57 protein-coding genes and 1 pseudogene (1 of these 58 only partly in view) are annotated in these 56,623 nt (G+C 60.5%); 44 read left to right on the top strand and 14 right to left on the bottom strand.

The annotated features are described in order from the left end of the window. From C816_RS04880 to pgsA, 17 genes are all read left to right on the top strand, one after another. Positions 1–439 carry the end of an alginate O-acetyltransferase AlgX-related protein gene (locus C816_RS04880; RefSeq protein ID WP_016321309.1) on the top strand. It extends 941 nt beyond the left edge of the window, so 439 of the gene's 1,380 nt are visible here — the last part of the coding sequence; the start codon falls outside the window, past its left edge; the stop codon is at positions 437–439. A gap of 22 nt (positions 440–461) precedes the next feature. Then, a complete protein-coding gene (locus C816_RS04885; RefSeq protein WP_016321310.1) occupies positions 462–1,865 on the top strand; it encodes an S-layer homology domain-containing protein in 1,404 nt (467 codons plus the stop codon). Between the two features lie 16 nt (positions 1,866–1,881). Continuing rightward, positions 1,882–2,472, top strand: a complete 591-nt coding sequence (locus C816_RS21580) for a hypothetical protein (RefSeq protein ID WP_016321311.1) — start codon at positions 1,882–1,884, stop codon at positions 2,470–2,472. Positions 2,473–2,523: 51 nt separating this feature from the next. Further along, the gene (locus C816_RS04895) at positions 2,524–4,725 is read left to right on the top strand and encodes a M15 family metallopeptidase (RefSeq protein ID WP_016321312.1); all 2,202 of its coding nucleotides are present in this window, start codon (positions 2,524–2,526) and stop codon (positions 4,723–4,725) included. Positions 4,726–5,033: 308 nt separating this feature from the next. Beyond that, positions 5,034–6,392 (top strand): FG-GAP repeat domain-containing protein, encoded by a 1,359-nt coding sequence (locus tag C816_RS04900; protein WP_016321313.1) that lies wholly within the window; start codon positions 5,034–5,036, stop codon positions 6,390–6,392. A gap of 21 nt (positions 6,393–6,413) precedes the next feature. Beyond that, a complete protein-coding gene (locus C816_RS04905; RefSeq protein ID WP_016321314.1) occupies positions 6,414–7,100 on the top strand; it encodes a response regulator transcription factor in 687 nt (228 codons plus the stop codon). A 169-nt stretch (positions 7,101–7,269) separates the two neighbouring features. Further along, a complete protein-coding gene (locus tag C816_RS04910; RefSeq protein WP_016321316.1) occupies positions 7,270–7,803 on the top strand; it encodes an Imm19 family immunity protein in 534 nt (177 codons plus the stop codon). Between the two features lie 59 nt (positions 7,804–7,862). Beyond that, positions 7,863–9,350, top strand: a complete 1,488-nt coding sequence (locus tag C816_RS04915) for a sensor histidine kinase (protein ID WP_155978888.1) — start codon at positions 7,863–7,865, stop codon at positions 9,348–9,350. Positions 9,351–9,422: 72 nt separating this feature from the next. Beyond that, positions 9,423–10,391: a DUF1385 domain-containing protein gene (locus C816_RS04920; RefSeq protein ID WP_016321318.1), complete on the top strand. Its 969-nt coding sequence runs from the start codon at positions 9,423–9,425 to the stop codon at positions 10,389–10,391. A 12-nt stretch (positions 10,392–10,403) separates the two neighbouring features. Next, positions 10,404–10,835, top strand: a complete 432-nt coding sequence (locus tag C816_RS04925; protein ID WP_016321319.1) for a hypothetical protein — start codon at positions 10,404–10,406, stop codon at positions 10,833–10,835. Positions 10,836–10,853: 18 nt separating this feature from the next. Continuing rightward, complete coding sequence (gene prmC / locus C816_RS04930; RefSeq protein ID WP_016321320.1) at positions 10,854–11,720, top strand: peptide chain release factor N(5)-glutamine methyltransferase; 867 nt, start codon at positions 10,854–10,856, stop codon at positions 11,718–11,720. Between the two features lie 14 nt (positions 11,721–11,734). Beyond that, positions 11,735–11,914, top strand: a complete 180-nt coding sequence (locus C816_RS04935) for a PspC domain-containing protein (RefSeq protein ID WP_016321321.1) — start codon at positions 11,735–11,737, stop codon at positions 11,912–11,914. A 35-nt stretch (positions 11,915–11,949) separates the two neighbouring features. Further along, entirely contained in the window at positions 11,950–13,056 is a 1,107-nt protein-coding gene (gene recA, locus C816_RS04940) for a recombinase RecA (protein WP_016321322.1), read from the top strand. Then, complete coding sequence (locus tag C816_RS04945) at positions 13,046–13,666, top strand: regulatory protein RecX (RefSeq protein ID WP_040654632.1); 621 nt, start codon at positions 13,046–13,048, stop codon at positions 13,664–13,666. Before recA ends, C816_RS04945 begins: the two co-directional genes overlap by 11 nt. Positions 13,667–13,694: 28 nt before the next feature. Continuing rightward, entirely contained in the window at positions 13,695–15,014 is a 1,320-nt protein-coding gene (gene rimO, locus C816_RS04950; RefSeq protein WP_016321324.1) for a 30S ribosomal protein S12 methylthiotransferase RimO, read from the top strand. After that, positions 15,011–15,304, top strand: a complete 294-nt coding sequence (locus C816_RS04955) for a helix-hairpin-helix domain-containing protein (protein ID WP_016321325.1) — start codon at positions 15,011–15,013, stop codon at positions 15,302–15,304. The genes rimO and C816_RS04955 overlap by 4 nt, the downstream gene beginning before the upstream one ends. Further along, a complete protein-coding gene (pgsA, locus tag C816_RS04960) occupies positions 15,288–15,869 on the top strand; it encodes a CDP-diacylglycerol--glycerol-3-phosphate 3-phosphatidyltransferase (protein WP_016321326.1) in 582 nt (193 codons plus the stop codon). Before C816_RS04955 ends, pgsA begins: the two co-directional genes overlap by 17 nt. Before the next feature lie 50 nt (positions 15,870–15,919). Here pgsA and C816_RS04965 read toward each other — a convergent pair whose 3' ends face one another. After that, a complete protein-coding gene (locus C816_RS04965; RefSeq protein WP_016321327.1) occupies positions 15,920–16,486 on the bottom strand; it encodes an epoxyqueuosine reductase QueH in 567 nt (188 codons plus the stop codon). A 229-nt stretch (positions 16,487–16,715) separates the two neighbouring features. Between C816_RS04965 and C816_RS04970 the strand changes: the two genes are divergently transcribed. After that, positions 16,716–19,631, top strand: coding sequence for an acyl-CoA dehydratase activase (locus C816_RS04970; protein WP_016321328.1), 2,916 nt, complete (start codon positions 16,716–16,718; stop codon positions 19,629–19,631). A gap of 160 nt (positions 19,632–19,791) precedes the next feature. Further along, positions 19,792–21,138: a 2-hydroxyacyl-CoA dehydratase gene (locus C816_RS04975; protein ID WP_016321329.1), complete on the top strand. Its 1,347-nt coding sequence runs from the start codon at positions 19,792–19,794 to the stop codon at positions 21,136–21,138. Positions 21,139–21,209: 71 nt separating this feature from the next. On the opposite strand, the gene C816_RS04980 is transcribed toward C816_RS04975, so the two are convergent. Continuing rightward, positions 21,210–21,455, bottom strand: coding sequence for a helix-turn-helix transcriptional regulator (locus C816_RS04980; protein ID WP_016321330.1), 246 nt, complete (start codon positions 21,453–21,455; stop codon positions 21,210–21,212). A 441-nt stretch (positions 21,456–21,896) separates the two neighbouring features. On the opposite strand from C816_RS04980, the gene C816_RS04985 reads away from it, so the two are divergent. Continuing rightward, a complete protein-coding gene (locus C816_RS04985; RefSeq protein ID WP_207636886.1) occupies positions 21,897–22,295 on the top strand; it encodes a hypothetical protein in 399 nt (132 codons plus the stop codon). Here C816_RS04985 and C816_RS04990 read toward each other — a convergent pair. The 6 genes from C816_RS04990 to C816_RS05005 all read right to left on the bottom strand — a co-directional run bounded on the left by C816_RS04990 (position 22,290) and on the right by C816_RS05005 (position 27,044). Then, the gene (locus C816_RS04990) at positions 22,290–23,042 is read right to left on the bottom strand and encodes a copper homeostasis protein CutC (protein WP_016321332.1); all 753 of its coding nucleotides are present in this window, start codon (positions 23,040–23,042) and stop codon (positions 22,290–22,292) included. The two genes, C816_RS04985 and C816_RS04990, sit on opposite strands and share 6 nt — an antisense overlap. A gap of 35 nt (positions 23,043–23,077) precedes the next feature. Next, on the bottom strand, positions 23,078–24,652 hold the full coding sequence (locus C816_RS04995) for an N-acyl-D-amino-acid deacylase family protein (protein WP_016321333.1): 1,575 nt from the start codon (positions 24,650–24,652) through the stop codon (positions 23,078–23,080). A gap of 114 nt (positions 24,653–24,766) precedes the next feature. Continuing rightward, complete coding sequence (locus C816_RS05000) at positions 24,767–26,221, bottom strand: sodium:solute symporter family protein (protein WP_016321334.1); 1,455 nt, start codon at positions 26,219–26,221, stop codon at positions 24,767–24,769. A gap of 27 nt (positions 26,222–26,248) precedes the next feature. Continuing rightward, complete coding sequence (locus C816_RS24730) at positions 26,249–26,506, bottom strand: hypothetical protein (protein WP_242832111.1); 258 nt, start codon at positions 26,504–26,506, stop codon at positions 26,249–26,251. A 44-nt stretch (positions 26,507–26,550) separates the two neighbouring features. Beyond that, complete coding sequence (locus tag C816_RS23450; RefSeq protein ID WP_155978889.1) at positions 26,551–26,910, bottom strand: hypothetical protein; 360 nt, start codon at positions 26,908–26,910, stop codon at positions 26,551–26,553. Further along, positions 26,907–27,044 (bottom strand): hypothetical protein, encoded by a 138-nt coding sequence (locus tag C816_RS05005; RefSeq protein ID WP_155978890.1) that lies wholly within the window; start codon positions 27,042–27,044, stop codon positions 26,907–26,909. Before C816_RS05005 ends, C816_RS23450 begins: the two co-directional genes overlap by 4 nt. 201 nt (positions 27,045–27,245) lie before the next feature. Here C816_RS05005 and C816_RS05010 point away from each other — a divergent pair, with 201 nt between their 5' ends. The 5 genes from C816_RS05010 to C816_RS24735 all read left to right on the top strand — a co-directional run bounded on the left by C816_RS05010 (position 27,246) and on the right by C816_RS24735 (position 31,164). Further along, positions 27,246–27,965 carry a LytR/AlgR family response regulator transcription factor gene (locus C816_RS05010; protein ID WP_016321336.1) on the top strand — a complete coding sequence of 240 codons (720 nt, stop codon included), beginning with the start codon at positions 27,246–27,248 and terminating at the stop codon, positions 27,963–27,965. Beyond that, entirely contained in the window at positions 27,962–29,341 is a 1,380-nt protein-coding gene (locus C816_RS05015; protein WP_016321337.1) for a sensor histidine kinase, read from the top strand. Before C816_RS05010 ends, C816_RS05015 begins: the two co-directional genes overlap by 4 nt. After that, a complete protein-coding gene (locus C816_RS05020; protein WP_016321338.1) occupies positions 29,338–29,808 on the top strand; it encodes a hypothetical protein in 471 nt (156 codons plus the stop codon). The genes C816_RS05015 and C816_RS05020 overlap by 4 nt, the downstream gene beginning before the upstream one ends. Positions 29,809–29,999: 191 nt before the next feature. Beyond that, on the top strand, positions 30,000–30,812 hold the full coding sequence (locus tag C816_RS05025; protein WP_242832112.1) for a hypothetical protein: 813 nt from the start codon (positions 30,000–30,002) through the stop codon (positions 30,810–30,812). Then, positions 30,799–31,164, top strand: a complete 366-nt coding sequence (locus tag C816_RS24735; protein ID WP_040654636.1) for a hypothetical protein — start codon at positions 30,799–30,801, stop codon at positions 31,162–31,164. Before C816_RS05025 ends, C816_RS24735 begins: the two co-directional genes overlap by 14 nt. A 569-nt stretch (positions 31,165–31,733) precedes the next feature. Here the strand turns inward: C816_RS24735 and C816_RS05035 are convergent. Next, on the bottom strand, positions 31,734–32,147 hold the full coding sequence (locus C816_RS05035) for a PaaI family thioesterase (RefSeq protein WP_016321341.1): 414 nt from the start codon (positions 32,145–32,147) through the stop codon (positions 31,734–31,736). Between the two features lie 329 nt (positions 32,148–32,476). On the opposite strand from C816_RS05035, the gene C816_RS05040 reads away from it, so the two are divergent. Continuing rightward, positions 32,477–33,037 carry an RNA polymerase sigma factor gene (locus C816_RS05040; protein ID WP_016321342.1) on the top strand — a complete coding sequence of 187 codons (561 nt, stop codon included), beginning with the start codon at positions 32,477–32,479 and terminating at the stop codon, positions 33,035–33,037. Further along, positions 33,034–34,080, top strand: coding sequence for a hypothetical protein (locus C816_RS05045; protein ID WP_016321343.1), 1,047 nt, complete (start codon positions 33,034–33,036; stop codon positions 34,078–34,080). Before C816_RS05040 ends, C816_RS05045 begins: the two co-directional genes overlap by 4 nt. 52 nt (positions 34,081–34,132) lie before the next feature. On the opposite strand, the gene C816_RS05050 is transcribed toward C816_RS05045, so the two are convergent. Together C816_RS05050 and C816_RS05055 are read right to left on the bottom strand one after the other, a co-directional pair. Continuing rightward, on the bottom strand, positions 34,133–35,230 hold the full coding sequence (locus C816_RS05050; protein ID WP_016321344.1) for a hypothetical protein: 1,098 nt from the start codon (positions 35,228–35,230) through the stop codon (positions 34,133–34,135). Beyond that, positions 35,227–35,691 (bottom strand): RNA polymerase sigma factor, encoded by a 465-nt coding sequence (locus C816_RS05055; protein WP_016321345.1) that lies wholly within the window; start codon positions 35,689–35,691, stop codon positions 35,227–35,229. Before C816_RS05055 ends, C816_RS05050 begins: the two co-directional genes overlap by 4 nt. Before the next feature lie 180 nt (positions 35,692–35,871). Between C816_RS05055 and C816_RS05060 the strand changes: the two genes are divergently transcribed. The 7 genes from C816_RS05060 (at position 35,872) to C816_RS21585 (ending at position 44,277) form a co-directional block, all read left to right on the top strand. After that, positions 35,872–37,278 carry an MATE family efflux transporter gene (locus C816_RS05060; RefSeq protein ID WP_155978892.1) on the top strand — a complete coding sequence of 469 codons (1,407 nt, stop codon included), beginning with the start codon at positions 35,872–35,874 and terminating at the stop codon, positions 37,276–37,278. A 369-nt stretch (positions 37,279–37,647) separates the two neighbouring features. Then, a complete protein-coding gene (locus C816_RS05065; RefSeq protein ID WP_016321347.1) occupies positions 37,648–38,907 on the top strand; it encodes an AfsR/SARP family transcriptional regulator in 1,260 nt (419 codons plus the stop codon). Between the two features lie 227 nt (positions 38,908–39,134). Then, complete coding sequence (locus C816_RS05070; protein WP_016321348.1) at positions 39,135–39,548, top strand: hypothetical protein; 414 nt, start codon at positions 39,135–39,137, stop codon at positions 39,546–39,548. Between the two features lie 31 nt (positions 39,549–39,579). After that, on the top strand, positions 39,580–40,953 hold the full coding sequence (locus C816_RS05075; protein WP_016321349.1) for a hypothetical protein: 1,374 nt from the start codon (positions 39,580–39,582) through the stop codon (positions 40,951–40,953). A 15-nt stretch (positions 40,954–40,968) separates the two neighbouring features. After that, the gene (locus C816_RS05080) at positions 40,969–41,661 is read left to right on the top strand and encodes a peptidoglycan recognition protein family protein (protein WP_016321350.1); all 693 of its coding nucleotides are present in this window, start codon (positions 40,969–40,971) and stop codon (positions 41,659–41,661) included. Positions 41,662–41,788: 127 nt separating this feature from the next. Continuing rightward, entirely contained in the window at positions 41,789–43,429 is a 1,641-nt protein-coding gene (locus C816_RS05085; RefSeq protein WP_016321351.1) for a hypothetical protein, read from the top strand. Positions 43,430–43,488: 59 nt separating this feature from the next. Further along, complete coding sequence (locus C816_RS21585; RefSeq protein ID WP_016321352.1) at positions 43,489–44,277, top strand: class B sortase; 789 nt, start codon at positions 43,489–43,491, stop codon at positions 44,275–44,277. Between the two features lie 53 nt (positions 44,278–44,330). On the opposite strand, the gene C816_RS05095 is transcribed toward C816_RS21585, so the two are convergent. From C816_RS05095 to C816_RS05105, 3 genes are all read right to left on the bottom strand, one after another. Beyond that, the gene (locus tag C816_RS05095; protein ID WP_016321353.1) at positions 44,331–45,407 is read right to left on the bottom strand and encodes a glycosyltransferase family 2 protein; all 1,077 of its coding nucleotides are present in this window, start codon (positions 45,405–45,407) and stop codon (positions 44,331–44,333) included. Positions 45,408–45,479: 72 nt separating this feature from the next. Further along, the gene (locus tag C816_RS25425; RefSeq protein WP_016321354.1) at positions 45,480–46,595 is read right to left on the bottom strand and encodes a collagen-like protein; all 1,116 of its coding nucleotides are present in this window, start codon (positions 46,593–46,595) and stop codon (positions 45,480–45,482) included. A gap of 13 nt (positions 46,596–46,608) precedes the next feature. Continuing rightward, entirely contained in the window at positions 46,609–47,211 is a 603-nt protein-coding gene (locus C816_RS05105; protein WP_016321355.1) for a BclA C-terminal domain-containing protein, read from the bottom strand. 180 nt (positions 47,212–47,391) lie between these two features. Between C816_RS05105 and C816_RS05110 the strand changes: the two genes are divergently transcribed. The 10 genes and pseudogenes from C816_RS05110 (at position 47,392) to C816_RS05155 (ending at position 56,602) form a co-directional block, all read left to right on the top strand. Further along, entirely contained in the window at positions 47,392–48,378 is a 987-nt protein-coding gene (locus C816_RS05110) for a DUF6017 domain-containing protein (protein WP_016321356.1), read from the top strand. A 17-nt stretch (positions 48,379–48,395) separates the two neighbouring features. Beyond that, entirely contained in the window at positions 48,396–48,608 is a 213-nt protein-coding gene (locus tag C816_RS05115; protein WP_016321357.1) for a DUF5348 domain-containing protein, read from the top strand. Between the two features lie 75 nt (positions 48,609–48,683). Next, positions 48,684–49,166 (top strand): PcfB family protein, encoded by a 483-nt coding sequence (locus C816_RS05120; RefSeq protein ID WP_016321358.1) that lies wholly within the window; start codon positions 48,684–48,686, stop codon positions 49,164–49,166. Positions 49,167–49,177: 11 nt separating this feature from the next. Continuing rightward, positions 49,178–50,956, top strand: coding sequence for a VirD4-like conjugal transfer protein, CD1115 family (locus tag C816_RS05125; protein ID WP_242832138.1), 1,779 nt, complete (start codon positions 49,178–49,180; stop codon positions 50,954–50,956). A 47-nt stretch (positions 50,957–51,003) separates the two neighbouring features. Then, a pseudogene (locus C816_RS22425) lies at positions 51,004–51,153 on the top strand (Maff2 family mobile element protein); the annotation flags it as partial. Between the two features lie 161 nt (positions 51,154–51,314). After that, complete coding sequence (locus C816_RS05135) at positions 51,315–51,527, top strand: helix-turn-helix domain-containing protein (protein ID WP_016317107.1); 213 nt, start codon at positions 51,315–51,317, stop codon at positions 51,525–51,527. A 63-nt stretch (positions 51,528–51,590) separates the two neighbouring features. Further along, the gene (locus tag C816_RS05140; protein WP_016321361.1) at positions 51,591–52,286 is read left to right on the top strand and encodes a response regulator transcription factor; all 696 of its coding nucleotides are present in this window, start codon (positions 51,591–51,593) and stop codon (positions 52,284–52,286) included. 5 nt (positions 52,287–52,291) lie between these two features. Further along, positions 52,292–53,380, top strand: a complete 1,089-nt coding sequence (locus C816_RS05145; RefSeq protein ID WP_040654937.1) for a sensor histidine kinase — start codon at positions 52,292–52,294, stop codon at positions 53,378–53,380. A 58-nt stretch (positions 53,381–53,438) separates the two neighbouring features. After that, complete coding sequence (locus C816_RS05150) at positions 53,439–54,113, top strand: ABC transporter ATP-binding protein (protein ID WP_016321363.1); 675 nt, start codon at positions 53,439–53,441, stop codon at positions 54,111–54,113. Continuing rightward, positions 54,110–56,602 (top strand): ABC transporter permease, encoded by a 2,493-nt coding sequence (locus C816_RS05155; RefSeq protein WP_016321364.1) that lies wholly within the window; start codon positions 54,110–54,112, stop codon positions 56,600–56,602. The genes C816_RS05150 and C816_RS05155 overlap by 4 nt, the downstream gene beginning before the upstream one ends. Positions 56,603–56,623 lie beyond the last annotated feature (21 nt).

Raw genomic sequence — 56,623 nt, forward strand, 5'->3', positions numbered from 1 at the left:
CCGGGCCATGCCCTACCGGCTGGACCTGGCGGCCCAGCAGGAGGCGGACTTCGTGGCGGCGGAGCTGGTGGAGCGGAATCTGCGGTATCTCATTCAGAATGTCCCCGTGATGCCCGCCCCCCGGCGGCGGGCCGTGGAGAGCGCCCGGGGAGAGGGCTTCATCTCCTTGGCCCGGGAGGCGCCGGAGGCGGGGTGCGTGCTGTCCTCCGGGACGCTGCCCGCGGCTCCGGACGGCGGTTCTTCGGTGCTGGTGAACACGGCGGACGGCGGCTGCTATGAGGCCTTTTTGCTGGAGGACGGCGGGTTCGGGCTGTACCTCCCGGAGGACGCGGAGCCGGAGAGCGCGGTGTTTTATGCCGGCGGCAGGGCTGTCCGGCTGCCGCTGGTCTGGCAGAGCGCATTTTGTCTGACGGTAAACCCGTCTCCCGCGGGGAGATGAAAATAGAGAGGAAGAGATTGCAATGAAAAAAAGAGGAATCCTGATCGCGCTGGCGGCGCTGCTGGTCTGCGGCGGCGTGCTGGCCCATGCCGTGTGGCAGGGCGGCGGACAGAGGGTGGAGGATGCCGCCGTCCCCCTGGCCGCCGCGCTTTTGCCAGAGGCGGATGCGGCGGAGATGGAGCCGGAGGCCGCCGCGCCTCCGGCGGGCGTGACGCTGGTGACGGACAGCCATATCCCCTTCGCCTTCGGCGACGGGGCGGAGCTGCCGGCCTTCAAGCCCTGGCGGGAGATCACCCGGGCCCAGGCGGCTCAGATGCTTCTGCGGCTGCTGCCGGAGGGGATGCCGTCGGACGCCGTTTACGCGGACGTGCCGGCGGACGCCTGGTACGCCCGGGCCGCCGGCACCATGGGCTCCCTGGGGGTCATGCGCCCCGGCGAGGCGGAATTTCTGCCGGAGGAGCTGGTGACCCGGGGGGAGTTTGTGCGGTGCGTGGCCAGCTTCTTCCCCCTGCGCCGGGACGCGGAGCTCTTCACAGATGTTCCGGCGGACTCCCCGGACGCACCCTATATCCGCTCCGCCCGGGCGGCGGGCTGGGCCCGGGGCAAGGAGGACGGCACCTTCCGCCCGGAGGAGAACGTCACCCGGGCGGAGGCGGCGGTGCTCTTGAACCGGGCCCTGGGCCGTGAGGCGGACCGGGACTACATTGACGCCGTCCGCCCGGCCTTTTACGTGGACGTGTCCCCCAGCCACTGGTTCTACTACGATGTGATGGAGGCCTCCGTGGCCCATGAGCACGGGGATGATCCGGAGCGCTGGACCACCCACACGCCCCGGGAGAGCGTCCCCGCCGACGGCTTCCACCTGGCGGACGGCTGGCTCTACTGCTACGACAGCCAGCGCGGAGACATCCTGCGGGATGAGAGCCGGGGGAATTTCTCCTTTGACGCCGCCGGGCACTTCACCTCCGGCAGCGCCGAGCTGGACGGTAAGCTCCGCGCCATTGTGCTGGCAGAGACCAACGGCTCCATGACCCGGGAGGAGATGCTCCGGGCTCTGTATCTCTACACCCGGGACTCCTTCACCTACCTGCGCCGCCCCGCCTATGCCTTCGGCGCCACGGACTTCATGCAGGAGGACGCCCTGCGCATCCTCAACACCGGCTACGGCAACTGCTACTGCTACGCCTCCCTCCTCTGGTACCTCACCCGCTGGATCGGCTATGACTCCGTGATCTACAGCGGCACCGTGGGCTCCAACCGGGCTCCCCACTCCTGGGTGGAGATCGCCTTTGATGGGAGGTACTACATCTTCGACTCGGAGCTGGAGATGGCCTACCGCAGAAAAAAACGTTTTGACATCGACCTTTATAAGTTTTATGATTATAACGACAGCTGGCAGTACCGGCGTCCGGCGCCGGCCGTCTGACAAAGGAGAGAGAACTATGAAAAAGATTTTATTGCTTACGCTTGCCTTTGCGCTGCTGTGCGCCCTGTGCGCCTGCGGCGGTCAGACTCAGGCGGCGCCGGAGGCCCCCTTGGAGAATCAGGCGGCGGAGCCCTCTGTCCCTGCCGCCCCCGCCCCGCAGCCGGAGCCCCAGGCGCCGGAGGAGAATGAAAAGGACCCCGTGTCCGCGCCGGAGACGGAGGATGCGGCGGAGCCCGATGCCCAGGCGGAAGAGCCGGCTTCTCCGCCGGCGGAGCCCGCTCCGGAGCCTAAGTCCGGCGCAGCCGCCGTCACGGCTGACCTGCCCGCGGACAAACCGGCCCCTCCCGCCGAGGAGCCCGCCGACCCGGCGGAGCCGGAAAAGCCGGCGGAGGCGCCCGCCAAGCCCGCCGGGGACCCCAAGACCATCGCCCAGGGACTGGTGGGCCGCCCGGTCAGCGAGCTGTACGCCGCCATCGGCAAGCCCCTGTCCTCGGACTACGCCCCCAGCTGCCTGATCGACGGCGACGACGGCGAGCTGACCTACGACGGTTTTGTGGTCTACACGGAGCGGGGAGCGGATTACGAGACGGTGTACGCCGTCATGTGACAAGAGACCGCCAAACCGGCATCTCCATCAATTTTTCGGGAGGGATCTCCTATGAAGCACACGCGCTGGCTGATCGCGCTTCTCATGGCCGCCCTTGCGGCGGCGGGCGTCCTGGCTGCGGCCTATTTCATCACCCCCGGTGTGAGGCGCCCCTCTCTGGCGGAGGGGGACATCCTGGTCTGCATGGAGGCGGACGGGTCCCTGGCCATCGCCTGGCCGGACGCCGGGGCGGGCAGCGTCTATCTGGTGGAGCTCCACGCCGAGGGGCAGAATCTGCGGCAGCACACGGAGAAGCCCTCGCTGGCGGTCACCGGTGTGTCCGCCCCCTTTCAGGTGCGGGTGCAGGCGGCGGCCTTTGGGAAAAACCTGTTGGGCATGGACCGGGAGCTGACCAGTCTGACCAGCCTGAAAGCGGAGGTGGCCTCCGCTGTCCTGGAGACTCCGGTCCTCACCGCAGAGCCGGAGGAGGGGGCCGTGACCTTCTCCTGGGAGGGCGGAAAGAGTCCGGTGTACGCGGTCTGCGCGCTGAGAGACGGCGTGTACCTGCCGGTGGCCTCCTCCAGCGGAACGGGGACCCATCTGCGGTTTGACGGAAAAGAGGGGCCGGCCATGCCCGAGCACGGCCAGCCGCTGGAGCTGACGCTGCGGGCAGGGGTTCCGGGGGCGGGGTACGTCCTGTACGGCCCGCCCTCCGCGCCCGTCACTGTGGAGCGGGGAGAGCTGCTGGGGGACGAGCTCTCCCTGTCCGTCCAGGAGGCGGAGCCCCGGGTGTACGACCTGGAGTGGACCGAGGCCCGGGGCGTTGCGTACGAGCTGCGGGAGTGGCGGGACGGCGCCTGGGTGACGCTGGAGCAGCCAGAGCCGGCGGAGAGCTTCCGCTGCGACCTGGGCCGCCTGGCCTCCGGGTCCTATCACCGCTATCAGGTGCTGACCCGTGACCGGGCCGGCGAGCGTCAAGTGGAGGAGGAGGTCTCCTTTTACGCCTCCGTCTCCCCGCTGTACTGCACCGTCTGGCCCATCATCGACCTGGATTTCTGCGAGAGCGCCGAGGAGAGCCAGTCTCTGGGCCGCATCCCTGCGGGAACGACCCTGTGCGTGCTGGAGGAGGACGGACAGTGGTTCCGGGTGCGGTACAAGGACCGCTATGTCTATGTGGACAGCCGCTACTGCATGGTCAATCTCTCCGAGTACACCGGCGACTACTGCGCCTATGACATCACCAACAGCTACGAGTCCCTCTTCAAGGTCCACAACAGCCCCATGGCAACCATCACCGCCCAGGTGATCCCGGGGTTTGAGCATATGCTGACGGAGGAGGAGGGCTTCCTGGTGCCCTATCTCTACCCTTGCGCCCAGAAGCTGCTCACCGCCGCCCAAGCCGCCCTGGAGGACGGCTACCGGCTGAAAATCTACGAGGCATTCCGGCCCAACGAGGCCACCCGCTACCTCTACGACACCGCAGCTGCGAAGCTCACCGACCCGGCCCTGGTGCTGGATGAGGAGGAGAACGCGGTGGACCCCGTCACCGGCTGGCGGGTGGACCTGGCCAGCGGCTTTTTGGTCGACCCGGAGACGGAGGAGTTGATCGACCCGGCGTCGCTGCTGCAGCCGGAGGAAGAGCCGCCGGAGGCCGGAACGGAGGGGGAGCCCCCGGAGGACGAGAGCGGTCTCCAGGAGGAGGGCGAGGACACGCCGGCGGAGGCCGGGGAGCCCCCTGAGACTCCGGAGACCGGGGAGCTCCCGGCGGAGGCCGGGGAGGAGCCGGAGGAGATCCCGGACTATCCCACCTACGGCGCCATCATGACGGACAACGGCCGCTTCCGCCTGGGCAGCTTCCTGGCGGCGGTGACCTCCGCCCACAACCGGGGTATTGCCCTGGACCTGACGCTGGAGACGGCGGATTTTCAGGCGGAGCTGGAGATGCAGAGCGCCATCCACGACCTGAGCTGGTATTCTGCCGTCTACCTGAACAACGACAACGCCGAGCTGCTGGCGGAGTATATGACCGGCGCCGGCATGGCGGGCCTGAGTTCCGAGTGGTGGCACTTCCAGGACAACGAGACCCGGGAGGCCATTGGCCTGACCAGCTACCTCTATAAGGGCGTGGACGCCGGTGGCTGGACGAGGGACGACCGGGGCTGGCGCTACCGGGACCCTGACGGCAGGTATTACCGAAATACCACCGTTACGGTGGACGGGAAGAGATATACGCTGGACCGGGACGGCTATACCAGCCAGGCCCCGGCGGAATAATCCGGATCAAAAGGGGACCGGCGGGGCACAGGCCCTGCCGGTCCTTTTGCGGGGACTGGGCCTTGCTTCAGAAGCTGTACCAATAGACGGCGGCGTTAAAAATTCCTGAAATCTATAGAGTGACCCAGTGATTTTTCCCCTTGCCCAGGGTGAACCTCTCCCGCCGTCAGGCGCTTTGTCATGGATTATACAAGGCCCGGGTTTCAAAAATAGCGGAAAAAATCAGGGGAGGGGCTATCCAAAGCCCTGGGAATGTGGTATTATATATCAATTAAAGTATACCTGCTTGAGCGAAGGGAGACGGGATTGTGAGCCGCTGGATACGGACGATTTTGACGATGTGGACGCTGGCGCTGCTGCTGGCCTGCGCCTCCGGCTGCGGCGCGGGGTTTACCCTCAACTCCCAGGACCTGTACAGCCTGCCCAAGCTGCCGGCCAAGTACACGGAGCTCAACAACCGCCTCAACGCCATTCTGGGCGGCGGCGCGGAGTATGCCGCCCCCGTCTCCGGCGCCAACCTCCAGCCGGTGCAGCTGGCAGATTTGGACGGGGACGGCCGGGAGGAGGCCGTGGCCTTTTTTCGAAACGCCGGGGACGAGAAGCCCCTGAAAATCTACATCTTCAATGCCCAGGAGGACACCTATGACCTCTCCGCCGTCATCGAGGGCAGCGGCACCGCCATTTACAGCGTGGCGTACAGCGACCTGGACGGGGACGGCCGTACGGAGCTGGCGGTGGGCTGGCGGGTCAACGCGGACCTGCTGGCGCTGACCGTCTACGCCCTGCGTACGGAGGGGCCGGAGGAGCTGGTGCGCACCGACTACGTGCGCTATGCCATTGTGGACATGGACCGCAACGACCTCCAGGAGCTGGTGGTGCTCCGGGCCAACCAGGAGGGCGAGGCCATCGCCGACTACTACGGCTGGCAGGACGGGGGCCTTGCGGTGAAGTCCTCCGCCCGGATCTCCATCACCATGGCGGAGCTGAGCCAGCAGGGCCGGGTCAGCCCCGGCACCCTGGGGGACGGCCTGCCGGCCCTGTTTGTCACCGGCGTGACGGAGGTGCCCCGGGCCATCACCGACATTCTGACGCTGCGCAACGGGGAGCTGGCCAATGTGGCGGTGTCGGACACCACCGGCGTCTCGGCGGAGATCGCCCCCTTCTGCTCCCTCTATCCTGCGGACATCAACGGCGACGGTGTGACGGAGGTGCCCCGGCCGGAGCCCCTGCCCAACTGGTACGAGGGGGACCAGCCATACCAGCGCATTGACTGGCGCAGCTACGACAGCCAGGGCGAGGTGACGCTGGTCCAGAGCACCTACCACAGCATGGAGGACGGGTGGTACCTGCGGCTGCAGGAGGAGTGGCGGGATCAGATCCTGGTGAGCCGAAGCCTCTCCCAGGACGAGGTGTCGGTGACCTTCTTCATTGCCGGGGGGCGGGGCCAGCCGCCGGAGCCCTTTCTGCGGATCACTGCCATTACCGGCGCCAACCAGGAGAGCCGGGCGGTGCGGGGAGGCCGCTTCAACCTCAGCCGCCGGCAGGAGACCTTTTACGCCGCAGAGCTGCTGGAGGCCAACGCCGCCTGGGCCTACGGCGTGACGGAGGATGAGGTCCGGGAGGCATTCAGCCTCATCGCGGCGGAGTGGTCCGTGGGCGAGAATTGACAACGATGGGAGAAGTGACCTATGAGAAAAGTGCTGGTTTTGGAGGACGAGTCCAGCATCCGCAGCTTTATTGTCATCAATCTGCGCCGGGCGGGCTATGACGTCATCGAGGCCGAGACCGGCGAGGAGGCCCTGGAGCAGCTGCGGGAGCATCCGGATACCACCGTGGCCCTGCTGGACATCATGCTGCCGGGAATCGACGGCTTTGAGGTCTGCCGCCGCATCCGGGCCACCAATACCCGGATCGGCATCATCATGCTCACCGCCCGCTCCCAGGAGATGGACAAGGTGACAGGCCTGATGACCGGCGCGGACGACTATGTGACCAAGCCCTTCTCCCCGGCGGAGCTCACCGCCCGGGTGGACGCCCTGTTCCGCCGGGCCGGCGGGGAGGAGCCGGTGCTGACCGGGGAGATCCGCCAGCCGCCCTTCCTGCTGAACACCCAGAACCGGACGCTGGAGAAGAACGGCCAGCGGGTGAAGCTGACGCAGGTGGAGTACTCCATCATGAAGGTGTTCATGGAGCACCCCGGCAAGGCCCTGGCCCGGGAGGAGATTCTGGACAAGGTCTGGGGCCGGGACTACTTCGGTGAGCTGAAAATTGTGGATGTGAACATCCGCCGCCTGCGGCTGAAAATCGAGGACAATGTGCAGAACCCCACGTATATTACAACGGTTTGGGGGTTCGGCTATAAGTGGGGGCTGTAGCAGGGCATTGCGAAGGATTTGGGAAAGGAGGCTCTCCAAATGGAAGAAAAACTCCCTTTTCGGAATTGTGTACCCATGAAAAACGGGCTTATAAATATACATTGCAAGCAGCAGATGCATATTTTATAATCGAATATATAAATTGAAATTGTGCTGGAGGTACAATAAAGTGATTTCATTACATGAGATAGATTTTTCTAATCGGAATTTTTGGGTAGGTTTCATTGCGACTTCTTTTCCGACTGCTTTGGAGGAGGAAACAGATATGTCATTGACCGAACTTATGATAGAGAACGGAATGTGCGATACGAGTTGGTGGGACAATTTCACAAAATATTATGACGGAGTTTTAGAGGAATCAGACGGTTATGTTGATGAACCGGAAACAATTATTTGCGAATTCGTTCCAACTCAAATCTTAAAAATAGAATTTCACCCGGGGGATACAGTATATTATATCAATGATAAACAAATTGCCTGTACAGGAGGGCATTACAATATTCAAGTGATTCCATTCAAAGAGTTATTGAACTCTATAAAAGACAGACAAATATTTCTTTTATTATTGCCTTTAGCGGTTATCGACAGTCCGGATAAAGACGAAGCAACACAAATCATATCAAATGTTTTGCAGGGAATCTTTGATAAACGCTTATGCGGTCAATATGCAAATTGTATTGTAAATGGCTTAATGTCAGAATGACAGCTTTCAGTTTCAAGAAATGTCAGGTGAGTGCAAATTCAGTAATCATATCTAAGAATATGCATTTTATTTCAAATTTTAAGCAGTGGGAACACTTTTCCGAAAAGGGAGAAGAAAAACTGCAAAAGGGAAAGAGCCTCCGGGTGCGGGGCCTGCGGCAGCGGTGGCTGCTGAATACCGTGATGCCGGTGCTTCTCCTGCTGCTGCTGACGGTGGTGCTGTTCTCCGTGGGTGTGTCCAGCTACTACTATATGAGTATGCGGGACGGCCTGGAGAAGCAGGCCCAGGCCCTGTCCGGCGCCTTTGAGGAGTATTTCATGGACGGGGGCTACACCAGCTATATCAAAAAGGCCCAGCAGTCCACGGACACCTTTGAGGACAAGGAGCGCATTGAGCTCCAGTTCATCAGCACCAGCGGCCGCATCCAGGCCTCCTCCACGGGGCTGACGGCGGGCACCTTCCCCGGGACGGAGGACATCACCCGGGCCATCACCCAGAACCGGATGGACTATTTCCAGGGCCGCGACCCGGAGACCGGGGAGAATATTCTGGCGGTGTCCCATCCCCTGACCTTCAACGGCCAGGTGAAGGCAGTGGTGCGGCTGGTCACCTCGCTGCGGCTGGTGAACCGGCAGGTGATGCTGGCGGTGCTGTTCATCTGCCTGGTGGCGGCGCTGTGCATGGCTCTGGTGTTTATCTCCAATCTCCTCTTCATCAACAATGTGGTGGAGCCGGTGGCGGTGGTGTCCGAGGCCACCAAGCGGATTTCCGCCGGGGGCTACGGCGTCCAGGTGGAGAACAAGTACGACGACGAGCTGGGGGAGCTGGTGGAGAATATCAACAATATGTCGCTGAAAATCGGTCAGAATGAGAAGATGAAGAGCGAGTTCATCTCCTCTGTTTCCCATGAGCTGCGCACTCCCCTCACCGCCATCAACGGCTGGGGAGAGACGCTTCTGGAGGACCTCACCGGCGACCCGGAGCAGCTGCGTCGGGGCATCCGCATCATCCTCAACGAGTCCAGGCGCCTTTCCACCATGGTGGAGGAGCTGCTGGACTTCTCCCGGATGGAGGACGGCCGTTTTACCCTGCGAGTGGAGCAGGTGGACCTCCAGGCGGAGCTGGAGGACGCCATTTTTACCTACCAGGAGCTGTTCCGGCAGGAGGGTATCGAGCTGGTCTACGACATGGGGGAGGGGGACCTGCCCCTGATCTCCGGCGATCCGGAGCGGCTAAAGCAGGTGTTCTGCAACGTGCTGGACAACGCCGCCAAGCACGGCGGCGCTGGAAAACGGATCACCGCCTCCGTCGCCCAAGAGGGGGAGTCGCAGGTGGTGCGTATCCGGGATTTCGGCCCCGGCATCCCGGAGGCGGAGCTGCCCTTTGTGAAGCAGAAATTCTACAAGGGCACCTCCAAGGCCCGGGGCAGCGGCATCGGTCTTGCGGTGTGCGATGAGATCGTGGGTCTCCACGGCGGCACCTTCACCATCGGCAACGCCGCCGGCGGCGGAGCGGTGGTTACCATCTGCCTGCCCGGACCGGAATAGGGAAGAAAATAGAACAAATGTTTGACTTTTGAGAAAAACCCTGATATGATGGGAACACAGAAAGGATATTTGATGGCAGAAGAGAGGAAATCCTGCGCCTTCCGCACCAGCATCGGCGGGCAGGCGCTGATCGAGGGCATTTTGATGCGGGGGCCGGAAAAGCAGGCCATCGTGGTGCGGGACCAGGAGGGGAACCTGGTGGAGAAGGTGGAGGAGCTGCGGCTCATCAAGGACCGCTATCCCATCCTGGGCGTTCCCCTGATCCGGGGTACGGTGAACTTTCTGGACTCCATGGTCAAGGGCGTCAAGGCCCTGATGTACTCCGCCGACTTCTACCCCGAGGAGGAGGCGGCCCAGCCCTCCAAATTCGACCTGTGGCTGGAAAAGCACCTCTCCAGCAAAAAGCTGGAGAGCGTCATCGTCACGCTGGCGGTGGTGATGGGCGTGGGACTTAGCGTGTTCCTCTTCATGGTGCTGCCCACCTTCCTCACCGGCGGTATCCTCCACTTTTTTCCCGGCTTTCCCATGTGGGGCCGGAACGTGGTAGAGGGACTTTTGAAGATCGTGATTTTCCTGCTGTACCTCATTGTCTGCTCCCGGCAGAAGGACATCTACCGGGTGTTCCAGTACCACGGCGCGGAGCACAAGACCATCTTCTGCTACGAGGCGGGCCTGCCCCTGACGGTGGAGAATGTCCGCATCCAGCCCCGGCATCACCCCCGGTGCGGCACCAGCTTCCTCTTCGTGGTGATCTTTGTCTCCATTCTCTTTTCCAGCGTGGTATTCGGCATCTGGCCCATCACCAGCGTCTGGCTGCGGACATTGGCCCATCTGCTGCTGCTGCCCCTGGTGGTGGGGGTGACCTACGAGTTCAACCGCTGGGTGGGACGGCACGACAACCCCGTCACCCGGGTGCTCACCGCCCCGGGCATGTGGCTCCAGAACTTTACCACCAATGAGCCGGACGACAGCATGATCGAGTGCGCCATCCGGTCTCTGGAGCTGGTTCTGCCAGACGAGCAGGGCAAAGACAAGTGGTAAGGAGGAAGAGCCATGGGATTGTTGGATCGGCTGCGGAGGGAAGAGCGCCCCACACTGCTGGGGGACATCTCCAAGGCGGAGGCATGGCTGGTGCAGAATATGAACGCCGCGGGATACCCGCTGGACGGTACGATTGAGAGTTTCCGGGAGCTGGACCGCTTCTTTGACGAGCAGAGCCGCCCCGGCGGCCTGCTGGCGGACGGAAAGCCGGGCAGCAAGCTCTTTGCCGTGGGCAGCTACATGGGACAGGTGTTTGTCCGCCGTTTGGGCGGCGTCTGGGAGACCGATGACAGCGATCCGGCGGGAGAGGTCAATATCGCCGTGCGGCTGCCGGACGGCTCTCTGGTCTGGCCCGTCCAGCGGGCTATGAAGCGCCTGCGGAACGGTGCGGAGGACGGCCTGTATGTCTATGGCCGCTTTGCGAAGGAGCGGTCCGCCCAATAAGTTATAACGAGGTGGAATATGGCCGTCACATATAACAATTTGTATTTGGATATTCGCCAGCAGCTGCGGTGCTTCGGTGTAGAGGCTGCCACGCTGGAGGCCCGGGAGCTGGTGTGCTTCGGCACCAACAAGAGCCGGGAGGAGCTCCAGCGGGACGGGGGGCTGTACGCCTCTCCGGAGCTGGAACGGCAGGTGCGCTCGCTGGTGGACCGGCGGCTGGCCGGGGAGCCGGTGGCGTATCTCATTGGCGAGTGGGAGTTCTACGGCCTGCCCCTGGATATCTCCCGGGACGTGCTGATCCCCCGCCCGGACACGGAGGTGCTGGCGGAGGAGGCCATTCGGTACTGCAAGACCCTGGGGGAGTGCCGGGTGCTGGACCTGTGCGCCGGCAGCGGCTGCGTGGGCCTGGCGGTGGGAGCTCAGGTCCCCCAGGCCAAGGTGGTGTTGGGGGAGATCTCCGACGCCGCGCTGAAAATCTGCCGCCAGAACATCCGGCGGAACGGCCTCTCCGGCCGGGTAGTACCCCTGCGGATGGACGCATTGGACAAGCCGGACAAGACCCTGGGAGAGTTCCAGTGCATCGTCAGCAACCCGCCCTACATCCCCCGGGGAGACATCGACGGGCTGGACGGGTCCGTGAGGGACTACGAGCCCCGGCTGGCTCTGGACGGCGGCGAGGACGGTCTGGACTTCTACCGCGCCGTCGCGGAGAAGTGGCGGGACTGCCTGATTACCGGCGGGCGGCTGTACTTCGAGGTGGGCATCGGCCAGGCCGACCAGGTGCTGCGGATCATGCGCTCCCAGGGCTTTGGCGACATCCAGATCGTCAAGGACACCCATGAGATCCCCCGGGTGGTGTTCGGCACCCTCTGCGGGGAGATTTGAGAGGAGAAGGCCGATTGTACAAGGCCCGCCAGGGCAGGACGCTGGAGGGCGTCTGCGCCGGCATTGCCGATTGCTTTGCTCTGGATCCCAGTCTGGTGCGGCTGGCCTGGGTGGCCTTTACCGCCATGGGCGGCAGCAGCATCGTCGCCTACATCATTTGCGCCATCGTGATCCCGGAGGAGCCGGAGAGATAACAGAAAAGAATTTTACATACACGGAGGAGATACCTATGGCAAAGGAAAAAGCGCCCCTGCCTACCGCGGCCCCGGCCAACGACCGGAAGAAGGCCATCGACACGGCCATGGCTCAGATCGAGAAAATGTACGGCAAGGGCTCCATCATGCGCTTTGGCGACAAGGCGGAGATGAACGTGGACTTTATTCCCACCGGCTCCCTGGCCCTGGACGTGGCCCTGGGCATCGGGGGTCTCCCCAAGGGGCGGATTATCGAGATCTACGGGCCGGAGTCCTCCGGCAAGACCACCCTGGCCCTTCACGTGGTGGCGGAAGCCCAGAAGCGGGGCGGAGAGGCCGCCTTCGTGGACGCGGAGCATGCCCTGGACCCCACCTATGCCCGGGCGCTGGGTGTAAAGGTGGAGGACTTGCTGATCTCTCAGCCGGACACCGGCGAGCAGGCCCTGGAGATCACCGAGGCGCTGGTGCGCTCCGGCGCCATTGACGTCATCGTGGTGGACAGCGTGGCCGCCCTGGTGCCCCGTGCGGAGATCGAGGGCGAGATGGGCGACAGCTACGTGGGCCTCCAGGCCCGGCTCATGAGCCAGGCCCTGCGGAAGCTCACCGGCGCCATCGGCAAGACCAACACCATCGTCATCTTCATCAACCAGCTTCGCGAGAAGGTGGGCGTTATGTACGGCAACCCGGAGGTCACCACCGGCGGCCGGGCCCTGAAATTCTACTCCTCCGTCCGCATCGACGTGCGCCGCATCGAGACGCTGAAAAACGGCTCCGAGATGATCGGCAACCGCACCCGGGCCAAGGTGGTGAAAAACAAGATGGCCCCCCCCTTCCGGGAGGCGGAATTCGACATCATGTACGGCGAGGGCATCGCCCACGCCGGCGAGCTGGTAGATTTGGGCGTGAAGCTGGATCTGGTGCAGAAGGCGGGCTCCTGGTTCTCTATGGGGGAGACCCGCATTGGCCAGGGCCGGGAGGCCGCCAAGACCTACCTCCACGACAATCCGGACATTGCCGAGCAGCTGGAGGCGGACATTCGGAAGAACTTCGACAAGCTGCTGAGCAATCAGGCCCGGGCTGCCGCCAAGGCCGCCGGACGGGCGGTGGACGTCAGCGCCGACGACTTTGACGATGCGGATTGAGCGGATCGAGGCGTCCAGACACAGGCGGGGTCGGGTGTTGGTGTTTTTAGAGGACGGCGCCTGCCTGAAAATCACGGAGCAGGAGCTTCTTGACTTTGGCCTCCGGACCGGGGATATGCTGGACGGCGGCACGCTGGAGCGATTGAAATCGGCCGCCGGAATTTCCAACGTGAAGGTCACGGCGGCGGATCTGGTGGGCAAGCGGGCCATGAGCCGCCATGAGCTGGAGAAAAAGCTGACTGAAAAGGGCGCCAGTCAAGCGGAGGCCCGCTATGCCGCGGAGTGGCTGGAGGCCATCGGTGCAATTGACGACAGGGATTACGCCGCCCTGCTGGTGCGGCACTGCGGACAGATGGGCTGGGGCCCTGCTCGCGCCCGGGAGAAGCTGCGGGAAAAGGGCGTTCCCCGGGAGCTGTGGGACGAGGCTCTGGAGGAGCTGCCGGAGGCGGCGGGGGAGATCGACGTCTTTCTCGCCGGAAAGCTCCGGGGCCGGACGCCGGACCAGCGGGAGAAAAAACGCCTCACCGACGCCCTTCTCCGCCGGGGCTTCGCCTGGGGAGACGTGAAGGCCGCCTGGCACCGCCAGGGGCAGGAGCTGTCGGAGGCGTGAGGCGCCCGCGAGATATGGAGGGATTACATTGGGTTATCAAATCGCGTTCATCTCCTTGGGCTGTGCCAAGAACCAGGTGAACTGTGAGCAGATGATGGCCGCTGCTGCTGCGGCGGGGCACGCTGTCCAGGCATCCCCGGAGGGGGCTGACGTGGCGGTGGTGAACACCTGCGGCTTTTTGGCCTCCGCCTGTGAGGAGGCTATCGAGACCATCCTGGAGATGGCGGAGCTGAAACGCGCCGGCCAGGTGGGGAGAATTCTGGTCACCGGCTGCATGGCCCAGCGGTACAAGGAGGATGTGCTGAATGAGCTTCCGGAGGTGGACGGCGTCCTGGGCACCGGCAGCTACGGCGACATCGCCCGGGCCATTGAGGAGGTTATGGACCAGGGTCTCCGGCCCTGCCACATGGGGAATATTCACACTGCCAGGCAGGGCGGCCCCCGCATCCTCTCCACGCCCCCCTGGTACGCCTACCTGCGCATTGCCGAGGGGTGTGACAACCACTGCGCCTACTGCGTCATTCCCTCCCTGCGGGGGAGATACCGCAGCCGTCCTATGGCGGAGCTGCTGGAGGAGGCGGAGGAGCTCAGCTCCGCCGGAGTGCGGGAGCTGCTGGTCATCGCCCAGGACATCACCCGGTACGGCACGGACCTGGACGAGGGGCGCCGTCTGGCGGATCTTTTGAGAGAGCTGTGCCGTCTGGACTTTCATTGGATTCGCCTCCATTACCTGTACCCAGATGAGATTACTGATGAATTGATTGATATAATAGCAAAAGAGAGCAAAATAATACCCTATTTGGACATTCCAATCCAGCATTGCAATGACGGCGTGCTGGCGGCTATGAACCGCCGGGACACCAAGGCGGAGCTGAGGGCTCTGTTTGAAAGGCTCCGGGCACACATCCCCGGGCTGGTGCTGCGCACCAGTATCATCACCGGACTTCCCGGCGAGGGCGAGGCGGAATTTGAGGAGCTGTGCGCCTTTTTGCGGGAGGTGCGGATCGAACGGGCAGGGGTGTTCCCCTTCTCTCCGGAGGAGGGCACCCGGGCGGCTCAGATGGACCACGTGGACACGGAGGAAGCGCGGCGAAGGGCGGAGCTGGCAGTGGATGTTCAGTCCAATATAATGGACGAATACAACGAATCGGTGCTGGGAGAGACCCGGGAGGTTCTGTGCGAGGGCTTTGACGGCCAGACGTTTTATGGCCGCAGCTATGCCGAGTCGCCGGAGATCGACGGCCGCATCTACTTTGACGCGGACCGGGAGGTAGCTCCGGGCCAGTTTGTCACCGTCCGCCTCACCGGTACCATGGACGGCGAGCTCACCGGGGAGCTGGCGGAATGAGGAGTCCCCTGGAGGAGATCCCTGGCGTGGGGAAAAGGATTGCCGCTGTCATGGAGGCGCTGGGTATTCGTCAGATATCCGACCTGCGGGGCCGGGACCCGGAGGAGCTGTACCTCCAGGAGTGCCTGATGAAGGGATACCGCGAGGACCGCTGCGCCTTGTATGTCTGGCGGGCGGCGGTGTACTACGCCGAGAATGAGAAACGGGACCCGAAGATGCTGAAATGGTGGTATTGGAAGGACAGACCATACCGGGCGAAAGGAGCGGAAAAACATGAATTTGCCGAATAAATTGACTCTTATGCGCATTATATTGACGCCCGTCTTTATGGCGGTGCTGTATTGGGGCTTCCCCGGGGCGGACTATGCGGCCCTGGCGATTTTCATCATCGCCAGTCTCACGGACCTGCTGGACGGGAAGATCGCCCGGAAGTACAACCTGGTCACGGACTTTGGCAAGTTCGCCGACCCCCTGGCGGACAAGATCCTGGTAACCGCCGCCATGCTGTGGTTTGTGGAGGTGGGCCGGATGCCCGCCTGGGCGCTGCTGGTGGTGCTGCTGCGGGAGTTCGCTGTCAGCGGTCTTCGGATGATTGCCAGCGACAAGGGGCGGGTCATCGCCGCCGGGTGGTCCGGGAAGGTGAAGACTGCCGCCACCATGGTGTGCGTGGTGGTGATGCTGCTGCTGGGACCGGCCCTGGCCGCTTACCGGTCCGGAGCCTATCTGACCGCCGTGCCCTGGGACCGGTACATCTCGCGGGCCGACACGGTCTGCGTGTGGGTCATTGTGCTGACCACTCTCTACTCCGGCGTGGAGTACTTTGTGAAGAACAAAGATGTCATCGCCTCGGCGTGACGGGACAGGAAAAACCCGGCTGTGAGTTTCTTCACAGCCGGGTTTTTCCGTCATTGTTCCGCAAACTTCTCCCGGTCGCGCCGGATCTGCTTTTCATAGCGGTCCTCCTCCGAGAAGACACAGCCGCAGTACTTCTGCATATAGAACCCCAGCTCCCGGGCCCGCTGGTTCCCCGCCCGGAAGTTGGGACGAAAGTCCCGGTAGAGGAACTCTACGCCATACCGCTTTGCGCAGGCCTCTGCCGCCCGGACGATGCCGTCGTGGTCCTGGTAGAGGCTGGCCAGAAGGGTGGTGGTGAAGGCGGCAAAGCCGTGCTCCGCGGCGTATTTCGCCGTCCCCTCCAGCCGGTGGGTGTAGCAGTAGGCGCAGCGGTGATCGATGTCGCCTGTCACCTGGCGGACAAACTCCCGCAGACCGTAGTCCTCCCATACCCGCACCTCCATATTGATGGCGGGGGCATATTCCAGCAGGCAGTCCCGCCGGGCCTGGTACTCCTTCCAGGGGTGGATGTTGGGATTGTACCACAGGGCCACCGGCTCAATGCCCTCGGCCCGGAGGGGGTCAATGCAGGAGAGGGAGCAGGGAGCGCAGCAGGCGTGCAGCAGGACGGTTTTCATAGGGCGGTTCCTCGTTTCTGTCGAGAGTTCTGAATAGGACAAGTATATCATAAGAAAGAGAGAAGGCAAGCGGATATTTTATAAATTTCTTAACAGTTTTTTTACACTCTTTACAGATTTTCGCGATTGCATATTTTGTCGGAAAAGAGTAAAATACCAGAGAATATAAAGATTGCGATACTTGGTCAAAAGGACCGGCGCAACCGTTTTCCTGAAGGAGGAACCAGCCTTGAAAGTGGGTCTTGACGTGGGTTCCACCACCATCAAATGCGTGGTGCTGGACGACGCCGGAAACATTGTTTACAGTACATATGAACGGCATTTCAGCCATATTCTTGAGAAGTCTGGAGAGCTGCTGCGCCGGGTGGCGGCGGGGTACGTTCCCGGCGGGCGGGCGGAGTTCGCCATTTCCGGCTCTGCGGGCATGGGCATGGCGGAGGGGGTGGAGGTCCCCTTTGTGCAGGAGGTCTTCGCCACCCGCGTGGCGGTCAATCGGCTGGCTCCGGGCACTGACTGCGTCATTGAGCTGGGGGGAGAGGATGCCAAAATCCTCTTCCTCACCGGCGGCGTTGAGGTGCGGATGAACGGCTCCTGCGCCGGCGGCACCGGAGCCTTTATCGACCAGATGGCCACGCTGCTGAAAATGACCGCCGACGAGATGGACGAGGCCGCGGCGCGGGCGGAGAAGACCTATACCATCGCCTCCCGGTGCGGCGTTTTCGCCAAGAGCGACGTGCAGCCCCTCATCAACCAGGGGGCCCGGAGCGAGGACATCGCCGCCAGCATCTACCAGGCGGTGGTGAACCAGACCATCGCGGGTCTGGCCCAGGGGCGGCCCATCCAGGGCAGGGTCCTCTATCTGGGCGGGCCTCTGACCTTTTCCGGGTGCCTGCGGGAAAGCTTTGACAAGACCCTTGGGGTCCAGGGTCTCTGCCCGGAGAACAGCCTGCTGTTTGTGGCCCTGGGAGCGGCGTTTTACTCCGATAGGGAGTTTGACCTGGAGGAGGTGTGCGGCCGGCTGGAGGCGCGGGGCGCCTCTGAGACCTACCGCAGTCAGCCGCCCCTCTTTGAGAGCCGGGAGGAGTACGAGGCCTTCACGGCCCGCCACGCCAAAGCCTCTGTGCCCCGGGCCCCCTTCGGCCCGGACTACGCCGCGCCGGTTCACATCGGCATCGACTCCGGCTCTACCACCGTGAAGCTGGCGGTGATCGACCAGGAGGCCCGGCTTCTCTTTACGGACTACCGGCCTAACCTGGGCAATCCCGTTCCCCTGATCCGTGCGGCCCTGGAGCGGCTGTACGACGAGCATCCGGCCCTCCATGTGGCCTCCGTCACCACCACCGGCTACGGCGAGGAGCTGGCGAAAAACGCCTTCCACGCCGACTACGGCGTAGTGGAGACCGTGGCCCACTTCACCGCCGCCCGGTACTTTCTGCCCAATGTGGACTTCATCATTGACATCGGCGGCCAGGACATGAAGTGCTTCAAGATTGAAAACGGGGCCATCAGCAACATCTTTTTGAACGAGGCCTGTTCCTCCGGCTGCGGCAGCTTCCTCCAGACCTTCGCCCAGGCCCTGGGGTACGACGTGAAGGAGTTTGCGAAGCTTGGCCTTTTCGCCAACCGTCCGGTGGACCTGGGCAGCCGCTGCACGGTGTTCATGAACTCCAGCGTGAAGCAGGCCCAGAAGGACGGGGCCACCATCGAGAATATCTCCGCCGGCCTCTCCATCTCCGTGGTGAAAAACGCCATCTACAAGGTCATCCGCGCCGCCTCCCCGGAGGAGCTGGGACGGAACGTGGTGGTTCAGGGCGGCACGTTTTACAACGAGGCGGTGCTTCGGGCCTTTGAGAAGGAGATGGGCGTGGAGGTCATCCGGCCCGACGTGGCGGGGCTCATGGGGGCCTACGGCGCGGCGCTGTACGGCCGTGGCAAGGCCGCGCCGGAGCAGACCAGCGCCCTTTTGGACCGGGCAGCCCTGGCCGCCTTCTCCCAGGAGACGGAGAGCCGGGTGTGCGGATTGTGCGGCAACAACTGCCAGCTTACCGTCAACACCTTCGCAGACGGCGGCACCTTCATCAGCGGCAACCGCTGCGACCGCCCCGTCACCGGCAGAGAGGACACCGGCGAGCGGAACCTGTACGCCTATAAGCGCAAACTGATTCTGGACTACAAGCCTGTTCCCGGCAGACGGGGGAAGATCGGTCTGCCCCTGTGCCTGAACTTCTGGGAGCTGCTGCCCTTCTGGCACGCCTTTTTCACGAAGCTGGGCTTTGCCGTGTACCACAGCCCCCTCTCCAGCCGGGATTTGTACTTAAAGGGCCAGGGCACCATCCCCAGCGACACCGCCTGCTTCCCGGCCAAGCTGGCCCACGGGCATATCCGGTTTCTCAGCAGACTGGGGCTGGACGCCATTTTCTATCCCTGCATGACCTACAATATCGACGAGGGCCTGGGGGACAACCATTACAACTGCCCCGTGGTTGCCTACTATCCCGAGGTCATCGCCGGCAACTGCCCCGAGGTCAAGGAGACCAAATTCATCTATGACTACGTGGGCCTCCACCGGCCCAAGGACTTTTCCAGGAAGATCTTCGCCATCCTGCGGCGGTACTTTCCGGACATCACCCGCAGCGAGGTGAAAGAGGCCGCCGACGCGGCCTATGCCGAGTACGCGCACCACATGTCCCTTGTGCGGAAGGAGGGGGCGCGGATCATCGATCAGGCCCGGGCGGAGGGCCGCCGGATCATTGTGCTGGCGGGCCGTCCCTACCACGCGGACCCGGAGATCAACCACGGCATCGACACCCTGATTACCCGCTCCGGCGCGGCGGTGGTGACGGAGGACTCCATCTCCAACCGGGTGGAGAAGTTCCCCACCACGGTGCTGAACCAGTGGACCTACCACTCCCGGCTGTACGCGGCGGCGAAGTACTGCTGCTCCCAGCCCGATATGGATCTTGTGCAGCTGGTGAGCTTTGGCTGCGGCGTGGACGCCATTACCACCGACGAGACCCAGGAGATCCTGCAAAGCGGCGGCAAGCTGTATACCCAGCTGAAAATTGACGAGATCACCAATCTGGGCGCGGTGCGCATCCGTCTGCGGAGCCTTTTCGCCGCCCTGGATGAGAAAAAAGCAACCTGAAAGGGGCGCGAAGCGCAGGGAGAGTTCTGCCGGCCTCGTATACCCCGGACGGGGTACTGCAAAGGCTTTGGGGCGCAGGGGCGGAGCCCCTGGCCCCCCTGCAGACCCAGGGACAAAGGTTCCAAAACTTCGCCGCTCCCCCGAAAGGAGAAATGTTGACATGGAGCTCCAGAATTATCCGAAATTCACTTCGGAGATGAAAAAGACCCATAAAATCCTGATCCCCAACATGGCCCCGGTGCAGTTCCGCATTCTGGCGGCGGTGATGGAGCAGGAGGGCTACACCTGCGAACTGCTGGAAAACTGCGGCAGTCAGGTCAGCGAGCTGGGCCTTAAATACGTCCACAACGACACCTGTTATCCCGCGCTGCTGGTCATCGGCCAGTTCCTGGACGCCCTGGGCTCCGGGAAGTATGACCTGGACCACACAGCCCTCATCATCACCCAGACCGGCGGCGGCTGCCGGGCCTCCAACTACATCCACCTGCTGCGCAAGGCCCTGGTGAAGGCGGGGTGGCCGCAGGTGCCGGTGGTGAGCCTGAACTTCTCGGGCCTGGAGAAGGACTCCGGCTTCCCCTTGACGGTGCCCCTGCTACGCAAGCTTCTGGCGGTGATCTACTACGGCGACCTGCTGGTGGCGCTGAGGGCCCAGACGGAGCCCTACGAGGTGGAAAAGGGCGCGGCGGAGTCCTGCCAGGAGAAATGGCTGGACACGATCTGCGGCTGGGTCCGCCAAAACAGGGGATGGTCCAACCGGGAGGTCAAGGCCGCCATGCCGAAGATCGCCCGGGACTTCGCCGCCATTCCCGTCCACCGGGTGCCCAAGGTGAAGGTGGGCGTGGTGGGGGAGATCTATGTGAAGTACTCTCCCCTGGGCAACAACGACCTGGAGCGGTTTTTAGCCTCTCAGGACTGCGAGGTGAACCTGCCGGGCCTGATGGGCTTCGTGCAGTACTGCGCCTACAACCCCTCGGAGACCGCCCGCCTCTACGGCGGCAGCTTTCTGGAAAAGCATGTGTCCGACTGGATTCTCAAGTACATTGAGGGCATGGAATCTGTGATGATCCGGGTTCTGAAGGACAACGGCTACCACGCGCCCCTGCCCTTCCGGGAGCTCGTCAAGCTCACCGATGGCGTCATCGGCATGGGAGACAAGATGGGCGAGGGCTGGCTTCTCACCGCCGAGATGATCGAGCTGGTGCGGGCGGGGTACGAGAACATCGTCTGCGCCCAGCCCTTCGGGTGTCTGCCCAACCACATCTGCGGCAAGGGCATGATTAACAAGATCCGGGAGCTGTATCCGCAGGCCAACATCACGCCCATCGATTACGACCCCAGCGCTACCCGGGTGAACCAGGAGAACCGCATCAAGCTGATGCTGGCGGTGGGCCGGGAGCGTCTGGCGGAGCGGCAGACGGAGGAGCCGGTGCTGGAGCGGCCGGAGCGGAGCGCGGGGCGCCCCGCCCCGGCGAACCGTCGAAAGGAGACGGCCCACGCCGCAGTTTGACCGTTGCTGAAAAGGGAATTGATATTCATTATACAGGAAGAGGAAGCGCCGCATTATGCGGCGCTTCCTCTCTATTTTTCGATCTTGAATTTCAAAAGAAGATACGGCTCTATCTCCAAAACCGTTGCAATATTGAATAGCAGCTCCAGAGATAGCCCCCTGTGCATTTTTGGAGCTTCGACAGATGCCAAATGCTGACGGCTGATTCCGAGGAGTTCTGCCAGCTGTTCTTGCGAATAACCCTTCTCTTTCCGATAATAACCGATCGCATAGGACAGACATTTTAAGCGCTCTGTGTTATCAAATTGCGGTTCCATACGATCACCTGCCTTATTAGGATTATTTTACCTAAAGCAGGCGATCTTAAAAATAATTTGAAACACGCTATTGACGTGTTATAGGATATAATTTATAATTAAAACAAGACAAAGGGGCGGAGTTTTTGCGTCTATTATAGCAAGCATCAGAATTTCTGACAAACGGGCGGCGGCCCGGTGCTAACAATTTTGCAGATTGCTATAGGAGAAAGGGGATATATTGAATTGTCGATGCAAATCAAAGCCCGAGCCTGCACATGGATAAAATGCACCGCATCGTTTATGGTTCTGACGCTCTTCTTTCTATCCGGCTTTTGACTGCGAGGAATTGCTGCGGAACAGGAGATTGCCGCCTGGCAGACAATTTTCCTGACACCGGAGCCGGATCTCTGTGCCCTGTGCGGATATGGCGGCGGCCCGCGGTACCACGCCCCCTGCTCTGTGAATCTCTCCACAGGTGAGGTCGGCGAGATGCGGGTCTATGACCCGGACCCTGTGCGGGTCTGGGAGGTCAGCGGCGTACAGCAGACGGGCACATTCTCCATGCTCCGCTGCGCTGGAGTGACAGCGGCACGGAACACCGATGCGCATACCTGTACGGCAGAGCTTCCGCGGAAAGCGGATGAGCTGATTCCGGCGTATTTTTGCCGGGACTGCCGCGGGCGCATTGCGGAGGTTTCCCGCCGGGGCTTCATTCTTGCGGATCTCTACGATTTGACGGACATTCAAACGTACGCGCTCTTTGGTGAGGCGTCCTACTCCATCCGCGGCTATGATGTCTCGGTCAGCCGCAGGGGAGGAGACAGGCTCCTGCATGTCGAGATCACAGGCGGGCTATAGCAGCCCGTGGACAATCTCCGCGCAGGCTCGGAACTCCTCCGGGTCCGTCCGCCAGACCTCGTACTCCGACAGGGACGGAAGGCCCATGGAGACGCCGGCCTTGCGGTAGATCATGCCGCTGTCCAGAGGCGCTCCGCGGCCGGTGGTGTGGAAGGAAGTGATTCCCGCGCCGTCATAGAGGCGGCGGATGTTCTCCTTTTTCACGCCGCAGCCGGCCATGATGTCGATCCGGCCCGCCGCCCGGACACGGAGCGTCCGCAGGACCTCCAGTCCGGCCAAGGCGCTGGATGCCTGCCCGGAGGTGAGGACGGTCCGGCAGCCCAGGGACGCGGCGGCCTCCAGGGTTTCCATCGGGTCTCGGGCCATGTCAAAGGCCCGGTGGAGGGTCACTTCCATATCGCCGGCGCAGTCCATCAGACGGCGCATGCTGTCCACGTCCAGCGCTCCCTCCGGCGTCAGCGCGCCGATGACGACGCCGTTGGCCCCCAGGGCCCGGAAGGCCTGGATTTCCGTACACATCTCCTCCATCTCCGGCTGGGAGTAGAGGAAATCGCCGAAGCGGGGACGAATCAGGACGTTGATTTTCACATCGCAGTCCCGCTGGACCTGCTTGAACAGAGCGGGGGAGGGGGTGGTGCCGCCGATGGCCAGATTGGCGCACAGCTCCAGCCGGTCCGCGCCGCCTGCGGCGGCGGCCATGGCGGAGGCGTAGGAGTCCACGCAGCCCTCGATCAGTGGTTGGTTCATAACAGAGCGCTCCTCTCAAAAATCGTTTTCGGACGTCACAGATGCCGCCCGGCCAGCAGGCCGGTGAACTGCCCCTCTTGAATGGCGGGGACGCCGTTCACAAACACCCAGTCCATGCCCTCCGCCAGCTGCTTTGGGCGCTGCCAGGTGCCGGTCTCATGAAGGTTCTCCAGGGCGAAGAGGCAGAGGTCCGCGTCTGCCCCCGCCTCAATTCTGCCCTTTTCGGTGAGGCCGAACCGGTCCGCCGGCTGGCGGGTGAGCTTGCGGACGGCCTCCTCCAGTGTCAGCACGCCCCGGTGCCGCACATAGGTTTCCAGCAGCCGGGGAAAGGCCCCGTATACCCTGGGGTGGGGCAGTCCCTCCGGATAGGTGGCATCGGAGATCACGCCGGAGAAGGGAGCGCGGAGGATGTCCTCCACATCCGCCTGGTGGGCGATGAAGTCAATCATGGACGGGCCGCACCGTTCCGCCGCCAACAGGTCGAACAGGGCGTCGTAGGGGTCCTTGCCCTGGCGGGCGGCGATGTCCGCCAGGGTCCGCCCCTCCCATTCCCTGTGCTCCGGCAGGCGGAGGGAGGCGGCGTGGATGTTCTCAAAGCCCACCAGGGCCGCGATGTTCTCAAAGTCCGTGCCCGTCTCCATTCTCCGGCGCATCCGCCGGCGGCACTCCGGATCTTGAAGGGCGGCGGTGAGGGCCTCCACGCCCCCGGCCTGAAACTCCGGCGGCAGGACGTGGATCAGCTGGGTGGACCCGGCGGGGTAGGGGTAGGCGTCGCAGGTCACGTCCAGCCCCTCCGCCCTGGCGGCGGCGATCATCTCCAGCATTTGAGGCACGGCCTTCCGCCAGTTCCGCCGGCCGATGGCCTTCAAATGGCTGATCTCCACCGGGGTCTCCAGCGCCCGGGCCACGGCCAGCATCTCCGCGAGAGCCGCAGTGACGCCGTCCCCCTCCTGGCGCATGTGGACGGTAATCACCCGCCCGGACCGGCGCAGAGGGGCCAGGGCCCGGATCAGCTGCTCTGTGGTGTAGAAGCACTCCGGGGCGTACCCCAGCCCCAGGGAGACGCCCAGGGCTCCGTCGGAGAGGGCCTCCTCCAGGGCGCCGTGAATCAGGCGGTACTCCCCGCCTGTCAGCGCACTGTCCCGGAAGCCCGCCGCGCAGGCGCGGAGAGTGCCCATGCCCGCCAGCATCCCGGCGTTCAGGGGCAGAGGCGTCCCGTTGGCCTGGCGGCGGTAGTCCGCCAGCCGGGGAAAGTCCGCCTCCGCCCGCCCCACGATGGGGGCCAGGTAGTCCAGCACCGTCTCCCGGAAGGGGCCGGACACCGGGGCCAGGGATAATCCGCAGTTGCCGTTTATGATGGTGGTGAGGCCCTGGGCCAGCTCCGCCCGTCCGAAGTCCGGACGGAGCAGGGCCGCGTCGGCGTGGCGGTGGATGTCGATGAACCCCGGCGTCAGAAGACGGCCCCGGCCGTCGACGGTGTGGGCGGCCTCCGCGCCGGAGAGGTCCCCCACGGCGGCGATTTTTCCGCCGGAGAGGGCGGCGGAGCCGGAATAGGCCGGAGTGCCGGAGCCATCCAGAATCCGGACATTTTGAATCAGGCAGTCAAACATGAAAAGCGCCTCCGCTGCTTGTTTTTGGTGATTATACCACAGGCGAGGGAAAAAGGGAAGCGGCGGTCCGCAAAGGCCGCCGCTTGAAGCGTAGGTGCGTTGTCCGAAGAGGAATCAGTCCTCCTCGTAGGCCAGCTCCGTAGTCTGGTTTTTGGGCGGGAAGACCTTGGAGAACACCAGGAAGAACACCAGCGCCACCACCAGGCCGGGAACGATGGGCTGGCTGACCTTCATGCCGAAGAGCACGTTGCCGGAGATCTTCTCCAGGTACACCACGATCACGGTGCCGGAGATCAGGGAGGCGATGGTGCCCGCCAGGGACGCGCCCTTCCAGTAGTGTCCCAGCACATAGGGAAAGAAGGCGCCGGCGGCCCGGAGGGTGAAGCAGAACATCAGGATGGAGACGATGCTGGAGGTGTTGAACAGGGCAATGCACCCGGCGGCCACGCCCACGATGGCCATGGTGACCTGAGTGACCCGCATGACCTCTTGGCTGGAGGCGCCGGGCTTGAGCACGGCGTGGTAAATGTCGTTGGCAAAAATGGAGCCGGCGCCCAGCAGGTCGGAGTCCGAGGAAGACATGGTAGCGGAGATGATGCCGGCGAAGAGCAGACCGCAGATCACGGCGGGCATGACCTCCATGGCCAGCACGGGCAGGGCGTAGCGGGCGCCCACGGAGGCGAACTCCTCAGAGCTGAACTTGCCCATGTTAATCAGGGCCAGGGTGATGATGCCCAGGATCGCGGGGATGAAGGCGTAGATGAAGTTCACCAGGGCCGCCAGAATGGAGCCCTGCTGGGCGGCCTTGCCGTCCCGGGCGGCGTAGTAGCGGGAGACGGCCTCCTGGCCCACGGTGAAGGTGGCCACGTACATAACGGTCAGGGAGATCACCGCCATGGGGCTGTAACCCTTGAACATGTCAAAGGTCTCTGCGGGGACGTTGGCCACAACGCTCTCCCAGCCGCCGGCCCGGTTCAGGGCGAAGGGAACGGCGATGATCATGCCAATGACGATCAGGAACACCTGGATGAAGTCCGTCAGGGTCACGGACCACAGTCCGCCCATGATAGAGTAGGCGGTGACCACCACCACCACCACGATGACGGCGGTCTTGTAGCTGATGCCCAGCATGGTGGAGAGGATCACGGAGGAGGCGATGAACTGGCTGGCCGTCACGCCCACCAGGGGCAGAAGCATAATGACGGCGGTGACGATGCCGGCGCTCTTGCCGTAGCGGCGGCGGAAGTACTCGGGCACGGTCTTCACCGTTGCGGCCCGGAACTTGGGGGCCAGGAAGGTCAGGATTACGAAGGCCAGGCCCATGGTGATGATGTACCAGGCAGCGGAGAGGCCGTGGCTCTCCATGCCCTGCTGCACAACGCCCAGGGAACTGCCGCCGCCGATCTCCGTGGCGGCCAGAGTGCCGGCCATCAGGAGGGGGCCCAGGCGGCGTCCAGCCACCATGAAGTCGGTGTTGGAGGTGATCTTCTTGGAGGAATACCAGCCGATGAACAGCATAATCAGCAGGTAGATCACCACGATTGCCGTGACGACAGGATTGAATTTCATGTTGGTTCTCCTTCTCTTTTCATTCTCTTACGCGGGGAAAAAGATCGGGGGGACCAGACCCCGGTTGAACGACACCTCCTCTTCCGGTATTTTCCTCATCTTACATGATTTTCCGTCGGATGTAAAGACCTCATAAAGAAAGCCGTTTTCAGAAAAGATCAGCCGGCTGAACGTTTCCGCAGCGGCATGTGTGGCGATTGATGTTAAAGGAGTGCCGGCGCTACAATCAGGGCGATAAATCTCATTGCTGATAATACGAACATCATCTGTGATGACTGCTTGCAAATATGAACTGTTTTTATCGCAATGTTACAGTAAGAGTTTTATTTTCAGGGGACTTCGTCAGCTTTGCCGTTCTGCCGGAGAATCGATCGGCAGACATGGATGATTCTCTTTGCAATGCTGGCATTCTCCAAAAGAGGGATAGCGGAGCAGCCGTTTCTCTTTATAGACACTGGTGCAGCCCATGTGCTGTCTGCCCTGTCGGGTTCACAGCTGATCTCGCCAAATTCAATGCCGCCATATGCGTCACAGCCTGCGGGACAACAAAGCAGGCGTATCTGGCCCTGCAAAACCAACCTGCCTGAAAAAGTGCGGAGAATAGAAGTGAAGCCACGGAAATCAATTGGATTTCCGTGGCTTTGGTGCGTTCTGAGGATTTCGCCTCCGGTCATGGCAAAATAGTTCACGCAGGGTTCAAATCCTTCCCTGTCAGTCCGCAGGTGTTCAGGAAATCCTGATAGGGCAGGCAGGGATAGGCGGGATAGAGCTCCCGGTTGAACAGGGCGTGCAGAATCTGGTCCAGGGCTTCCTCACCGCCCACAAGCTGTTCGGCCCTTAAAATTTTCAGAGGTAGGATGCGGACAGGATTTCCAAAGCGCAGCAATGCTTGCCGCGGATTCCCGTATGATGTAATATAAAAACAGACGGCACGGTCCGGTTGCGCTGTCAAACGGTCCAGTTACGTCAAGCGGCCTTATTTTCCGGGCCGTCTGAGCGAGTAAACACATAGGGGAATATTGGTATGATTAGAACGGCAATTTGTGATGATGAACCCCGGACCCGCGCCTATCTGAAGGCATTGATTCAAGCGCAGCCCTGTCCCTGTGAGATTGTGGAGTACACATCCGCCGGCGAGTGTCTTGCGGACGGACGGGAGATCGACCTGCTCCTCTTGGATATTGAGCTGGACGGCGCCGGTCCAGACGGGATGGCCCTGGCCGGCCAGATCAGAGGGCGGCCGGCCGCCGCCCAGCCTGTCATTATATTTGTAACCGGCTATGAGCGGTATGTGTTCGATGCCTTTGACGTGGGGGCGTTCCAATACCTGCTCAAGCCGGTGGACGAGGAAAAATTTGCCCGGGTCTTTGCCCGCGCCGCCGCGCAGATCGAGGCCGGACGGGCAGTCAAGGTCCGCACGCTCACGGTTCAATCGGCGGGCGTCAGCCGGACTGTTCCGCTGGACAGCATCCTCTACATCGAAAGCAGCAATCACAAGGTTGTACTGCATTTGAAGGACGGGGAGTTTTCCTGCTACGGGAAGATCCGGGACCTGGAGGTGGAGCTGGGAGAACAGTTCTGCCGCATCCACAAGGGGTATCTGGTCAACCTCGCCTATGTGGAGGGGTACAGCAAAAAGGAGCTGACGCTGGCCGGCGGAGAGATACTGCTGATTTCCAAGTATAAATATCAGGATTTTGTGAAAGCGCATCTCCGCTTCCTGAAAAAAGGAGCCGCCCTATGAGCGAGACGGGATTTCGGATGTTCAACCAGGCGTTTTCAATCGGTGCGGAGCTGCTGTATGCCGGTTTGCTCACCGCCTTTTTCCGCCCGTTTATACCACAGGACGGAAGGCTGCGAAGGCTGCTCCTTGTCTTTTCCGTCGATCTCCTTTTTGAACTGGTCTGCAATTGGGCGGCGCTTCCCCAGGGCTCCTTTGGCGTGATTTTGACGGCAATGCTGCTGGCAGTTTCCGGGTGCATCCGTCTGGAGAGAGCCCTGGCGTTCCTCCTGACACTGCTCTATTTCAACGCCAGGATTTCCAGCGGCCTGATGGTGGAGAGCCTGTATTTCATCCTGGAGCGGTCGCTGCCCCTCCCCGCGGAACCGCTGGAGGCGGTCTTTTTCCGAGCCGCTGTTCTGGTGACGCTGTTCCTGCTGTCCCACGCCGTCCTGTTTGCCGCCATGCTGTACGCTCTTCAGCGCCGGCTCCAAAAACGGCAGATACACCTCCGATGGAGGGAGCTGTGCTGCCTCGGCCTGGTGCCGGCGGCGGGGATTCTATTTGGACAGGTGATTTCCCGGCTGCTGATTGAGTTTAAGGACGGTGTTCTGCTCCAGCTCTATGATAGGCACCCGGCGTTTTTGGCGGTGGTGCCGGTGCTGGCCCTGCTGTTCTATGCAGGGGCCTATCTGACCATTGTCTTTCAGCAGGGAATGGCGGAGCTGCGGGAGGAACAGGCCGCTCATTATGTGGAATACCGTCAGACGCAGGCGATTCGGGCGCGTATTCATGAGGTGGAACAGTTTTATTCCCAGGTTCGCGGACTAAAGCATGAGATGCGGGGCCACTTGACCAACATCAAGGGATTGGTCCGGAGCGGCGAGTACGCCGGCCTGGAGGAGTATATCGCCAAACTGGACAAGAGCATGAGCGGCTTTGCGCTGACGCTCCAGACGGGAAACCCGGTCACAGATGTGATTGTCAACGATGCGCAGCGGCGGAGCCTGGATCTGGGAATCCGTTTTCAGGCGGATTTCCGTTTCCAGCCGCTGGGAGCCTATGACGCCTTTGACGTGGGGATCATCCTTCAAAACCTGCTGCAAAACGCGGTGGAGGCCTGCGAGAAGGTGAAGGAGGGAGAGCGTTTTATTGTGCTGGCAGGAAAGAGAACGGGGCGCTTCTTCCTGATCGAGGTCAAAAACTCTTTTGCGGGCGAGGTGGTGTTGGGTCAGAACGGCTTGCCTGTCTCAACAAAAAAAGAAGATGTTTCCATGCATGGCATCGGCTTGTCCAACGTGCGCCGGGAGGCGGAGAAGTACATGGGAGAATTGGAGCTGAAAACAGAGCGGCAGGTATTTTCCGCAGCTGTTTTACTGCAGGAGAGAAGCGGTTTATGAACAGGATGATTCAACCTCATTATAGAACAGGACTATACAATATCCTCACAGAGGCCTATGAAGTAAAGCGGCCTGGGACACAGGCCGGCAGTTTCCTCGATTTGGCGGCGCAGACCGGCAGAGGCGCGCCTGATGCGCCGGAAATCAGCGGCAGGCCGGAAATCACCGGCGGCTGCGGCGATTCCCCGGAGCGTGTGGCCGAGGTAAACAGAATCAATGCCGAAAAGGCCGGGAAAAAGGCGGAACAGCAGCGGCAGTATCACGAGCAGTCGGCAACATGGCGCAGGGGCATTGCGGGAATGTACTGCAGAAACGGCGGCGCCGGGGAAGACCTTCTCCAATATTGGCGATTTGCTGAAAACCCGGCTGGCATCTGCCTCCGTGGTTACACAGGAAGCTTCTTTACCAGTGGGCACGAATATGTTTTTCCTCAATATGTGATGAAAAAAGGAAGGGTGAAACAATGAGCAATACCATTCAGCCAAGCTTCGGAACGCAGACATGCGGCGCCCCCGCAAAGGCCCGCGAAACAAAGCGGACCGGGGCAAAACCCGGCAGCTTTCTTGATCTGGCAACGCAGGCCGGCCGGGGCAGGACCGACACGTTTACGGCCGGCCCGGGCGGGATTACAGGCGTGGCGGATGCGCCCGCAGGTTTGATGATGGATTCAGCGGTTCGGTCCGGCGGGCAGGTTCGGACCGAGGGCGTGGAGGCGGCGGAGGCTCCATCTCTGGAAACCATGCTGAAAGCGAAATATCCCAACATCCATTACCATGTTTTTGACGCCGGCAGCGGCTATTGGCGTACCAGGAACGACTATCCCCACTATCTGCTGTATCAGGACGGGGACAAGGCGAAAGAAACGCTGGAGAACTGGCAGCCCGCCGGGGCCAATCCCTTTTACGGTTCCATAGACGGCAGGTTTATTGCCCCAAAGGAGATTCGCGCCCTGGGCAGCGTCCCGCCTGGGAGCAAAGCCGTGGTCATTCATCCCAAGGTGCAGGAGCGCATGGAGCAGGACCCGGCCTACGCCCAGGAGATTTTTGCGAGGATCGACACCTGGTTTGCCTTTGACAAGGCGCGGAACGAGGCTATCATACCTGGAAGTACATGGGATATGTCCCAGGCCGTTGCCATCGGTGAGGACGGCAATATCTGCAACGCCTGTTCTTCCAGCGGCGGCGGTGAGATCACGTTCTCCAAGAGCGGCTCTGACGATGAAGAGAGCTGGTGGGATTTGCGTATGGCCCGCCACGCCGAGTTTATGAAGCTGTTGGTGGAAAAGCAGATTCAACGGCATATTCAGGCTTCTGAGGCGGCCGCGTCCGCAGCGGCAAAGTCCCAGCTTGCCTCCATGCTGAGCGGCGGGAGGCTGCAGGAGATTTTCGGAAGTGAGATTGCCGGGGTCCCGACGGAGACAGTGCTGGCGATCACGCAATCCCGGATTTGGAGCGGTGGTGCGATCTTTTGATGACTCCGCGCAAGCAAAGCGGAAGGACAAGGCTCAGTTGAGCCTTGTCCTTTTTTATGCGGGTGATTGTTGGTGCAGCGACCGGATAGAGGCGCAGCGCTTTGCCATTTATCAAACAAGGCCTAATGACGAAATCCGGGACCGGATAAATCCTGTTTTGCAGAATGACCGGGCAGTCTCCATCTCGACTTTCGGACTGGACGCTTACATTGCCGCCTATACCGGCGGAGAGGAGTACATAGATCAGCTGGTCCGTTATCTGGAAGGAAATATCCGCTATCTGGATGGCGTCTTAAAAGCGCATATGCCTAAAATTCGGCTGATTCAGCCGGAGGGAGCTTACCTGATGTGACTGGACTGCCGGGGACTTGGTCTGGATAGTGAGCGGCTGGACGGCTTTTTTACCAATGAAGCGGAAGTGGGCCTGGACAAAGGCTTCTGGTTTGGTGAGGAAGGGAATGGGTTTATGCGTATGAATGTGGCCTGTCCGCGTTCAACGGTTGAGGAGGCTTTACGGCGGATTCAGTGCGTTTATCATACCCGTTTTCCACATGAGGCAAGAGAGGAAAAGCATAAACCGATTTAATTTTGAATGACCCCGCCCAATCTGAACAAGTTGAATGAAACTTGTCGCCTGGGTGGGGTCATTCTATGCGTGAGAGCTCTGTGTACCAGGGCTTCCGCGCAGGTTCTGCCAGCGGACCGGGGCTATGAAATAAATGACATTCTGGCCTATGCAGCTTCAGCAGGTATGGAGACCGTAATGCCTCCCAAAAAGAACCGCAGGGAACAGCGCTGGTCAATAGCCGATGGCCGGAAGCGGGATGATCCATTGGAGATTTCTAATATGGACTTTTATCAATCATAATTGTATGATGGGATTCGGGGGGGATGTGCCCGAATGTCCGCCCCCGCCCTGGCTCAGATCTCAATCTTCTCCTCCAGCTGATAAAACGTGAAAGTCCCCGTGCCCAGCAGATTGCCGTTCTGGTCCGTGACCCGCACGTCGTAGACGCAGATGGTCTTACCGGCCTTCACCTCCGAAGCCTCGGCGGTGACGACATCCCCCGCCGCAGCGCTGCGGAAAAAGTTGTAGTTGGCGCTCATGGTCACTGCCGCGTAGCCCCTGGATACCATGGCGGAGCCGGCGGCGGAGTCCGCCATGGTGAAATATACCCCGCCGTGGGCCCGGTTCAGGGGGTTCAGGTCGTCCTCCTCAATGGTCTTTACAACCCGGGCGGAGCCGGGGGAGATGGACTCCACCACGATGCCCAGCTTGCGGGCGAAACGGTTGCGCTTGTTGCGGTACTCTACGATCTTCTCAAAATCCAACACTGCAGGCTGCCTCCTTTTCCGCCTATTGTAGCACAACAGGGAGAGCGGTGTAAAGGTCCGCCCCCCTGAAAAGCGCCCAACCGGGCATTTTATCATCCGCGATTTTGGCGCTGCGGCTCTGTCCCCGCCCGTTTTCCCGAAACCGCCGGGTTTCCGGCGGACAGGCCGGGACAGAGCCCGCCCCCCTCCCGCCGGATTGGGGCGTTATATGACATTTTTCAAACAGCGCCCGGCAAGGTCAAAATTACAAATCCGGGAGAACCTTTCCCAGCCGTTTCTGACTTGATGGGTGAAAGGCCTTTGATACTGTCTGAGAGGAGATGATCGGAATGGACGACAGCCGCATCGTGGAGTTGTACTGGCGGCGCAGCGGCGACGCCATCGCGGAGACCAGCCGGAAGTACGGCGGGTACTGCTACGCCATCGTCTACAACCTGCTCTCCAGCGCCCGGGACGCGGAGGAGTGCGTCAACGATACCTGGCTGGGGGCGTGGAATTCCATGCCGGACAACCGGCCCCAATACCTGGCCCCCTTCCTGGGGAAGATCGCCCGGAGTCTTGCCTTCAACCGCTTCCGCGCGGGCCGCGCCGAGAAGCGGGGCGGGGGAGAGCTGCCGCTGGTGCTGGAGGAGCTGGGGGACTGCGTTCCCGCCGCCCCCAGCGCCGCCCAGGCGGTGGAGGACGGGGAGCTGGAGGCGGAGATTGGCCGCTTTCTCCACACCCTGCCGCCCCGGGACTGCGGCATATTTCTGCGCCGGTACTGGTACGGCGAGTCCCTGGCGGAGATCGCCAAGCGCTATTGTCTGAAGCTGAACACTGTGAAGACCAGCCTCTACCGCACCCGGGAGAAGCTGCGCCGTCACCTGGAACAGGAGGGATATGCCCTATGAGAAAAGAGGAACGGCTGTTTTTGGCCATCGGCGCCGCGGACCCGGCGCTGCTGGAGCGGAGCGAGCGGAAGGAAAGACCCTCCGGCCTCCGCTGGGGCGGCCTGGCCGCCGCGGCGTGTCTGGCGGTGCTGTGTACTCTGGCGGTCTATGCGTCCCGGCGGCCTGGCGCGCCTGTGACGCCGGATGACGCTCCCCCGCCGGACGCGGTACAGACGGTCCCGGAGGTCCTGTCCCTCACCGGCGGGGACATCGGGGAACTGCATCTGGTGGCGATCCACTACGGCCCGGGGCGGGACGAGGCCGCGGATAACTTCGTCCTCTATATCAACGAAGAGCGCTACTGCGGAACCTGGGAGGGGGGCGGCTACACCGTGCGGCCCCGGCAGCCCCTGCCGGAGGAGTTGCCGGAGTGCAGCTTCACCATCTCCCATCGTCGGAACACCTCCTTGGAGGCGGTGCTGGCGGAGACCCGGGCGGCCCTGGAGGCGGAGTTTGACATGGTGGAGGACCAGCCGGGGACGGCGGGCCGGGCGGCCCTGAACGCCTGGGTGGGGGACGAATCCGGTGCGGAGTGGGACGCGGCCAACGCCGCCGTCACCCTGGCGGACGACCGGCAGGGGGGCGTCTTCGTCCTTACCGCCCGGTATTTCACCGAGGCCGCCGAGGGCTATGGGGCGAACTTCGCCGACATGGCGGCGTCCTTCCAGCCCGTCACCCCGGACGTGGCCGTTCCGGGATGGATGACGGCCCTGCGGGAGACGGTGGATACCCTGCTGCCGGCGGTGTTCTCCGATGCCTGGACCCCGGAGACCAGGGCCCTGCTGGCGGAGGGGGCAGCGGTGGACCTCTATGACGAGGATGTGTCCGGCTATGTCAGCATCGCCGGGGTGGACATCACCGCCGACGACGACCAGTCCCCTTCCTCCGCCGTGGTGTCCGTCCGGCACCGGATCAGCTCCGAGGATTCCATGACCTATGTGACCATGTGCCTGCGATACGCGGAGGGCCGCTGGCTGGCGGAGTCCATTGGGCTGGAGAAATAAAAAGTGAATAAAATCGGGACCCCGGTTTTCCGGGGTCCCGGTTTTTTCGCCGTTACGAGAGGGGGATCTCCACGTCCCCCACCAGAACGGCCTCTACCTCCGCCGGGTCCATCAGCTCCCGGAAGACCACGTTCAGCATGATCCGGCCGCTGAGGCGTCCGCCGTCGCGGTGGGTAAAGCTGGCGCTGGAGGAGGAGCTGCCGCCGGAGAGCTGGAGGTCCGCCCAGGAGAGCTCCGTACCGTCCCGGAGGCGCAGGGCCAGGGAGGATTCGACCTCCCGGGAGACGGACTGGTCACTCATATTTGGCAGATCCTCCCCCTTCATGCGTACCTGGACGGACAGGGGTGAGACCTCCGCCGTGTAGGCGGCGCCGTCCGCCGTCGCCTTCCCGGCGACAGTGTCCGCGTCGAAGGAGGGGCGGAAGGTGACGACGGCGGCGTGGTCCGCCAAGAGGGTGTCCTCACCGTCCAGCTCCAGCTCCGGCGGCCATACCAGCAGGGTGATGGTGGGATTCAGCAGCGTTCTCAGGTCCCATCCCTCCTGGAAGCTGGCGCTGAGCATACAGGTCAGAGAGCGGGTCTCCGGGTCAAAGCCCAAGGTTTGGGTGGACTGGCCGGAGACACTGCCGATTTGGACATGCGCATACGCTTCCTGCTGCTCCTCCAGGCTCATGTCCCGGATGTCCTCCCAGGCAATCTCCCTTCCTCGGAGCGTAGCGATTCGCAGGGGCGGCAGGTGCTCCGCCGCCGCGACAGCCTCCAGGTCCGTGTCCTCCGGCAGCTGGCAGTCCAGCAGGACATAAAGGTTTTTCCGGTCCCCGATGGCCTGGCGCACCGTCAGCGTCACATCGCCGCAGACGCTGACGGCGTTCATGTCCCGAAATACGCCCTCTGCCCCAGGGACCTCCGGAGATGCCAGCCCGAACCGCTCCAAAAACACCGGGTCCCACGCCACGGTCTCCAGGGCGGCTCCCGCCGTGACCAGCAGTCCCGCCGCCAATACTGCCGCGAGCAGTGCTTTTTTTCCAATGCCCCAGGGGCGGAAGACCCGCCGCTTCTTCGGCTCCGCCGCCAAAACTGCCATGTTCAATCGCTCCGCCTGTTCCGCCGGGACGCGCAGTGTCTCCATCATCGCCTGATACCGGTTCATAACGTATCCTCCCATTCTCTCCGCAGGGCCTCCCGGCCCCGTTTCAGCCGCATCTTCACCGCGGAGACGGTGGCGCCCAGGATCTTCGCCGTCTCCTCTACGCTGTACCCCTCGCCGTAGTGGAGGTGGATGGCCGCCCGGTGCTTCTCCGGCAGAGCCGCCACCTGCTCCCACAGGCCCAGGTACTCCGCCGCCGGGGCGGGAAGGGTCTCGTCCAGGGGCAGGTCCCGTCTGCGGCGGCGCCTGTGTTCGTCCCGGCACTGGTTGGCAGCCACCTGGAACAGCCACTGCCGCTCCTGCTCCGGCGTCACAAAGTCCGGCGCGCGGTACAGCCGTTTGCAGAACACCTCCTGCAGCGCGTCCTCCGCGTCTGCGGGACTGCCCAGCTGCACCAGGCAGAAGCGGTAGAGCGCCGGACCGTATGCCGCGTAGGTTTTTTCAAAGGTCTCCTCCGCTGTCAAGGCTGTCTACTCCTCTCCTGGTTTTCTGACTGTATAACGATCTGCACGCGCAGAAGGTCACTTTTTATCATACGACATTTGGAGTGGAATTGAAATGAAAAAAGGGGTTTGCAAATCCTGGAGAATCGCGCTATCATAGGACCGATACAGTAATACGGCGACTGAGGTGACGAATGTGGTATGATTAGATTACAAAGTGAGTCCCGGGCCATGGTCCGGGTGATTTTGACCCTGGCCTGGCCCACTATGCTGGAGCAGATCAGCCAGTCCGCGGTCCAGTACATTGACACCGCCATGGTGGGGGCCCTGGGCACCCAGGCTACGGCGGCAGTGGGGGCCACCAGTACCGTGGGGTGGCTGGTATTTAATTCGATCACTGCCTTCGGCGTGGGCTTTCTGGGCATCATCGCCAAGGCCTGCGGGGCGCAGGACGCCCGGATGGCCCGAAGGGCCGCCGCTCAGTCGGCTCTGGCTGTGCTGGTGATCGGCATACTCTCCACGGTGCTCGTCACCTCTCTCAGCGGGGTGATTCCTGTCTGGATGCAGGTGGAGCCCCGCATCCGCCCCACGGCCTCCCGGTATTTCCTGATCCTGTACCTGCCCCTGCTGCCCCGGACGGCCAGCATCATCTTCGGCACCGCCCTCCGGGCGGCGGGGGACACCAGAACGCCCATGAAGGTGGGCGTGTGGGTGAACTGCATCAACGTGGTTTTGAACTTCCTGCTGATCTATCCCACCCGCACGGCGGTGCTGTTTGGCCGCGCCGTCACGGTGCCCGGCGCCGGAATGGGCGTCGTGGGCGCGGCCGCCGCCAGCGCCGCGGCCTTTACCTGGGGCGGCATCCGCATTACGTGGGCGCTGTGGCGGCATCCCGTAATCTCCCCCAGAGGGCAGACCCTGCGGCCGGACCCGCTGATTCTGCGGCCCTGCCTGCGCGTCGCCCTGCCCAATATGCTCCAGCGGTTCGGCACCTCTCTGGGCTACGTGGCCTTTGCTGCCATGATTAACTCCCTGGGAGAGGCGGCCACAGCCGCCCACACCATTGCCAACACCGTGGAGTCCGCTTTCTATATCCCCGGCTACGGGATGCAGACCGCCGCCGCCACCCTGACCGGCAACGCCTACGGCGCCGGGGACCAAAAGCGCATGAAGGCGCTGACCGCCATGTTTTTGCCGGTGGAGGTCTGCCTGATGTGCGTCACCGGCGGGGCGCTCTTTGCCACCGCGCCGCTGCTGATGGGGATTTTCTCCAGCAGCGGGGAGGTTGTCACGCTGGGCGCCACAGTGCTGCGGATGGTGGCGGTTTCGGAGCCGCTGTACGGTGTGTCCATCATCGTGGAGGGCATGATGATGGGCGTGGGCAAGACCAAAACGCCCTTTGTCTACAACATCATCGGCATGTGGTGCGTCCGCATTGTGGGGACGTTTCTCTGCATTCGCCTGCTGGGGCTGGGTCTGGTGGCCGCCTGGGGCTGCATGATCGCCCATAATGTGCTGCTCTTTGCGCTGTATCTGATCTCCTTTGTCAGAGGGACATGGAACCCTCTGAGGGAGCGGGACCCGCGGCAGACGGAGCGCTCTGGCTGAGGGCCGGCGGCGCGGCGTTTTCTGCGGGCTGCCATGGCCTGCACGTTATAGATACGAAATGTATATTTCGATACTACAAAGTGCGAACATGAGGGGACGCCGGAAACACGCGGCATAGGCGTTCAGAAGTTGTTAGAAGTTGGAAAAAACCGGTTATTTTTTCCATAATTTGCTTATTATCAGGAAAAAATAACCGATTGCTACTTGAAAATATAAAATGGACTGTGCTATAATTGCACCTCAGTGCGCATACCTTATAAAATTGTGAGATACAGAATATAAATTTCGTATCTTTCGGAGGCGCGGTGTCACAGGGGTTGCAGGTTTTTCGCCGTATGACAGAAAAGAGAAAAAAGGAGATTCAAACCTATGCAGCAGGCTTTGTGTGTTACTTTTTTCGGAGGATTTACCGTTTCCTGTCCGGAAGGGGAGCGTGTCATCTCGGAGCAGGAGCGGGCCTCCCAGCGGCTGTGGAGCTTTTTGGAGTATCTGTGCGCATTTCACCAGAACGGCGTGGGCCAGGAGGAGCTGATCGGCGCTATCTGGGAGGACGGCGAGGAGGCGGCCGATCCGGTGGGAGCCCTGAAAACCACCCTGCACAGGGCGCGTGCCATTCTAGAGGAGCTGGGCTTCCCGGACGGAAAACAGGTCCTGCTCTACCGCCGGGGACGCTATTTCTGGGCTCCGGAGCTGGAGGTGCGCACGGACGCGGAGGAGCTGGAGGAGCTGTATGCCGCCTTTTCCGCCGCGCCGGACAGGACGCTCCCCGCGGTCCTGGAGTTCCTGCCCCGGTACCAGGGGGACTTTCTGCCCAACGCGGCGGGGGCCGCCTGGACGCTGCCCCTGCGTACATACTATCACACCCGGTATCTGCGGCTGTCCTACGGCGCGGCCAACCGCCTGTGGGAGCTGGGACGGCTGGACGAGGCCGTCGGCGTGTGCCGTCAGGCCGCAACGCTGGACCCCTATGACGAGCAGTGCCAGCTGCTTTTGATGCGGCTGTTCCACGCCTCCGGGGCCACCCAGACGGCGCTGCAGCATTACAGCCAGGTGTCAAAGCTGTACATGGACCAGCTGGGCGTAGCCCCCTCGCCGGAGCTGGTGGCCTTTTACCAGGAGATTGCCCGGATCGACGCCTCCGTGGAGCTGGACCTGCGGATCATCCGCAGGCAGCTGCTGGAGGAGGAAGCGGCCGGGGGCGCGCTGATCTGCGAGTACGCCGTGTTCCGGGACATCTACCGCCTGATGGCCCGGGGGATGTACCGCTCCGGCCGGGTGGTGCAGCTGTGCCTGCTGACGGTTTTGGAACGGGACGGCGGATACCCGGAGGCCAAGCGGAGCGCCGCGGTCATGGCGGAGCTGGAGAAGTCCTGTCTGTCGCGGCTGCGCTCTGAGGACGTGGCCGCCCGGCTGAACGCCAACCAGTACCTTCTGCTGCTGCCCACCGCCAGCTATGAAAACGCCGAGCGGGTTCTGCGCCGGGGCCTTGACGCCTTCAAAAACACGCTGCTGGGGCGGACGGTGGCCGTGCGGACCAGTCTGCTGCCCGTGCTGCCGTCCAGGGAGACCGCGTCCAGAGGGGCGCCGGCCCGGGAGATGCCGACTAAGGCAGAGTGGCGGGAGATTTGAGGAGCTGTCACCAATCTGTAACCTTTTTATGGTAAAATTTGACGGAAACTGGTAGAGGCTTTGAAAATTGGAATGAGAAATTTGGGATTAGGCCTTGTTTGAAACCGTCAAAACGCCGCTTTGAGGCTTCTATTCCCGTCAGGACTGCGTTGATTTGACTTGAAATCCGTCAGGATTTCTTCGACGATTGAGAATTTCAAAAAGCCGCTGTGAAGGAGAGTGATTGTTTGGCGGAGAGCGTGCAATACATGGCCTGCGGCAAGAACACTGTCACTGTGCGCGTCGTGTCCTATGAGGACCGGCGGCCGGTGGGGACGCTGAGCGGTCCTCAGATGCCGAAGCCGCTCCGGTTTTCCAGTATGGCGCAGCTGCTGTTTTTTATGGAGGAGCTGATGGACCGGGAGAACTCCCCCCAGCGGGAGACGGAGGCCCGGGAGTTCTGCCCGGTGGAGGCCCGGCCGGCCCTGCGGTCCCAGCCCGGACGGGAGAAGAACCTGGCGGTTTTTGAGATTCGGGTCCTCTTCCGGCAGAACGCCAGCTGGCAGGGCTCCCTGCTCTGGCGGGAGCGGAAGCTGGAGGGGCATTTCCGCAGCGTTTTGGAGCTGATGCGCCTGATGGACAGCGCTCTGCTGGCGGAATGACAGAGCGGAATGAGGGAGGAGGCGCGAAGCGTTGAGCGGTAAATTAGGGCGTGCGCTGGATGCGCTGTTTGACCACTATGTCTTTGTCCTGCTGATCCTGGCCCAGGCCGCGCTGGTCCAGTTCGGCGTGGCCAACGCCCTGAGCACCGGGATGGTGGGCATTCTGCTGTGTGCCGCGGGGCTGGGCCTCCGGCGCTCCGCCCGGGTCGACCTCTGGATTGCCGTGCCCATGGCGGCGTATCTGGCTTTGGGCATGGCGTCCGCCTATATGACCTTTGGCAATACGGTGCAGGGATACCCCTCCACCCATGTGATTTTTTTTGCCATCTATTTTATCATGGCCTGCATGAACGGCGGCGAGCTGCGGCTTTTGAAGCGGCTCAACGCCCTGTGGGCCGGGGGCGCGGCGGCTGTCAGCCTGGGGATGTTTCTGCTCCAGGCCCTGAGCGGGACGGCGGGCCGCCTGGGCGGACTGCTGCGCAACCCCAACGCCCTGGGCATCTTTCTGGCGGTGGGGTGGTTTGCCATCACCGCCTGTCTGGAGGAGGACGGGGAGGAGGACGCGCTGAATCGCGCCCTGCGCCGTGCGGAGCCCCTGGTGCTGGCCGCGCTGGCCATGACGCTGTCTATGGGCAGTTTTCTCGCCATGGCGGCGGGTATTTTGGCGCTGCTGCTGGAGAAGAAACGCCGCGCCTCCTGGCAGGAGGTCTTCGGCTATGGCTTCGTTGTGCTGGCCAAGGCCAGTTTGTGCTTTGCCGCCGGAATTTTGATGTACGTCACCGCCCGGCAGACCCGCATTCCCTGGTTCTGTCTGTTTCTGCTGGCGTGGCTGCTGGCTCTGGCGGCCAGCTGGGGGACCTTTGAGCGGTTTCTCCGGACTTACCGCTGGGCGGCCATGGGCCTCTCCGGCGGGGGAATCGCCGTGGCGGCGGCCGCCGTGGCCATCCGGCCCAGCGCCCTGGCCACCTTTGCCGAGCGGATTGAGATGATGGAAAACGGCCTGGGGTATCTCCTCTTCCACCCGGTGCTGGGCCTGGGGCCCGGCCAGTGGCGGGAGTGGAACCTGTACGACGGGGACAAGTACTTCGGCACCTGGCACATTCACAATTTCCTCATCCACATCGGCGTGGAGCTGGGCCTGATCGCCATGGCGATGCTGGTGATCGTCATCGTCCGGCACTTCCACAAGACCGGGGCCCCCGGGGCCGCCGCTTTTCTGGTCCACAATCTGATGGACACCAGCTTTTTCTATTGCGGCATCACCTCCCTGACGCTGGTATCGGCGGGAGAGCCCCAAAAGGGCGGCAGGACTCTGGGCATAGCCGCCACCAGGGCGGTGTTTGTCTTGCTGGCGGCCCACTTCGCGTGGTGCTGCGTATATATGGTTTACACCTATTTCCTTTGACGGCGGAGGGCGGAGATGGAGACGAACAGACAGGAGTTCCGGCGCGTATGGCTGCTGCTGGCGGTGTTTGCCGCCTCGGCGGCCATTGTTCTGTCGGCATGGCGCTTTGCCGGGACGGGAATCCCGGAGAACGCAGGACGGCCCCTGACGGCGGCGGAGCAGACGGAGATCATCGCCCGCAACAGCCCCCTGACGGAGTATGTCTACCTCAGCGTCAACGCCGATTTCCCCCGGGAGGATGCGGTCAAAAAGATCACCATCCACCACATGGCGGACGACATCCCCCTGGAGCGGCTGGGGGAGGTGTTCGCGCAGCCGGACCGGCGGGCCTCCTCCAATTACGCCATTGACACCGAGGGCCGTGTGGCCCTCTATGTGGAGGAGGGGAACCGGGCCTGGACCTCCAGCAGCCCGGAGAACGACCATCAGGCGGTGACCATCGAGGTGGCCAACGACGAGATCGGCGGGGAGTGGCATGTCAGCGACGCGTCCTACGAGGCTCTGCTCCAGCTGTGTACGGACATCTGCTGGCGCAGCGGGATTCAGTCCCTGGAGTACACCGGGGACGAGACCGGAAACCTGACAATTCACAAGATGTTCTCAGATAGAACGGAGTGCCCCGGGCCCTATCTGGAGGGGAAGATGCCGGAGATCGCGGAGGAGGTCAGCCGGCGGCTGGAGATTTTGCGGGAAGTCCTTGGAAATTGAGGGAGCTGTCACCTTGCTGTAACCTTTTTGTGGTACTGTATGGCTGTAAACACAAGGGGCTGTGCCGAGCGGCCCCACCCAATACGGTATTCAAATTATTTTGATATACGAGAAGGGAGCACACAACATGAAGAAGAATTTAAGAAAGCCGATGAAAAGTCTGATGCTCACGGTAATGGCCCTGCTGACGGCCACGGCTACGGCGGTAAACGCCACATCCTACGTGACGATCAAGGTGGAGCACATCTGGGAGGACAACAATAACGCATACGGCACCCGGCCGGACGAGGTTAGTGTGAACATTAGTCAGGTGCAGGGAAAAGACGAAGAGAAGAACGATATAGTGACGGAGGAAAACTTTACCGATATTTCTGACAACGGTTCCACAGCCGGCGCGCAGGCTGGCGCGGACGTCGCTGACAAGTCCAAAGAGGATTTGCTGGAGGAGGTCAATCAGAAGGGCCAGGAGGCCGGCGTGCAGGCTGGTGCGGACGCGAAGGACCGGCTGGATACATTGGGCGTCACGGACCCGGAGAATTTGACGAAGCCCGGTGACCTCATGAATCCGGACGATCTGCCGAAGGTCGAAGATTTGAAAGATTACACGGGAGAAGACGGCAGGCAGTACCAGTACAGCGAGGACGAGAAGAAGGCGTACCAGGACAAACTCGACGAATATCGAAAGGCCTATGAGGCGTATCAGGGTTCGGAAAGTGAACCGGGCGCGTATGAGACCTATCAAGAGGCCTATAAGAACCTGCTGGACTATTTGAAGGAGTATTCCAAGGCCGAGAATTCCGCTTCCCGTCCCAGCGGCAATGATGACGGCTTTATGAGCGGCTTTTTGGGAAGTCTCGGGGACAGCGGACTGACGGCGGATCAGCTCAAAGAGGCATACGAGAACGGCTTTAACCAGGGTTATGACAGCGGTTACAGCGGCGGGGAGTCCGCTCCTGAGATTAAGGACGATGAGCGGGATAAGCTCGTAGCGGAAATCGGAGACAAGATTGACCAGCTGGTTGAGGGAACAGGTACGGACACGGCTGAGGAAATCATTGACACAGTCAACAAGATTATCAGCGGCACCGAGACCGAGAATAAGTGGTTTGAGGAGGAAAGGCTGGAGGCAGGAGACGAAAAGAACGATAACGGCGCCCTCAATTACCGGGCTGACATGGATAACACTCCTGTGGAGGCAAAAAAGGACTTCTTAAAGGATACCCTCGGTCTGGACGATGAGACGCTGGAAGGCATTGGGTATACCACGACGCAGCTCAAAATTGAGATTACCGTTGTTAAAGGCAACAATGAGGAAGAGCCGAGAGTTTATGTCTCTGTGGATGGAGGAAAGACCTTCACCGGTGTGAATACGGATCAGGAGTATAATGAGACAGCGGATATTCTGGAGGAGGTCAAATTTACCTTCCTGCACACGCTCAATGTACCGTATGCGCCGCCGGCGCCTGAGGAGATCGATGAGCCGGAGGCTCCCGATTCTCCCAAGCCCGCCCCCAAGGAAGAAGGCGGCGATGACAATAGTAGCGACAATAGCGGCGGCGATACCCCCACCGATTCCATCCCCGAGGACGGCGTTCCCCTGGCCAATGTGGAGGAGGAGCCGGAGGAGTCCATTCCCGAGGAGGAGGTTCCTCTCACCGACGTTCCCAAGACCGGCGACAGCAGCCTGATCTGGATGTGCGCCGCCATGTTCTCCGGCACAGCCCTGCTGGCTCTGCTGAAAAAGGAGAGAGAGGCCCGGGAGGCCTGACAAAAACCGATCACAGGCCCGGACGAAACGTCCGGGCCTGCTTGAGTGAGGAGGACCCCATGAAAAAACGGACGCGCCGGATTCTGATCGCGGCCCTGGCGGCGGTGTTTGCCGTCAGTCTGGGGGTCGTGGCCTACCAGCAGCTGCAGTACGGAAAAAACGATCGGGCCATCGACGACGCCCGCCGGCTGGCCGGTGTGCCGGCGGTGGGCAAACCGGTTTCCCGGCGGCCCCAGTCCGCCCCGGCGGACACGGATGAGCCCCCGGTGGAGGAGCCGGACCCCTGGGCGGACATCGACCTGGAGGCCCTGCGGGAGGTCAACGAGGACGTGGCTGGCTGGGTGGCCATCCCCGGCACGGACATCTCCTACCCACTGATCCGCCCCCAGGACAACGAGACCTACCTGACCCGCAGCTGGGACAAGACCCCTACCTCCGCCGGGTCCATCTTCCTGGACTACCGGGTGGCCTGGGAGCCCCGGGGCTTCAACACCATCATCTACGGCCACAATATGCGTAACCGCACCATGTTCGGTTCCCTGCGCAACTATCGCAGGGACGGCTACTGGGAGCAGTGCCCGGAGATCTGCCTGATCGACGACGAGGGCGTCCACTATTACGACATCTTCGCCGCCTGGGAGCCCCGGGTCACGGACCCGCCCTTCTCGCCGGAGATCACCACAGAGAAGGGCCGCCAGTCCTTTATTGATACCGCCCTGCGGCGCTCTGTCATCCACACGGGAGTGGAGCCCACAATTGGCAGCGAGATCCTGACCCTCTCCACCTGCACCGGCGTGGGCCACGCCACCCGCTGGGTGATCCAGGCGGCCCTGCGGACAGAGGCGTAGACGCAAATGCCCCCATCTTCGGCATTTTCCGAAGATGGGGGCTCTTTTCAGTCTCACGCGGAGGCAAGGGACCGGAACCACTCCCGGTTGTGGAGAACCGCCGGAGAATCCGGCTTGTAAGATGCCGCCAGCTCGTTGAAGGACTCTGCCCGCTCCTGATCTCCCAGGCGGCTGTAACAGACGCACAGCTGGATGCAGGGCAGATAGCCGTAGCAGTCCGGGGAGACGAAGCCGCCCCGGCGGTCGTCCCGGGGGCAGGTCAGAGCCAGGGCGTACCAGTAGGCGGCCTGGCCGTGCCGCTCCCGGACGAAGAACCAGCGGCCCGCCTCACAGCAGACCTCGGCCCTGGGCCGGTCATAGACAAAGGCGCGGAAGAGGGACGCCAGCGCCGCCTCATCCCGGCCCAGCGCCTCCTGGCAATAGGAGCAGAGGCAGCAGGCGTCGATGTTGTTCTCCAGCCAGCCCCGGCCCTCCGCAAGAAAGCTCTCCAGTACCGCCAGAGCATCCTCATAGCGCTGGTGGTAGTAGAGCTCCCGGCCGTAGTAGAGCTGCTGGCGGGGGTCCAGCGTCTTTCCGGCGGCCAGTTGGGCCTCGTAGATCCGCAGGTTCCGGTCCGGGTCGCCGGGACGGGTTTTGCGGTGGGTGACGGCGAAGTCCCCATAGAGGATCTGCCCCGCCGGGGCGACGGCCTCGTGGACGGCCCCCTCCCAGCGCATTCCGGCGCGGTTTTTGATCAGCCGCTCCCGGTAGTAGGAGAAGGTGACGCGGCCGCCCTCATCGAAGCCGGTGTGGTAGGGGGCCATGACCACCGACACGGCGGGGTCCAGGGTCTCCTTCAAAGCCAGGAAGGCGGACCGGTCCGCCTCCAGCAGTATGTCGTCCGCGTCCAGCCACAGGCAGTAGTCCATGGACGCGTGGGAAAAGGACTCGTTCCGGGCGGCGGCGAAGTCGTCCGCCCAGGGGAAGTCGAAAATCTGATCCGTAAAGCGGGCGGCGATCTCCCGGGTGCGGTCGGTGGAGCCGGTGTCCACAATGATGATCTCGTCCGCCAGACCGGCGGCGCTCTCCAGGCACCGCTCCAGCACATCCTCCTCATTCTTGACGATCATACATAAGCTGACGCTTACCATGGGACGCTCCTTTCATTTGGGGGAGTTTTGCGGGGGAGGCGGCAGGCGCCTCCCCCTGGGTTCGGGCAGTGTTCAGCTCAGCCGGATGATGGTCAGGGAAGCTCCCGCTCCGCCGCCCACCAGGATGGCCGTTCCGGCCACAACGGGCGGATAGATCTGGAGGGTGATGGTGGAGTTCGCGGGCAGGGTGACCTTGATCTGGTTTTGGAAGTGGGACGTGGACACCACAGGGGCGATGGTGGAGGCGGTGTTGTTCACGCCGTTAATCACCAGCCGGGTCCCCATCAGCAGGGACAAGGTGGTGTTCACATGATAGGAGATCTGGTAGGTGCCCGCCGTGGCCACGGTGAACACCGTGCTTCCGGCATTGGCGGTGATATCCGCAGACAGCACCTGGGCATTGGGCAGGGGGATGGCCGTGCCGCCCAGCGCCGCCAGAATGGTGCTGCCCTGGGTGTTGGCCGCGAAGGCGGCGGTGCTGGTGGGATTGGGCCCCGGTGCGCCGGGAACGCCCTGGGGTCCGGTGGGTCCGGTGGCTCCGGAAGCTCCTGTGAGCCCGGCGGGCCCGGTAACGCCGGGAGCGCCGTCCGGTCCGGTGGGTCCGGTGGGACCGGTGACGCCGGCGGCACCGTCCGGTCCGGTGGGTCCGGTGAGCCCGGCGGCGCCGGAAGCGCCGTCCGGCCCGGTGGGTCCGGTGGGCCCGGTGACGCCGGGGGCGCCGTCCGGCCCGGTGGGCCCAGTGGGCCCGGTGACGCCGGGAGCGCCGTCGGGTCCGGTGGGTCCGGTGGGTCCGGTGACGCCGGGAGCGCCGTCGGGTCCGGTGGGCCCGGTGGGCCCGGTGACGCCTTGGGCGGGTCCCTGGGGCCCCGTGGGACCGGCAGGCCCCGTGGGGCCGGGAGCGATGGGCGCGGACAGAGCGGCGGCCAGCTTGGAGGAGAGCAGCATCTGCTGCTCCACAATACCGGACAGGGTGCTCTGCACGCTCTCATTGACCTTCATGACCTCGTCCAGGGCCGCCGCCTCGGTGAGGCCCGGCAGGGTGCCCAGGACGTATTGCAGCTTCTCGCCCTCGGCGTTGAGGATGTGGCTCAGGCTGAGCTCCTCAGCGGCGATGGAGGAGATGATCTCGTTCAGGCTTCCCTCGCGGGTCAGCGGGGGATCAATCTGGGGAAATGTGGGCTGTGACATACGGCAACCCTCCTCAGCTCAGGCGGACCATGGTCAGCGACGCGCCGGCGGAGCCGGGCAGCAGCGTCGCAACAGACGCAATGCCGAACATCTGCAGGGAGACTGTATCCCCGGCGGTCAGATCCAGCAGGATCTCGTTGGAGAAGTGGCTCAAAGACACCAAAGGAGCCACCGTGGAGGCCGTGTTGGCCACGCCGTTGATCAGCAGCCGGGTGCCGCTGGCCAGGGACACGGTGGTGTTGATGTCGTAGGAGAGCTGGTACCGGCCGGAGGTGTTGACGGTGAACACAGTGTTGGCCCCGTTGACGGTGATGTCGGGGGACAGGAGCTGGCTGTCCGGCAGGGGCACCAGGGTGCCCGCCAGGATGACGGTCAGCACAGTTCCGCTGGTGTTGGCGGCGTAGGCGGAGGTGGCGGTGACATTGACGCCGGTGGGTCCGGTAGGACCGGTGGGACCGGTGACGCCAGTCGCGCCGGTGGGACCGGTGACACCAGTTGCGCCGGTAGGGCCGGTAGCGCCGGTGGGACCGGCAGGGCCGGCGGCACCCGCAGGGCCGGTGGTGCCGGTAGGGCCGGTAGCGCCGTCAATATATGCACAACATAGGAAACCCCGCAATTATGCGGATTGTTCATATCTTAAAGACAATTAAACAGCCCTTATAATTACACCAAAAACGCCGTAGCAAGGTTGGACAAGCCTTGATATGGCGTTTTTAAGCGGTGGATTGTCTGCGCCGTAGGTTTTCAAAATCTGCGGCGTTTTTTCATGTCCAGACACCGAAAGGAGCGGAGAACCATGCCAGTATTCCGCGTGGAGAGGAACAAGGGGTACACGGTCATGTCCAACTACCACTTGCGGGACAAGTCCCTGTCCCTGAAAGCCAAGGGCCTGCTTTCGCAGATTTTGTCACTCCCGGAAGATTGGGATTATACCCTGTCCGGCCTGTGCTACATCAACCGGGAGAGCAAGGACGCTATTCGTTCCGCCGTCAACGAATTGGAGCGGGCCGGGTACATCGAGCGCCACCAGACTACGGACGAGGGCGGCAAGTTCAGCAGCAACGAGTACATCATCCACGAACAGCCTGTTTCTTTGCCGCCGTCGTTGGATAAACCGTCGTCGGAAAACCCGACAACGGGAAAACCGGCGTCGGAAAATCCAACGCAATTAAATAAAGATAGAGAAACTAAAGACCAATCTATTACTGACCCATCAATTACCCATTCCCTTCCCTCCCTTTCGCCCCCTCCCCTCGTCGGCACAAGCTCCGCATCCCTCGCTTCGCCGCAAGCGGCAAAGCTCACTCGCTGCGCTGTGCCTCCTCTCCCCACGCAACCCGCTTCGCTGGGCTTGCGCGGGGGCCCCGGAGTTGCGGCTTCGCCGCCGGAAAGGAAAAGAACGGAAGCGGCCACGCAGAGCGCGGTTGAGATTTATCGGGACATCATCAAGGAGAACATCGAGTACGACCACCTCCTGCGCCACTCCAAGATCGACCGGGAGGAATTGGACGGCATCGTGGAATTGCTGGTGGAAACCGTCTGCACAGCCCGCAAGACAATCCGTGTCGCCGGGGACGACTACCCCGCCGAGCTGGTAAAGGCCAAGCTGCTGAAACTGAACAGCGGCCATATCGAGTTCGTCATGGACTGTATGCGGGAGAACACCACGAAAATCCGCAACATCAAGAAATACCTGCTGGCGGTGCTGTTCAACGCCCCCAGCACCATGGGAAGCTACTACACCGCCCTCGTCGCCCACGATATGGCGGAGGGAAAAATCTGACAAAGGAGGCCCCGACTATGAAACAGGGCGCATTGATCTTCGACGAGCGGACAGACCGCTACGACATCCGCTTTGATCTGGCCGACTATTACGGCGGCCTGCACTGTGGACAGTGCTTCGATGTGATGGTGGGCGGCAGATGGAGGCCCACCCGCATTGAGTACGCCGCCGACTGGTATCTGGTAGGCATCCGGGCCGACGATCTGACCGGCCTGCGGGTGAGGATTTGAGGTGTATCTATCTGCGGCGGCTGGTGGTTCCACCGTAGCCGCCCTTTTCGACTTCTGGCAAAGGAGGTATGACGCTTGCAGGAGGAAGTTACTCAAAAGACCATCGCGTTATCCATGAAAACCGGGAAGCTGACGGCCCAAGTGCTACAAATGGCCCTGAAAAAGTTTTTGGAGGCCCAGAAGCACGGCCCCAAGCTCCATCAGGGCCAGCAGAGCCTAAAGCAGTTGAAGCAGCACGGGGCGGCGCTGTCCAACATTGAGATCACCGACGCCAACATCGCCGCTTTCAAGCCATGCGCCAAGAAATACGGCGTGGACTTCACTTTGCGAAAGGACAAAACCACCCAGCCGCCCCACTACATCGTGATCTTTAAGAGCCGGGACGCCGACAATCTGGAACAGGCTTTCAAGGAGTTCACCGCTAAGAAGCTGTTGCGGGAGGCCAAGCCCTCCATCCGCAAGGCGCTGTCCGTCCTGCGGGAAGCGGCTGGCCGGAATGTCCAGCGGGCCAAGGAGAAAATCAGGGAAAGGGGGATGGAGCTGAGAAGCCGGATGTAAAGAAAATCATCATCACGAATTTGCCATATCTGTTGTTCGTGTGGCTGTTCGGCAAGATGGGCGAGGCGTGGCGGCTGGCGGCGGGGGCGGATGCCTCCCAAAAGATGCTCCACTTCATGGACAGCCTGGCGGCGGCGTTTGCCAACGGCCTGCCCAGCTTCCACCCCTTTGACCTGTGTATCGGCATCGGGGGCGCTGTGCTGGTGCGGCTGGCGGTGTACCTGAAAGGCAAAAACGCCAAGAAATACCGCCACGGCATGGAGTACGGCAGCGCCCGTTGGGGCGGGCCAAAAGATATAGCCCCGTATATCGACCCCGTATTTGAAAACAACATCCTGCTCACGCAGACCGAACGGCTGACGATGAACGGTAGGCCCAAAGCCCCCAAGACCGCCCGGAACAAAAATGTGCTGGTGATCGGCGGTTCCGGCAGCGGCAAGACAAGGTTTTTCGTCAAACCGTCGCTTATGCAAATGCACAGCAGCTATGTTGTCACAGACCCGAAAGGCAGCCTCTTGATCGAGGTGGGCCAGCTTTTAAGGCGGGGCGGATATAAGATAAAAGTGCTGAATACCATCAATTTTTCCAAATCCATGCGGTATAACCCGTTCGCTTACCTGCACAGCGAAAAGGATATTTTGAAGCTGGTAAACACCATCATCGCCAACACCAAAGGCGACGGGGAAAAATCCGCCGAGGATTTTTGGGTGAAGTCAGAACGGCTTTTCTATACCGCCCTGATCGGCTATATCTGGTACGAGGCCCCGGAGAACGAGAAAAACTTTACCACCCTGCTTGAAATGATTAACGCTTCCGAGGCAAGAGAGGACGACGCCGAATTTCAAAGCCCCGTGGATGAAATGTTCGCACGGCTGGCAGAAAAGGAGCCGGAGCATTTCGCCGTCCGACAATATCAAAAGTTTCTGCTTTCGGCTGGCAAAACTCGTTCCTCGATCTTGATCTCCTGCGGGGCCAGATTAGCGCCCTTTGACATCCGGGAAGTCCGTGAGCTGATGGAAACCGACGAAATGGAACTGGACACCCTGGGCGACCGCAAAACGGCGCTGTTCCTGATTATGAGCGACACAGACACGACATTCAATTTCATACTGGCGATGCTGCAAAGCCAGCTTATCAATCTGCTGTGCGACCGGGCCGATGATGTGTACGGTGGGAGGCTTCCTGTCCATGTGCGTCTGATACTGGACGAGTTCGCCAACATCGGGCAGATACCCAACTTTGACAAGCTGATCGCCACCATCCGAAGCCGGGAAATCTCGGCTTCTATTATTTTGCAAAGTCAATCGCAGTTGAAAAGCATCTACAAGGACGCCGCTGACATCATCAGCGACAACTGCGACTGTACTTTATTTTTGAGCGGGCGGGGGAAAAACGCCAAGGAAATCTCCGACGCGCTGGGCCGGGAAACCATTGACAGCTACAACACATCGGAGAACCGGGGCAGCCAGACCTCCCACGGACTGAATTATCAAAAATTGGGAAAGGAGTTGATGAGCCAAGACGAAATCGCCGTGATGGACGGCGGAAAGTGTATTTTGCAGGTGCGGGGTGTGCGTCCCTTTTTCAGCGAGAAATACGACATCACTCGGCATCCGCAGTACAAATACCTCTCCGATGCCGACAAGAAGAACGCTTTTGACGTGGACGGGTATCTTGCCGCCATGCGCCGCAGGCAGCGGCAGGTGGTGACGCAGGAGGAAGTCTTTGACTTCTACGAAATCGACCTGTCGGACGAAGAAACCGGCGAAGCCGACGCCGCCGAAGAATGAGGCGGTAAATTCAACAACAACATTTCTGAAATTATGGAGGTAAATTTATGGAGTTTTTTAACAGCGCGATCGAAGTTTTGCAGACCCTCGTTGTCGCCTTGGGCGGCGGCCTGTGCGTGTGGGGCGGCATCAATCTCCTGGAGGGCTACGGGCAGGACAACCCCGGTTCCAAATCGCAGGGCGTCAAGCACTTGATACCTAAATTGATGTAAAGACAAATGCGTTGTGTATGCCGCAGTTTTTGGAGAAGAATTGCAACAGTGCATTGTGTTTTCTCAATGAGGGCGGTATAATGATTGAAAGGCCATAGGGCCGGGGTCGCTCCTGCTGTCCCCAGCCCGGAAAGGTGGAATAGGATATGAAAATCAGCTATAAACCGCTCTGGAAAACACTAATCGACAAGAACATGAGCAAGAAAGATTTACGGCTTCAGGCGCATTTGACAACGAACCATATCGCCAACATGGGCAAGGGGGAGCATATCTCCATGCCCACCCTTATCAAGATTTGCGAAACGCTGAATTGTGACATTTCTGATGTGATTGCGCTTGTGCCGGATGATGACCCATAAGTGAGAAAGGGCAACTCACTGTTCTTGAGAATTTCTTGAGATTTGCATGATAAGATAAGTGCAATGCACACCGAGGAGGTGTCAAAGCTGAAAGAAAGAATATTGATTGTGGATGATGAACGCGGCATTGTTGACACGATGAAAGCCTACTTTTCTCCACAATATGAAGTTTTGACCGCTTATAGCGGAGAAGAAGCAATACAAAAAGCGGAAATGCAGCCGGATTTAATCTTGCTGGACATCAATATGCCGGGAATAGACGGCCTGACCGTCTGCCAGATCATCCGGGAACACATTGCCTGTCCAATTCTGTTCCTGACGGCCCGTATTGAATCCACTGACAAGATCAACGGCTTTCAGGCTGGGGCCGATGATTATATCGTGAAGCCTGTTGACCTGGACGAACTGGCGGCAAGGATCGCCGCCCATTTGCGGAGGGAGCAGCGGCGGCACAACCAATCCATAGTACGTTTCTTTGGAGAACTTGCAGTTGATTACTCTGCCCGAACTGTGACGATTCATAATGAACCTGTCATACTGTCCAAGCGGGAATTTGATATATTGGAGCTGCTTTCTTTGAACACGGGGCAGGTATTTGACCGGGAACGGATTTATGAAGCGGTATGGGGGATTGACGGGGACGGAAACAGCGATACCGTTATGGAGCATATTCGGAAAATCCGGGCAAAGCTGGCGGCGCATACACTTCATAGCTACATTGAAACAGTTTGGGGGTGTGGTTACAAATGGAACGCCTAAAGAATATGGGTTTGAAGAAGTCATTTTTCTTTCTATCCGTATGGTGCATACTGCTTTCTCTGTTGTTGGTCTTATTGGTGTTTTTCATATGCAGCACGATAAAAAGCGGCTATCCTCCCGGCGGTATCGAAATAGGGTCAGATGGTGTTATAATACCTCTGGAACAGCCGACAACAGCCCAACAACGCGTGATAACCCTGCTGACGTATTTTCAATGGCTGTCCTGCATTATACTCCCTGTCAGCGGCTTAGGAGTTGCCGCCGTCTTATTCTATCGTATCAAGCTGAAAAAGCCGATTAAGCTCTTGCAGGCTGGTACGGAACATATCAGAGCAAACGACCTCGATTTCTCCATTCCGGCAGTATCAACAGACGAACTTGGACAAATTTGTGCGGCCTTTGAAACCATGCGGCTTGAACTCTTGAAAACAAATCAAGCGTTATGGCGGCAGGCCGAGGAACGCAAACGGCTGAATGCCGCATTTGCCCATGATCTGCGAAACCCTATTACAGTCTTGAAAGGCAGCTTGAAATTGCTGCGGAACGGTACGGCGGATGAACAGGCCATTGACCGCCTGGAAAGCTATACTTTAAGAATCGAACAGTATGTAGAGGCTATGAGCAGTATCCAGCGAATAGAGCAGATGCCTGTGCGGGTCAGTGAAGTTGTCGCCCGCACTTTGCGGACGGAGTTGGAGGAAACAGCCAGATTATTTGCCCCTGCTTTGGATATTGCGCTTTCTGTGCCAGACATGGGGGCGCTCCAAATTGACCACGGAATATTCCTGAATGTGGCGGAAAATCTGATTGGAAATGCAGCGCGCTTTGCTCGAACAAAAGTAGAAATCACTCTTGCCATAGAGAAAGACATCCTGTTCCTTTCGGTTGTAGACGATGGCCCCGGCTTTCCTGCTGGACTGATCAAAAGCGGGCCAAAACCTTTTGGGAAAGTGGAAGAAAACTCTGAACATTTTGGCATGGGATTGTATAGCAGCAGCCTCCTGTGTCAAAAGCATGGAGGAAACCTCCGGCTGGAGAACAGTCCAGCCGGTGCGATTACTACCGCATCCATTCAAATAAATTTCAAACCTTGAGCGTTTCTTGAGATTTGTGTTGTAAGCTCTCCTTATCAACGATAAGGAGGGCTTTTTTATGAGAATTGAAGCCAAAGATTTATCCAAAGTTTATGGCAGCGGTGAAAACCAGATCGTCGCTTTAGACAAGGTCAATCTGGAAATTGATGTGAGTGATTTCATTTCCATCATGGGGCCGTCGGGCAGCGGCAAAAGCACACTTCTCCATCTTTTGTCCGGGTTGGACAGGCCGACCTCCGGCACCCTGACTTATGACGGCAAAGACATTTACAGTTTCAGCGATAAGGAACTGTCCAGCTTTCGCCGCCAGCGCATCGGTTTCATCTTCCAGCAATTTAATCTTTTGCCTGTCTTGACGGCAAAAGAGAACATTATCATGCCCCTGCTTCTGGATAAGAAACAGCCGGATGAAGCGTATTTGGAGCAGCTTTCGCAGATGCTTGGCATCCATGACCGCCTGACCCACTTGCCCCACGAACTTTCCGGCGGACAGCAGCAGCGTGTGGCGATTGCCCGTGCGCTGATTGCCCGGCCCGATATTGTCTTTGCAGACGAGCCGACCGGAAATCTGGACAGCAAAAGCGGCAGTGAGGTGATGGAGCTACTGCAAAATATTTGGAAAAAGATGGGGACAAAGCTGGTTGTCATTACCCATGACAGCCGAGTGGCGCAGATGGCCGACCGCCAGTTTGTAATCGTGGATGGCGTTCTTTCGGAGGTGACAGCGAAATGAAGTCCTATCGTGCATTGGCACTCAAAGAAATCAAGGCGCAAAAGATGACCTTTACCCTGATTCTAATTGCCATTGTCCTTTCAACTATGATGACGGCGGTAATTGGACAATCTGCCGGGGTACTGTCTGCCATGCGCCAGCAGCAGGCCATTACTTTGGGTGGCAATCGCTATGCAACATTTTTGCAGATGAATCAAGAACAGGTTGCGGCTTTACAAAATGACTCGCGATTGTCTTTTGTTGGAGAATATGTCACTTTGGGAACAACGGAGCTTAATCCGTCCCTTTCCTTGGGGCTGAATGAATATCAGGAAGATGTTGCCGCAATCTATCCTACAATCTCCCGACTAAAGGAAGGCCGGTTGCCGGAAGCACCTATGGAAATAGCGTTACCGGAGGATGTGCTGCAACACCTCGGTCTTGAAGGTAATTTGGGCGATCCGGTATCACTCTCACTATCAAAGGCCCTCCGTCACAGTATTGAGATTTACTCTTATGATTTTACTGCGGACTTTACATTGGTAGGCATCTTGGAGAGCAATTATCTGAATTATATCTCTGGCGGCGTCACCGGCGTGGTGGGCAAGGGAACGGCAGCAACGCTGTTGCCGGAGAACTATCTCTACTACAATGTGGATATTCGGACAACCGATAAAAATACGTTTCAAGAGACTGTGAATGACCTGATTTCTACACTGGGTGTCCATGAATTGGATACTCTATATAATGTCCCCTATCTGGACGCTTTGGGTATCAGCTATGATGCTGGTGGGTCTGATACATCCAGCCAAGGATTCTCCCTTATGCTGGTAGCGGGGATCATGGTCGGACTGTTGCTTCTGTTGGCGGCGGGATTGGTGATCTATAATATCTTGAAAATCGCAGTAGTACAGCGAATCAAGCAGTACGGAACTTTGCGAGCCATTGGTGGAGAGAAACGACAACTCTATTTCCTTGTGACGGGTCAAGTGCTTTTGCTCTGTGTGATTGGTATTCCGATTGGACTTCTGCTGGGAACTCTGTCAGCAAAAGGAATCCTGACTGCCGCAACCAGCTTGGTTTCTCCAGAAATTTTTTTGGTGCAGAACAGAGATGAATTAAATCTTCTGATTGCAGAAAGCAACTCTGGCAAAGGCATTTTCCTGTTGGCAAGTGCGCTCATTACACTATTTTTTGCGTTTGTAGCAGCCATCCCGGCAGCTCAATATGCCGCAAAAGTATCTCCTACCGTGGCTATGGCGGGACGAAGTATCAAAATCAAACGGAGAAATCGGAAAACGAAGAAAATCCGTAATTTCGAGGCATTTTATGCCCGGCTTAATCTAAAGCGTAACCGTGGACGCACGGCAATTACGATTTTGTCCTTGGTTATGAGCATTACGGTCTTTATCGCATTACAAAGTTTCAGTTCTTTACTGGATGCTTCTTCCGCAATGCCAGATCATCTTGGCGATTACTCGGTTGTAAATGAATACGGCGGCATTTCTTCCAGTGAACTTGCCGCACTGGAGGCAAATGAAAATGTATCCGCTGTGGCAGCAGAGCAGTTTTCACTCTACCCCTTGGATGAACAGTACCACCCCATTGGCATAGAAACCAGCATTACTTTAGGTGTTAGTGAATGCTTTCAAATCGTTGGCTTGAATGACCGCTGGATAGAGGATGAGTTCGCACAGCGCCTATCGCCGGAGCAGATGGAGCAGTTGAAAGCCGGAGAAGGCTGTGTGATACGCAATCCAATTCCCGTACAGGTTGGAGAGGAACAAATTGGCACTACCCAAATCGAGGCAGGCACACACATCACTGTTGCGGGAAAAGAATTTTTGGTATTGTTATCGCTTGATGGGTATGACACTTATTTTAGCGTAGGCAATAACGGATTTACAAACGGTGTTCAAGTCTTGGTTAGTGATCGTCTATACCCTCAACTTACCGGGATTGAGACTTACGCGGAACTGCGGCCAATCCTATCGGCAGATGCTGATCGGGACGCATTTGACGAAGTATTAGACCAGTTATGCCAACGGTTTCCTGGCAGTACAGTTATATCTTATGAGCAGACAGACCGCCAGCTTACAGAGAGTTTCGAGCAAATTCGATTACTGGCCTGGGGACTGATTTTGTTTGTCGCTCTGATTGGTTTGCTGAACATCATCAATACTGTCTATACAAATATCCATACCCGTATTGCGGAAATTGGTATGCAGCGCGCCATTGGTATGAGTACAGAAAGTTTGTTCAAAGTGTTCTTATGGGAAGGAGCCTATTACGGCTTATTTGCGGCAGTGATTGGAAGCGTAGCCGGATATATTTGCACTATTTTCGTAGAGGCCGCAACAACAGATGTTATTCAGTTAGTTACTATTCCCATTATCCCGATTGCAGAGGCAACAGTTTTTGCGATTGGAGCCTGTTTACTGGCAACGTGTATTCCATTGAGAAAAATTAGCAAAATGAGTATTGTGAATTCTATTGAAGCGGTTGAATAAAAGAATTGATCTGCCGGACGA

The organism is Oscillibacter sp. 1-3, assembly GCF_000403435.2.
GTDB lineage: Bacteria > Bacillota > Clostridia > Oscillospirales > Oscillospiraceae > Oscillibacter.

What these genes read in the sequence shown, in the direction of transcription:
- C816_RS04885 (WP_016321310.1), top strand. Translation starts at nt 462, where the DNA reads ATGAAAAAAAGAGGAATCCTGATCGCGCTGGCGGCGCTGCTGGTCTGC.
- C816_RS21580 (WP_016321311.1), top strand. Translation starts at nt 1,882, where the DNA reads ATGAAAAAGATTTTATTGCTTACGCTTGCCTTTGCGCTGCTGTGCGCC.
- C816_RS04895 (WP_016321312.1), top strand. Translation starts at nt 2,524, where the DNA reads ATGAAGCACACGCGCTGGCTGATCGCGCTTCTCATGGCCGCCCTTGCG.
- C816_RS04905 (WP_016321314.1), top strand. Translation starts at nt 6,414, where the DNA reads ATGAGAAAAGTGCTGGTTTTGGAGGACGAGTCCAGCATCCGCAGCTTT.
- C816_RS04915 (WP_155978888.1), top strand. Translation starts at nt 7,863, where the DNA reads ATGCATTTTATTTCAAATTTTAAGCAGTGGGAACACTTTTCCGAAAAG.
- C816_RS04920 (WP_016321318.1), top strand. Translation starts at nt 9,423, where the DNA reads ATGGCAGAAGAGAGGAAATCCTGCGCCTTCCGCACCAGCATCGGCGGG.
- C816_RS04925 (WP_016321319.1), top strand. Translation starts at nt 10,404, where the DNA reads ATGGGATTGTTGGATCGGCTGCGGAGGGAAGAGCGCCCCACACTGCTG.
- prmC (WP_016321320.1), top strand. Translation starts at nt 10,854, where the DNA reads ATGGCCGTCACATATAACAATTTGTATTTGGATATTCGCCAGCAGCTG.
- recA (WP_016321322.1), top strand. Translation starts at nt 11,950, where the DNA reads ATGGCAAAGGAAAAAGCGCCCCTGCCTACCGCGGCCCCGGCCAACGAC.
- C816_RS04945 (WP_040654632.1), top strand. Translation starts at nt 13,046, where the DNA reads ATGCGGATTGAGCGGATCGAGGCGTCCAGACACAGGCGGGGTCGGGTG.
- C816_RS04955 (WP_016321325.1), top strand. Translation starts at nt 15,011, where the DNA reads ATGAGGAGTCCCCTGGAGGAGATCCCTGGCGTGGGGAAAAGGATTGCC.
- pgsA (WP_016321326.1), top strand. Translation starts at nt 15,288, where the DNA reads ATGAATTTGCCGAATAAATTGACTCTTATGCGCATTATATTGACGCCC.
- C816_RS04965 (WP_016321327.1), bottom strand. Translation starts at nt 16,486, where the DNA reads ATGAAAACCGTCCTGCTGCACGCCTGCTGCGCTCCCTGCTCCCTCTCC.
- C816_RS04975 (WP_016321329.1), top strand. Translation starts at nt 19,792, where the DNA reads ATGGAGCTCCAGAATTATCCGAAATTCACTTCGGAGATGAAAAAGACC.
- C816_RS04980 (WP_016321330.1), bottom strand. Translation starts at nt 21,455, where the DNA reads ATGGAACCGCAATTTGATAACACAGAGCGCTTAAAATGTCTGTCCTAT.
- C816_RS04990 (WP_016321332.1), bottom strand. Translation starts at nt 23,042, where the DNA reads ATGAACCAACCACTGATCGAGGGCTGCGTGGACTCCTACGCCTCCGCC.
- C816_RS04995 (WP_016321333.1), bottom strand. Translation starts at nt 24,652, where the DNA reads ATGTTTGACTGCCTGATTCAAAATGTCCGGATTCTGGATGGCTCCGGC.
- C816_RS05000 (WP_016321334.1), bottom strand. Translation starts at nt 26,221, where the DNA reads ATGAAATTCAATCCTGTCGTCACGGCAATCGTGGTGATCTACCTGCTG.
- C816_RS05010 (WP_016321336.1), top strand. Translation starts at nt 27,246, where the DNA reads ATGATTAGAACGGCAATTTGTGATGATGAACCCCGGACCCGCGCCTAT.
- C816_RS05015 (WP_016321337.1), top strand. Translation starts at nt 27,962, where the DNA reads ATGAGCGAGACGGGATTTCGGATGTTCAACCAGGCGTTTTCAATCGGT.
- C816_RS05020 (WP_016321338.1), top strand. Translation starts at nt 29,338, where the DNA reads ATGAACAGGATGATTCAACCTCATTATAGAACAGGACTATACAATATC.
- C816_RS05025 (WP_242832112.1), top strand. Translation starts at nt 30,000, where the DNA reads ATGATGGATTCAGCGGTTCGGTCCGGCGGGCAGGTTCGGACCGAGGGC.
- C816_RS05040 (WP_016321342.1), top strand. Translation starts at nt 32,477, where the DNA reads ATGGACGACAGCCGCATCGTGGAGTTGTACTGGCGGCGCAGCGGCGAC.
- C816_RS05045 (WP_016321343.1), top strand. Translation starts at nt 33,034, where the DNA reads ATGAGAAAAGAGGAACGGCTGTTTTTGGCCATCGGCGCCGCGGACCCG.
- C816_RS05050 (WP_016321344.1), bottom strand. Translation starts at nt 35,230, where the DNA reads ATGAACCGGTATCAGGCGATGATGGAGACACTGCGCGTCCCGGCGGAA.
- C816_RS05060 (WP_155978892.1), top strand. Translation starts at nt 35,872, where the DNA reads ATGATTAGATTACAAAGTGAGTCCCGGGCCATGGTCCGGGTGATTTTG.
- C816_RS05065 (WP_016321347.1), top strand. Translation starts at nt 37,648, where the DNA reads ATGCAGCAGGCTTTGTGTGTTACTTTTTTCGGAGGATTTACCGTTTCC.
- C816_RS05080 (WP_016321350.1), top strand. Translation starts at nt 40,969, where the DNA reads ATGGAGACGAACAGACAGGAGTTCCGGCGCGTATGGCTGCTGCTGGCG.
- C816_RS05085 (WP_016321351.1), top strand. Translation starts at nt 41,789, where the DNA reads ATGAAGAAGAATTTAAGAAAGCCGATGAAAAGTCTGATGCTCACGGTA.
- C816_RS21585 (WP_016321352.1), top strand. Translation starts at nt 43,489, where the DNA reads ATGAAAAAACGGACGCGCCGGATTCTGATCGCGGCCCTGGCGGCGGTG.
- C816_RS05095 (WP_016321353.1), bottom strand. Translation starts at nt 45,407, where the DNA reads ATGGTAAGCGTCAGCTTATGTATGATCGTCAAGAATGAGGAGGATGTG.
- C816_RS25425 (WP_016321354.1), bottom strand. Translation starts at nt 46,595, where the DNA reads ATGTCACAGCCCACATTTCCCCAGATTGATCCCCCGCTGACCCGCGAG.
- C816_RS05110 (WP_016321356.1), top strand. Translation starts at nt 47,392, where the DNA reads ATGCCAGTATTCCGCGTGGAGAGGAACAAGGGGTACACGGTCATGTCC.
- C816_RS05115 (WP_016321357.1), top strand. Translation starts at nt 48,396, where the DNA reads ATGAAACAGGGCGCATTGATCTTCGACGAGCGGACAGACCGCTACGAC.
- C816_RS05135 (WP_016317107.1), top strand. Translation starts at nt 51,315, where the DNA reads ATGAAAATCAGCTATAAACCGCTCTGGAAAACACTAATCGACAAGAAC.
- C816_RS05140 (WP_016321361.1), top strand. Translation starts at nt 51,591, where the DNA reads ATGCACACCGAGGAGGTGTCAAAGCTGAAAGAAAGAATATTGATTGTG.
- C816_RS05145 (WP_040654937.1), top strand. Translation starts at nt 52,292, where the DNA reads ATGGGTTTGAAGAAGTCATTTTTCTTTCTATCCGTATGGTGCATACTG.
- C816_RS05150 (WP_016321363.1), top strand. Translation starts at nt 53,439, where the DNA reads ATGAGAATTGAAGCCAAAGATTTATCCAAAGTTTATGGCAGCGGTGAA.
- C816_RS05155 (WP_016321364.1), top strand. Translation starts at nt 54,110, where the DNA reads ATGAAGTCCTATCGTGCATTGGCACTCAAAGAAATCAAGGCGCAAAAG.